This is a genomic window from Pseudomonas sp. Root71, assembly GCF_001429045.1.
Taxonomy (GTDB): domain Bacteria; phylum Pseudomonadota; class Gammaproteobacteria; order Pseudomonadales; family Pseudomonadaceae; genus Aquipseudomonas; species Aquipseudomonas monachiensis.
The window spans coordinates 169715-225643 of sequence record NZ_LMHY01000001.1; the positions used below are offsets into that span (position 1 = coordinate 169715).

Below are 55929 nucleotides of genomic sequence, written 5' to 3' on the forward strand. Positions count from 1 at the left end.
CGGCAACCGTATTCGAGGCGGCCAGCGAAGGGATCGTGATTTTCGATCCGAACTACGTCCTGATCGCGATCAATCAAGCCTTCAGTCAGGTGACCGGCTATGACATCGACGACATGATCGGGCGCAACGTCGTTGAGTTGCCATGCAGTCGCGATGCTCGTCGGCATTACGCTGCAATACATCAGGCACTGGAGCAGCAAGGGAGCTGGCAAGGCGAATTGGTGGAAACCCGCAAGAACGGCGAGATGTATCCGCAATGGCTGCAACTGAATGCTGTACGCGATACCCGGGGAAATGTAAGCCATATTGTGGGTTTCTTCGCCGATCTCTCGGCTCGCCGAGAATCCGAAGAGCGCATGCGCTATCTGACCCATTACGACGAACTTACCGGTCTGGCCAACCGCGCGATGTTTCGCGAGCGACTCAGCGAGGCTCATCAACGAGTGCGACAGGGCGGTTACCGCAGCCTGGCGTTGCTGCACATCAATCTCGACCGGTTCAAGCAACTCAATGACAGCCTGGGGCATGAAGTCGCCGACCAGTTGTTGCAGAAAATGGCCCGGCGACTGGTGAATGCATTGCCTGAAGCAGACACCATCGCACGCCTTTCCGGTGATGAGTTTGCCGTGCTGTTCAATTCCTACGGTAACCTTTCGAGCCTGGCCCGGGTGGCGACTCGTCTGGCGAACAAATTGCGTTTGCCGGTGACCATTGACGGGCATGAGCTGGTGGTCAGCGCATCGATGGGCATCAGCCTGCTGCCGGACAGCGCGCGGGAAATATCGGCATTGGTCAGTCAGTCGAACATGGCGATGCAGCACGCCAAACATCTGGGTGGCGATAATTTTCAGTTTTACACCGACAGCTTGCAAGCCAGCACGCTGGAGCGTTTACAGTTGGAAAACCATCTGCGCAAAGCCATCGAAGACAAACAACTGAAGGTGTTTTACCAGCCGAAACTGTGCCTGGCCACTGGCCGATTGAATGCCGCCGAAGCCTTGGTGCGTTGGGATCATCCGACCATGGGACGCGTGCCGCCGGGGGATTTCATCGGCCTGGCTGAAGAAACCGGATTGATCGGCCCGATCGGTGAGTTCGTGCTGCGTCAGGCCTGCTGGCAAGCCTGTGAGTGGCAACGGCAGGGGCTGGACGCGATACGGGTGTCGGTCAATCTGTCGGTGCATCAATTGCGCCAGGGCAAGCTGGTCAGCCTGGTGCGGCAGGTGCTGGAAGAGACCGGGCTGGCGCCGCAACTGCTGGAGCTGGAACTCACCGAAAGCCAGTTGCTGGACAGCGTCGAGCACATCATCGCAACCTTCCAGCAATTGCGTGATCTCGGAGTGAAACTGGCCATTGACGATTTTGGCACCGGTTACTCCTCCCTGAGCTATCTCAAGCGAATCCCGGTGGACTACGTGAAGATTGATCAGGCGTTTATCCGTGGCTTGGGGGAGGGCAGTGAAGACGCGGCGATTACCCGGGCAATCATTGCCATGGCTCACGGCCTGAAGCTGAAGGTCGTGGCGGAGGGGGTGGAGCGGGAAGAACAGCTTGAGTTCCTGAAAGCCGAGCGCTGCGATGAAGTACAGGGCTATTTGATCAGCCGTCCAGTTGAGGCCGAGACGTTGGCGGGTTTACTGCACACGCAAGCCGCAAGCTGAGACGGTGGCGTCCCGTCTATCAGGCAGACGAGGCTGCGGGACGCCTGAATTGCCGGAAGCAGTTTATGCTTTTAGCTAGTAAACGTTATTTTATCAATATGGTGCAGCAACTTGCCTTCGTAGAAGATACTAACGCTGGTGAACTTGAAATCGGAGTTGTAATTCCCCCATGCGAAATATCTAACACGCTTATCGGTTTCAACCTGCAGTGACGTTTCATTGGAACTTTCCAATTTAAGCTCCAGGCGCGGTTCGCAGGCGTTGGCCATTTCCAGCTTCGGAGTGATGCCAGAGTGGGCAACGGTTACGGTGCCCTCGACGTTGATCCAAGTGCCGGGAGGCATGCCGTCAATATGTGCGGACCAGTCTTTGGTTTTAATGGTCATGATAGGTAGCTCCTTTAAATGATTTTTTTGCTTCCTGCGGAATTAATATATCCAGCCGTGGTTTGTCACGCTTGAGTTAAGTTGGTTGGATTTGTAAGGCGGTGTGTGCAGCTATTGAATTGGTTCGGCTGCAGTGATCCGCCGACGAAACCACGATCTTCAACTTCTGTCGCCTGCTGGAAAAGCACTAGTTGGTGGCTTATACCGGCGTGGAGAAACGCCCCGAGCATGAAGGTCGCCAGGTCATCTGGAAAATTGCCGCCCGGCGTAGCACCTACCAAAAACTGCGCAAGCGCAGCGTCCTGTACAAAGCCAGGCGCAAGATCGAAAAAGCCGAGGCGCAGGTAAGGGTGAAGGTCGAGCACCTGTTCCGGGTGATCAAGCGCCAGTTCGGTTATGTGAAGACAGGCTTTCGTGGCTGGCCAAGAACACCGCACAGCGGGTGACGCTGTTTGCACTGTCGAATCTGTGGATGGCCCGCCGATATTTACTGAGCCATGCAGTAGAGGTGCGCCTTAGTGTGGGGAATAGCCGCCGCGAGGTGCTCGCGACGGCTAAAAAACAGGGGGGCGTGAGTGATCTCAGCGTTTTTTGGATCGATGCGTCACTTTCAAAATCGGCGGTGACCGAAGTCAGCCAGAAACACATCGCTACGTCAGACCATCCCCAAGAGAGTAGCGCACCGAATGAATTGTTATCGCAATCCCCACTCCCGTTATTAGTTGCTAGGCGGGAGGCCCGGTATTGCGTAAGAATGACAAGTTATTAGTCAGTTATTATTACTTTGTCAATGTGGTGCAATAATTCTCCGTTATAAAAAATTCCAACGCTGGTTACGGCGTGGATTCCAGGTATTTTGTATTCTACAACTCTGTCTGTTAAGACTGGCAAAATGCCTTTTTGATCCTCAAGGATCAGTTCCAGAGGCAGGAAGGGAGTGTCTTGTACCTGGCTTGGCACAAGCTTTGGCATAATGCCTGAGTCAGTAACAGTTACGGTACCAGACACTCGAAAATAAGTGGCGCCAGGCATGCGGTTAATTTGTGCTGTCCAGTTTTTTGTTTGAATGCTCATTGTATTCAGTTCCTTTTGATTAGGTTGTTTTGCTCCTGCGAAATTAATGTAGCAAGGTTGAATATGTTAATGGTGGTGTTTGTTGGTGGACTATGTAAATTTGTATGTTTGATTTTATTGTTATATGAACTTCCAGTGGCTGGAGCAGAAGCTGTCTTTTTCTCGTGGGCCTGATCGATCACTGGCTTGCATCTGTCGACGAGGGCTACATGAGGTGCCCGCGCGTGAAATCGAGGGATTCGGTAACGCATTGAGCAGGCAAAAAGCCGATTCATGTAGTATAACTACAAGCGTGCTACATCCCCGGCACCTGCCAATAACAAAGAGTCCAGCCCTTTGAATCTGCTGCAACACATCGCCCAGTCTCGCCACCTGTTACGCAAGTCGGAGCTCAAGGTCGCCGACCACGTGCTGCTCGATCCTGCGGCCGTGATGCACAGCTCCATGGCCGACCTGGCCCACAGCGTGGGCATCAGCGAACCGACCATCGTGCGTTTTTGCCGTGCCATCGGTTGTTCCGGCTTTCAGGACCTGAAGCTGAAGCTGGCCCAGAGTCTGGCGGCAGGTGCGAGTTTCGGCCAGTTTGCGATCCATGAGGATGACTCGGTCGCCGACTACAGCCTGAAAATCTTCGACACCACCCTGCATACGCTGATGGAGGTTCGCGAGAAGCTCGATCCGCTGGAGTTGCAGCGGGCGGTGACGCTGATGTCCCAGGCCCAGCGTGTGGAGTTCTACGGCTTTGGCGCCTCGGGTGCGGTCGCCGCGGACGCCCAGCACAAGTTCTTCCGCCTGCTGCTCACTGCTGCGGCGTATTCCGATCCGCACATGCAGGCGATGTCGGCCGTGACGCTCAAGCCAACCGACGTGGCGATCTGCATTTCCCAGTCCGGGCGCTCCAAGGACCTGCTGATCACCGCCAACCTGGTGCGCGAAAGCGGTGCCTCGTTGATCACCTTGTGCCCGAGCCAGACGCCGTTGGCTGAACTGTCTACGGTCAATCTGGCGATCGATGTGCATGAAGACACTGAAATCTATACGCCGCTGACTTCGCGTATCGCCCACCTGGTGGTGATCGACGTGCTGGCGATGGGCGTGGCCATGGCGCGTGGCCCGAGCCTGGTCAACCACCTCAAGAGCGTCAAGCGCAGCCTGCGCAGCTTGCGGCTGTCGCCCAAGTCGGTGAAGGCGTTGGACGACTAAGATCAAGGGATCGCAGCCTTCGGCAGCTCCTACAGGTATTCGCGTTCCTGCGTAGGAGCTGCCGAAGGCTGCGATCTTTGCTTCTGAATGTTCATCTCCCTGTAACACCCAAGCCGCCAAACCGTCATCCCCCGCGCCTATCTTGAAACTCCCGTACTCGCCTTGGGAGACTCGAAATGGCCATGCCCTACGAAGAACGCAACAGCGCTGTCAAAACCCGTCGTCAGCAAGAAGATCAGCGCCGCATGGAATTCCGTCGCGCCATTGAAGATCGCTGCGAACGCCGTCAGCTTCTGGCCGAAATAGGCGATTTCCCGGAGTTGGAACTCAATTTCTGGCAGGCATCTCCCTCGGCGTCCCGTCGAAACGCTCAACCAGCGCGCTGATCTGAATCCGTTCGCTGCGGATAAACGCCAGGAAGGCGTGAGCCACCGGTGACAGGCGTTTCGCCTTGGCCTGCACCAGGCACCAACTGCGAAACAGTGGCAGCTCTTCGACCGGTAGCTCGATCAGCCCACCGGTTGCCAGCTCGAGGCTCAGGGCGTGGCGCGTCAACAGCGCAACGCCCAGGCCTGCCAGCACACATTCACGCTGAGCTTCGGCAGACGAGACATCCTGGGTCTGGTTGAAGTGCACGCGCTTCTCTTTGAAGTATTCTTCGCACGCCAGCCGCGTCCCGGAGCCTGGCTCACGCAGCAGCAGTGTGTAGGGCTCGAGATCCTGCAGGCGCAGTGGTCCCATATGGCAAAGTGGATGATCCGGTGGCGCCACGGCGACGATCGGGTTGTTCAGGAACGGCAGGAATTCCAGGCCCATGTCCTGGGGCACCATGGACATGATCACCAGGTCGTCGCGGTTGTCCGACAGGCGCCGAATGACCTGGCCACGGTTGACCACCGTCAGTTGCAGGTTCACTTCCGGGTGTTGGCGTTTGAATGCGGCAAACAGATGCGGCACGAAGTATTTGGCGCTGGACTCAATCGCCAGTTTCAGTTGCCCCTGCAACGAGCCCTGCATGTCCGACAACTGCATGTCGAGGTTTTCCAGGCGCCCGAAAATATCCCGGCTGGCCCGCTGTAACGCTTCAGCCGCTTCGGTCATGTAGAGTTTTTTGCCGACGTAATCGAACAAAGGCTGACCAATCAGCTCTTCAAGTTGACGAATCTGCAGGCTGACGGCAGGTTGTGTGAGCGACATTTCCTCGGCCGCGCGGCTGTAGGAGCGCAAATCACAGACCTCGTTGAAGATCTGCAATTGACGCAAAGTCATACGCATCAATGACTTACGCATTATATGGTCGCTCTCGTCGCTGGCTGGTGAATCAACTATAAGTCTTTACTTATGCGTGACCCAATAATTATTCATTTTTGTTAATCCCTTGTGGGCGCTAGTGTGGACCTGCGACCAAATTGAAACATTTGGTCACTCGTCGACCTGGTCTAGCAGGTCGTGGGTACCACCGGCTCAAGGGAAACTCCAAGTGATAACAAAGATCCTGATCGCCAACCGTGGTGAGATTGCCGTACGAATCGTACGTGCCTGCGCCGAAATGGGCATTCGCTCGGTCGCGATCTACTCCGATGCCGACCGTCATGCCTTGCATGTGAAGCGTGCGGACGAGGCCCACAGTATTGGTGCCGAACCGCTGGCCGGTTACCTGAACCCGCGCAAGCTGGTGAACCTGGCGGTGGAAACCGGTTGCGATGCACTGCACCCCGGTTATGGCTTCCTTTCGGAAAACGCCGAACTGGCGGAGATCTGCGCCGAACGCGGAATCAAATTCATTGGCCCATCGGCTGAAGTGATTCGCCGCATGGGCGACAAGACCGAAGCTCGCCGCAGCATGATCAAGGCCGGCGTACCGGTGACCCCGGGCACCGAAGGCAACGTGTCGGGAATTGAAGAAGCCCTGACCGAAGGCGATCGCATTGGTTACCCGGTGATGCTCAAGGCCACTTCCGGTGGTGGCGGCCGCGGCATTCGTCGCTGCAACAGCCGCGAAGAACTCGAACAGGCTTTCCCGCGTGTCATTTCCGAAGCCACCAAGGCGTTCGGTTCGGCGGAAGTGTTCCTGGAAAAATGCATCGTTAATCCGAAGCATATCGAAGCACAGATTCTTGGCGACAGCTTTGGCAACGTGGTGCACCTGTTCGAGCGTGACTGCTCGATCCAGCGCCGCAACCAGAAGCTGATCGAAATCGCCCCGAGCCCGCAACTGACCCCGGAACAGCGCGCCTACATCGGTGACCTGTCGGTGCGCGCAGCCAAGGCCGTGGGATACGAGAACGCCGGTACCGTGGAGTTCCTGCTCGCCGAGGGCGAGGTGTACTTCATGGAGATGAACACCCGGGTGCAGGTGGAACACACCATCACCGAAGAAATCACTGGTATCGACATTGTCCGTGAGCAGATTCGCATTGCCTCCGGCCTGCCGCTTTCGGTGAAGCAGGAAGACATCCACCACCGTGGTTTCGCCCTGCAATTCCGGATCAACGCCGAAGACCCGAAGAACAACTTCCTGCCGAGCTTCGGCAAGATCACCCGTTACTACGCGCCCGGCGGTCCTGGCGTGCGTACCGACACGGCGATCTACACCGGTTACACCATCCCGCCGTACTACGACTCCATGTGCCTGAAACTGGTGGTGTGGGCGCTGACCTGGGAAGAGGCGATGGACCGTGGCTTGCGCGCCCTGGACGACATGCGTCTGCAAGGGGTCAAGACCACCGCCGCGTACTACCAGGAAATCCTGCGTAACCCGGAATTCCGTAGCGGCCAGTTCAACACCAGCTTCGTTGAAAGCCACCCTGAACTGACCAACTACTCGATCAAGCGCAAACCCGAAGAGCTGGCCCTGGCCATCGCCGCCGCCATCGCCGCCCACGCAGGCCTGTGAGGAATAGAACAATGAGCAAGAAGATTCATGTAACCGACACCATCCTGCGCGACGCTCACCAATCGCTGCTGGCGACCCGCATGCGCACCGAAGACATGCTGCCGATCTGCGACAAGCTCGACAAAGTCGGCTACTGGTCGTTGGAATGCTGGGGCGGCGCGACGTTCGACGCCTGCGTACGTTTCCTGAAAGAAGACCCGTGGGAGCGACTGCGCCAACTGCGCGCTGCGCTGCCTAACACCCGTCTGCAAATGCTGCTGCGTGGCCAGAACCTGCTGGGCTACCGCCACTACAGCGACGACGTGGTCAAGGCCTTCGTCGCCAAGGCGGCGGTCAACGGTATCGACGTGTTCCGCATCTTCGACGCCATGAACGACGTGCGTAACCTGCGCGTGGCCATCGAAGCGGTGAAAGCCGCCGGCAAACACGCCCAGGGCACCATCGCCTACACCACCAGCCCGGTGCACACCATCGAGGCCTTCGTGAGCCAGGCCAAGCAAATGGAAGCCATGGGTTGCGACTCGGTGGCGATCAAGGACATGGCCGGCCTGCTGACCCCGTACGCCACCGGCGAACTGGTCAAGGCGCTGAAAGCCGAGCAATCGCTGCCAGTGTTCATTCACTCCCACGACACGGCTGGTCTGGCCGCGATGTGCCAAATGAAGGCCATCGAAAACGGTGCCGACCACATCGACACCGCGATCTCCAGTTTCGCCTGGGGCACCAGCCACCCGGGTACCGAGTCGATGGTCGCCGCCCTTAAAGGCAGCGAGTTCGACACCGGCCTGAACCTGGAGCTGCTGCAGGAGATCGGCCTGTACTTCTACGCCGTGCGCAAGAAGTACCACCAGTTCGAAAGTGAATTCACCGCCGTCGACACCCGTGTTCAAGTCAACCAGGTACCGGGCGGGATGATCTCCAACCTGGCCAACCAGTTGAAAGAGCAGGGCGCACTCAATCGCATGAGCGAAGTGCTGGCCGAAATCCCGCGGGTTCGTGAAGACCTCGGCTTCCCGCCGCTGGTGACTCCGACTTCGCAGATCGTCGGCACCCAGGCGTTCTTCAACGTGCTGGCCGGCGAGCGCTACAAGACCATCACCAACGAAGTGAAACTGTACCTGCAAGGCGGTTACGGTAAGGCGCCGGGCACCGTGAACGAACAACTGCGTCGCCAGGCCATCGGCAGCGAAGAAGTGATCGACGTTCGCCCGGCCGATTTGCTCAAGCCGGAAATGGCCAAGCTGCGTGCCGACATCGGCGCACTGGCCAAGTCCGAAGAAGACGTGCTGACCTTCGCCATGTTCCCGGACATCGGTCGCAAGTTCCTCGAAGAACGCGCCGCTGGGACTCTGACACCTGAAGTGTTGCTGCCGATTCCTGAAGCCGGTGGCGTCGCCTCGGCTGGTGGCGAAGGCGTACCGACCGAGTTCGTCATCGACGTTCACGGCGAAACCTACCGCGTCGACATTACTGGTGTGGGCGTCAAGGCCGAAGGCAAGCGTCACTTCTACCTGTCCATCGACGGCATGCCGGAAGAAGTGGTATTCGAACCGCTCAACGAATTCGTCGGTGGCGGCAGCAGCAAGCGCAAGCAAGCCACTGCACCGGGTCACGTCAGCACCACCATGCCGGGCAACATCGTCGACGTGCTGGTCAAGGAGGGCGACACCGTCAAGGCAGGCCAGGCCGTGCTGATCACCGAAGCGATGAAGATGGAAACCGAAGTCCAGGCAGCCATCGCCGGTAAAGTCACCGCCATTCACGTGGCCAAGGGCGACCGGGTGAACCCGGGCGAGATCCTGATCGAGATCGAAGGCTGAGTTAACAGCCGCGATACAACGCTTTATACCTCGGGGGAGCATGTGCTCCCCTTTTTTTCGCCCGAAATTCAACCCGCGGCCTTCGCCGAAGACTGCGGTTTTATGGATTCAGGACTGTTGCGTTCTGCACTCCACCAACCCTTTAACCTGACCCGAGGCGGTTTGGTTCTCATCGCTCAGCCACTTCTCGAACCCGGCGCCAATCGCCGGCCATTCCGAATCCAGAATCGAGTACCACGCGGTGTCCCGATTTTGTCCTTTGACCACCATGTGCTGACGGAACACTCCCTCAAAACTGAAGCCCAGGCGCTCGGCCGCGTATTTGGAGCGGGCGTTGGCGTTGTTGCATTTCCATTCCAGGCGACGGTAACCCAGGGCAAAGGATTCCTTGGCCAACAGGTAAACCGCCTCGGTGCTTTTCGGCGAGCGCTGCATCGGGGCGCCGAAGGTAACGTGGCCGATTTCGATGCGGCCCTGGGCCGGGACGATGGACATCAGGCTGAGTATGCCCTGGACCTCGCCGCTGGCGCGGTCGATTACGCTGAAGAAATACGGGTCGCTACTGGCCGCGTGGTTGTTCAGCCAGTCGTTGAAGACGCTGCGCTCAGGGAAGGGGCCGTAAGGCAGGTAGTCCCACAGCTTCGGGTCGGCGCCGGGGCCTTGCAGGGCGTTGAACAGGTCGTCGCCGTGGCGCGCCGGGTCGAGTTTTTCCAGGCGGATGTAACGCCCTTCGATCAGTTGAGTCGTGGGGGCCGGGACGCCTTTCCAGTCGGCGAGTGAAATCGACATGCTGTTCTCCTTGAACTTAGATGGCTTTGCGAAACTGGATGAAACCCGGGCGTTCGGCGATGCGCTCGTAGAGCTGGATCGCGGTGGCGTTGGTTTCGTGGGTCAGCCAGTGGACTTTGTTGCAACCGTCGGCCTTGGCCGTGGTGTAGACGAATTCGATCAACTGGCGGCCGACACCGGTGCCACGGGTTTCCGGGACCACCAGCAAGTCCTGCAGGTAGCAGGAGTTCTCTATGGCCCAGTTCGAACGATGGTAGATGAAATGCACCATGCCCACCGCTTTGCCGTCGGCCCAGGCGAGGGCGGCGTGGGTTGGCTCGTTCGGATCGAGCATGCGCTGCCAGGTGCTTTGGGTAACGGCCTCCGGCAGTTCGGTTTTATAGAAGCGCAGGTAGGCTTGCCACAGCGGCAACCAGGCCGCGTGATCACCGGCGGTGACTTGGCGAATGTCGATTTGACTCATGGTTACCTCCTTAGCGCATTAATTGGGCGAGGCTTTGGTCGTTGACGTCGGGGCTGGCGGCCAGGCCTTCGCGCACACCGGCGATGTCGGCGGGGCTGCGGTTCTGGCTGAGTTTGCGCTTGCCTTCCAGACGGTCGATGGGAATGGCGAAACCGACAATGGCCTTGAGCATGCCGTCGATGTAATCGGCGGGGGCATCGGCCACTGACCACGGTTGGGCGCGGCCAGCTTCATGACGATCGGTGAGGGTGCTGACGATGTCGAGCAGCCGTCCGCCATCGCTGAAGGTTTCGGCTCGGCCGTAGGCGTGTACGGCGACGTAGTTCCAGGTAGGCACGACTTTGCCGTGTTCGGCCTTGCTTGGGTAGAAGCCAGGGCTGACGTAGGCGTCGGCACCGGCAAATATCAGCAGGGCTTCGGCGCCGTCGCGCAGGTCTTTCCATTGTGGATTGGCTTTGGCCAGATGCCCGTACAACGTGCCGTTCGAACCTTGTTCGCAGTGCAGCAGCACCGGTACATGGCTGGCTTGCAGGCCGCTTTCACCATGGGTCACCAATATGGCGAGACGGGTGGCGAGGATCAGTTCATGCAGTTGGGACAACTCGTCGATGGCAAAAGCACGTGGCGTATACATGGAGATATTTTCCTTGGCGAATGCCTGCATCCTAGGCAGGCTATTGGTCTGTTGTAAGAGCCATTAACGACCAATTTCATGGGTCCATTACGATGACCAGCGAACCACTGTCCCTGACCTTCAACCCGGCGGGTATCGAACTTGATCGTCGCCAGGGGCTGAGTCGTCAGCTCTACCAGGCATTGCGCACGCGTGTGCTCGACGGACGACTGGCCAGCGGTACGCGTCTGCCGGCCAGTCGTGATCTGGCTGCCGCGCTGGCGATTTCCCGTAACAGCGTGGTGCGCGCCTACGATCAGTTGTACGCCGAAGGGTTTATCGAAGGGCGGGTAGGCGACGGGACTTATGTCGCGCAATTGCCCCAGGCAACCGTGCCGGCAAAAAAACTATCCACAAAAGTATCCACAGGGTTTTCAACAGGGTTACCCACAGCCTTATCCACAAATTGGCTCGATTTACCTGTGGATTCATCCAGCAAAGTTATCCACAACGACCCGTTGACCCGGGTCAAAAACAACCATTTAGCCAATCCTCCGAGCGGTCCGCCCCGGGCATTTCGGGTGGGTGTCCCGGCGTTCGATCTGTTTCCATTCGAGGTCTGGGCCAAGCTGAATGCGGCTTTCTGGCGCAAGCCGGATTTTCAACAGCTGTGCTACGGCGACCCGGCAGGCGATGCACGCCTGCGCGGGATGATCGCCGCGTATTTGCGCAGTTCGCGGGGCATGCAATGCACAGCTGAGCAAATTTTGATCACCAGTGGCGCGCAGCAGGGAATCAGCCTTTGTGCACAGTTGCTGGTGGAGCCCGGCGACGGGGTAGCGATTGAAAATCCGGGGTATCGGGCGGCCGGTCATGCCTTTGCCGTGGCGGGGGCGCGGTTACACGGGGTGGCGGTGGACAGCGAGGGTATCAATTGCAGCGAACTGTCAGCACTCGATGATTGTCGGCTGACCTACGTCACGCCGTCCCACCAGTATCCCACCGGCGTGGTCATGAGCCTGGCGCGACGTCTGGAGCTGCTGGCCTGGGCCGAGCGCACCCAAGGCTGGATCGTCGAGGACGATTACGATGGCGAGTACCGCTACAGCGGCGCGCCACTGGCGCCTTTGGCGGCACTCGATCGTAACGGGCGGGTGTTGTATGTCGGCACGTTCGGCAAGGTCGCGTTTCCGGCATTGCGTCTCGGTTATCTGGTGCTGCCGCCGGGGCTGGTGCAGGCGTTTGCGCAACGACGTGCAGTGGACGTACGGCATTCCGAAGTCAGCACCCAGGCGGTGATGGCCGAGTTCATGGCGGCCGGGCATTTCCAGCGGCACATAAGGCGCATGCGGCGTGCGGCGCTGAGTCGGCGCAATACCTTGCTCAACGGTTGGCCGCTGGATATTCCAGGCATTGGCAAGCTACCCACCGTCGCCGCAGGGCTGCACATGACGGTGCCGGTCGACAGCGTGGCCCGTGAACGCGAGCTGATCGAGTTGGCGAGCAGTGTCGATGTCGAGGTCAACGGCTTGAGCAGTTATTGGCTGCCGGATTGCGCAACCCCGATGGATCAACGCGCCGGTCTGGTACTGGGATTTGCCGCGGTGCCCGAAAAGGCCATCGAGGCGGCGCTGCAACGGTTGCGGACGGTGTGGCGTGCTGGCTGAAACGTGCGAGGTCTTGATAACGACGGGGGCTGCGGATCGCCGGGTCGACACAGTTCTGTGGTGTCCTTTTTCTGGTCAGGTAACCCACCACGTCGTAGCCAGGCTACATGGTTAAATGTCGAAGTTGTAGTTGTAACAAAGTTATATGAAACACTTTCAGGATTGACCGAGCACATCAATGCGCATAAATAATTTGTGCGTAACGGAGGAAGTGTGCACGCAAGCGAAATCGATAATTTCTGTTGTGTATTCTTATTGCCGTTTTATAAGTTTATTTATCATTCGATTCTATGAAGTCATGACCTGAATTCGGGTGTTTTTTTGCTTGGACTCATCAAGGAATATTACTATGAAACATTTACACGCAAAGTGCCTGAAAGCAGCGCTGGAAGCAACGAGGTGCCAGGGCCTGCGGCAGGTAACGGGCGACCACTTTACTGCAACGATTGATGGTGCGGCCTTTAACGCCGATGACGTTCAAGGATTTATCAGTTTTGGTGTAAAGATTGTGGTGGGAGTCATTAATGAGGGAAATAATCGGCGATATATATCGGTGGCGGCGGATGAAGATCTTGGTGACGGAGAGCATGATGTCAGTCTCGATGGAAAAGTCACCATCGGCTATATGATAGAAAATGCAGGGGAGCCGAATCTGGAATATCCTGCGGAGTCTGGTCGAGCTCATATTTGTGGTGAAGGTAATCAACAGGAGTTCTCTGGCTCATTCAATGTCAAGTTGATTGAAGAGTCGCCTTACAAAGAAATTGAAGCAACTTTCAAGGTGGCCAATTTGCATCGCCTGGCCTGAGTTCTAACAATAAAACCTCCTGCCAGCAACGGCAGGAGGTTTTTCTTATCTCAAGTCCCGGACTTGATCTTGGTCCAGGCCCGGGTGCGCGCACGTTCGGCATCGCGCGGCAGCGGTTGCAGGGTGTAGAGCGTGCCCATCGCCGCGTCGGTCGGATACAGGTTGGGGTTGTTGCGAATCGCCGGATCGACCAGTTCCGTGGCGTCCTTGTTCGGGTTCGGATACCCCACGAAGTCACTGACCGGTGCAATCACTTGCGGCTGCAGCAGGTAGTTGATGAAGGTGTAGGCGTCTTCGGGGTTTTTCGCCCCTTTCGGAATCGCCAGCATGTCGAACCAGATCGGCGCGCCTTCTTTCGGCAGGCGCATGTCGACAACAACACCGTTCTTGGCTTCCTTGGCGCGGTTGGCGGCTTGCGAGAAGCTGCCGGAATAACCGACTGCGACACAGATGTCACCGTTGGCAATGTCGGCCATGTACTTGGACGAGTGGAAGTAAGTGATGTACGGACGGATCTTCATTAGCAGTGCTTCAGCCTTGGCGTAGTCCGCGGGCTTCTTGCTGTTGGGGTCCAGGCCGAGGTGTTGCAGGGCCAGCGGCAAAATCTCGGAAGGCGAGTCGAGCAGGGCGACGCCGCACTGCTTGAGCTTGCTGATGTTCTCTTCCTTGAAGATCAGGTCCCAGCTGTCTACCGGCGCGTCGGCGCCCAGGGCTGCCCTGACCTTGTCCGGGTTGAATCCGATCAGGATGGTCCCGTACATGTACGGCACGGCGAACTTGTTGCCTGGGTCGTTGGCTTCGATCAGCTTCATCAGCTTGGGATCGAGGTGGTTCCAGTTCGGCAGCTTGCTGCGGTCCAGGGGCTGGAATACCCCGGCTTCAATTTGCTTGGCGAGGAACACATTGGACGGCACCACCACGTCGTATCCGGAGTTGCCGGTCAGCAGCTTGGCTTCCAGTGCTTCATTGGTGTCGAAGATGTCGTAGACCAGTTTGGTCTGGGCGTTCTGGGTCTTGAAGTCTTCCAGGGCCTTGGGGGTGATGTAGTCGAACCAGTTGTAGACGCGCAACGTCCGCTCTTCCGCGTGTGCGGTGCCGCTGAGCAGCGTGGCGCACAGGGCTGGAAAAATAAAACGCTTAAGACTTTTCATTCTTCTACTTCCTCATTAAGCGCTTTCAAAACCTTCGAGAACGTTTACGGCATTGATGCCGATTTCTTCCACGGCATAGCCGCCTTCCATGACGAACAGCGTGGGTTTGCCGAGCGCTGCGATGCGCTTGCCCATGGCCAGGTAATCCGGGCTGTCGAGTTTGAATTGCGAGATCGGATCGTCCTTGAAGGTATCGACACCCAGGGACACGACGATGATGTTGGCACCGTAGCTTTCGATCTCTTTGCAGGCTTGTTCCAGCGCTGCGCTCCAAGTATCCCAGCCTGAACCGGCGGCCAACGGATAGTTGAAGTTGAACCCTTCGCCAGCACCTTCGCCGCGTTCATCTTCATAGCCGAGGAAGAACGGGAACTCGGCTTCCGGGTGGCCGTGAATCGAGGTGAACAGCACGTCGCTGCGCTCGTAGAAAATCGATTGGGTGCCGTTGCCGTGGTGGTAATCGACGTCGAGGATCGCAACTTTTTTGTGGCCCTGATCGAGGAACGCCTGGGCGGCGATGGCGGCGTTGTTGAGGTAGCAATAACCGCCCATCAAATCGCTGGCGGCGTGGTGTCCCGGTGGGCGGCACAGGGCGAACGCAGATCGGGCGCCGCGCTGGATTTCCGCTTGGGCGGTGAGGGCGACCTGTGCTGCGCTGTACGCCGCTTGCCAGGTGCCGGCGGTAATCGGGGCGCCGCCGTCGAAGCTGTAATAACCGAGTTGGCCGTGCAAGCTGGTGGGTTTGATCGGGCGCAAGGTGCGTGCAGGCCAGGTGTAGGGCAGCAGGTCACCGTCGGTGTTGAATTCGGTCCAGCGCGTCCAGGCACCCTTGAAGAAGTCGAGGTAGTCGCGACTGTGGATGCGCGCGATGGGCTCAAGACCGAAGTCCTTTGGCGCTTCGACTGGGCCAAGGTTCTGGTTCTGCACGCGTTGCAGCACGTGGTCGGCGCGCGAAGGCATCTCGAAGCACGGCTTGAGCTGGCCGTCGATGAGTTCACAGCGGCCATGGTGCAGGTGGTGATCGTCAGAGTAGATCGTCAGCATTTGTTGTTCTCCGCAGGGCTGATTCGGTTGCCCCCAGTGTTGCGGCGCACGACGAATCGGAGAACGGCAGGAAAGGCCAAAAGGGGATCGATACGGCCAAAACATTTGACCGAAATTCGCCCCTTGCTCCCACAGGTTTATCCGTGTGGCCGGAACTGGCTGGGCGCCACACCACTCCAGCGCACAAACGCATGGCGAAAGCTCGCGGTCTCGCTGAAGCCCAGCGCCTCGGCAATTTGATAGATCGGCAACTGATCCTCGCACAGCATTTGCTTGGCCTGCTCGAAGCGCAGTTCGTCGAGCAGTTCCTGATAGCTGCAACCCATGTCCTTGAGATGCCGGCGCAAGGTACGCGCCGAACAGTTCATTTGCTCGGCCAGCCCTTCCAGCCCGGGCGCGGCATTCAGATGCGCGCTGAGCAATTGGCGGATCCGTCCCAGCCAGGCCTGACGCCCGGTGAACTCGATGTTCTGTTTGCGGCAGCGTTCGGCCATGGCTTGATGGGTGATGACATCGGCCAGCGGCAGTGGCTGGTCGAGCCAGCGCTTGTCGAAGGCGAAGGCATTGTTCCGCGCGTCGAAGTGCACCGGGCAGTTGAAGTGTTCGGCGTAGGTCGCTTCGTAGTCGGGCGCGGCATGTTCGAAGCGTGCGCCGAGCAAGGGCAGGGAATGGCCGAGCAGGTCGTCACAGGTGACTTTCAGCGACACCAGGCAGAACTCGGCGTTGAACACCGCCATGGCCGGGCTCTCGCGGTAATCGGCGGCGGCGAACCAGATGCGCTCGCCATCGTCCTCCAGGCTCAGTTCGAAAAGTGTTCCCAGCAGCGCCGGGTAGCGCATCGCCAGACGCAAAGCGTCACCGAAGGTGGCACTGGTGAGCAGGGCGTAACCGAGCATGCCGTAGCAGGAAACGTGCATCCGCCGGCCCAGTTCCAGGCCGATGTCGCGCTTGAGGGCGACGGCGTTGGCACAGACCTGCATTTCCTGATTGGTGGTGATGCGCGTGTCGGCACGGTTCAGATCCGCCGCACTGATGCCGCTTCCGGCCAGCAGCGCTTCGCTGGACAAGCCTTGTGCCTTGAAGGCATCGAGTACCAGGGAGACGGCGTTGAGCGTGGTGAGGTGGGAGTGGAGCATGAGGACTTCCAGCCTTGGGGTGGCTGGAGCGCAGCAAGTTGTATGCCGGGTGAGAGTCCCAATGTGGGAGCGAGCAAGCCCGCTCCCACAGGGTTATGTGTTGATTCAGCTCAGTTCGCCGCACAGGTCGAGTTCGACAAGCCGACGGACTTCGTCCGTTTCAAGCCCCGCACCCAACAACCCATGCAACTTGCCGAACGCCGCCTCACGGGTCATGCCGCCACCGGACAACACGCCCACACCGCGCAAGCGACTGCCGGCTTCATAGACGTCCAGTTCAACCCCGCCTTCGTGGCATTGCGTGACGGCTACCACGACCACGCCGTTGTCCCGCGCACGTGCGAGGCTGGCGAGAAACCCGGGGTTGTCGCTCGGGCCGGTGCCGCTGCCGTAGCACTCCAGCACCAGGCCCTGAATGCCGCTGTCGAGCAAGCCATCCAGCACTTCGGCGCCGATGCCGGGAAACAGCGGCAGCACCGCGACGCACGCCAATTGTTTGGGCTGGTGGTAATTCAGCTGCGACGGAACCGAAGTCGCTTTCACGCCACCACCCTGACGCTCCAGTCGCTTGAACGGATGACGGCCAAAACTGCGTACCTTGGCGCAACGGGTCGGGTCCAGCAGTTCGCCATGGAAGTACAGATGCACGCCCGGCGCCAGGCCCTGGCCCAGCGCAACCAGTGCGCCGCCGAGGTTTTCCCAGGCGTCGCTGTCAGTCACGCCAGCTGGCAGCATCGAGCCGGTGAAGCACACGCGGGCATGCAGGCCGAGCAACTGGAAACTCATCGCGGCTGCGCTGTAGGCCAGGGTGTCGGTGCCATGCAGGATCAGCACGCTGTCGCAGCCCTGAACATCCACCGCATCGACCACGGCTTCACGCAGCTGCTGCCAATACGTCGGGGTCATGTTGGCGCTGTCGATCAGCGGCGACATTTCACGAAAGCGCCATTGCGGCACCACCAGCTCGGGCTGGCTGTGCAGGTAGTCGCGCATCCGCGCTTCGAAGCCGGATGCCGGGGCCAGGCCGTTGGCGCTGGCCTGCATGCCGATGGTGCCGCCGGTGTAGAGCACCATGACGTGCTGAGCGGCGGGATAGATCGGGGCATTCATGGGAGGTTCTCCAAAAATGATGACAGCTTGTTTCCGAGCATGACGCCGGTTGCAAGCTGTGTCACGTCGGGCGCAGGGGATGCGCCCGGTTTTCTACCGATCAGCGTTGCGCTGCGGTCACGCCTGCCGGAGCAGCTTCAGCTTTGGCGGTGGGTGCTGGCGGGTTCGCCGGCCAGGCTTTCAGGTCCAGATCCAGATCCGGGAATTTGCTCGAATCGAATACCGGCGTGGTGATGCCAGCGGCGCGCTGGTCATCGTAGTCACGCAGGATGCGCATGCCGACCTTGAACAGCAGGAACAGCGCGATCAGGTTGACGAACGCGAGCATGGTCATGGTGATGTCGGCGAAGGCAAATACGGTGCCGAGGTTTTCGATGGCGCCCCAGAAAATCAGCACCAGTACCAGCGCGCGATAGCCCATCAGCGCCTTGCGGTTTTCACCGATCAAAAAGCGCAGGTTGTTCTCGCCCAGGTAGTAGTTGTAGAGGATCGAGGTGAACACGAACAAAGCCAGGGCCACGGAGATGAACATCCGGCCCCAGTCACCGACCACGGCGGCCAGAGAGTTCTGGGTCAGGGCAATGCCGTCGCCTTCGAAGCCCGGGGTGTAGAAGCCGGAGAGCAGGATTAGCAGCGCGGTGCAGGTGCAGATCACGAAGGTATCGAGGAACACGCTGAACGCCTGGACCACACCTTGTGCCACCGGGTGCTCGACCGCCGCGACAGCCGCTACGTTCGGCGCACTGCCCAGGCCGGCTTCGTTGGCGAACACGCCCCGCTTCACGCCCATGACGATGGCGCTGCCGATCAGTCCGCCGAAGGCCTGGTCCAGACCAAAGGCGCTCTTGACGATAGTCATCAGCATGCCCGGCACATGGTCGAACTGCAGCACGATCACGTAGAGGGTCACGCCGATGTACACCAGGGTTTTCACCGGCACCAACAGGTCGGCGACCTTGGCGATGCGCTTGATCCCCCCGATGAACACCAGGCCCAACAGCACGGCCAGGCCGATGCCGGTGTAAGTGGTGTCGAGGCCGAAGGCGTTGTTCAGCGAGTGCGTCACGGCGTGGGCTTGCAGGCCGTTGAAGGCGAAGCCGAACGTTACCAGCAGCAGGAACGCCATCAGCATGCCCAGCCAGCGTTTTTGCAGGCCGTGCTGGATGTAATAAGACGGGCCACCACGGAACTGGCCTTCGGAATCGCAGCGCTTGTAGAGCTGGCCGAGTGAGCATTCGAAGAAGCTGCTGGACATACCGACCAGCGCGGTCACCCACATCCAGAACACGGCACCGGGGCCGCCGAGGGTCACGGCAATGCCGACACCGGCGATGTTGCCCGCACCGACGCGGCCGGCGAGGCTGAGCATCAGGGCCTGGAACGAACTGAGTTGCCCGGCGCTGCTTTTGAGGCTGTCGCGGAACACCGCGAACATGTGGAAGAAGTGACGCAATTGAACGAAACGCGAGCGGATCGTGAAGTAGCTACCGAGCCCGACAATGAGCACGATCAGTACTTTCCCTGAGAGGAAGTCGTTAATGACTTCGAGCATGGATTATTCCTCGCTGTTTTTTGTGTAGGCAACAATGCTGGCCGGACAGACACATCGAGTTACACCCCTTGGCGCACGGCACAATGGGCGGTTCGACGTTCGTCCCGGTTTCATATCGCGGGTTTGTTATTAGTTCGGGTTTCGCATGGGTTGTGGCCTCGCTACCGACGACCGCTCATGCGAAGAGGGGCGGCACTATACCGATCAGTGGCGCGCCCGTCTGCACAGTAGTGGTGCAAGCGACGAAACGAGGTGCTGCAGAATCAAAAGATCGCAGCCTTCGGCAGCTCCTACAGGTGTACGTCAAACATGTAGGAGCTGCCGAAGGCTGCGATCTTGGCGGTATCAAATACACAAAACATTTAACGTCCTGCCCGCGAAGAAGTTAAAAAAAAGGGCCTGGGGACTAAATCCCCAAGCCCTCAAAAGGTGAGAGGTGTCTAGTCCCTCGACCTGGTGAGCGGTGCTACAAGTAACGCGTCGGGTTATGCCTTCAGAGGCACCAGACGCGGAGCAATCATGTTTTCCGGGCGCAAGATGTCGGCGAGCATGGCTTCGTCGAGCAGACCTTCTTCGCGCACCAGTTCCAGCACGCCGCGGCCGCTTTCAAGGGCGAGGCCGGCGATGCGGGTGGCATTCTTGTAGCCGATGTACGGGTTCAGCGCGGTGACCAGGCCGATCGAGTGCTCGACCAGTTCACGGCAGCGTGCTTCGTTGGCGGTGATGCCGACGATGCAGTGTTCGCGCAGCATGTCCATGGCGCGTTGCAGCAGGCGGATCGAGTCGAAGATCTTGAAGGCGATCAGCGGCTCCATCACGTTCAGTTGCAGCTGGCCGCCTTCGGCCGCGATGGTCAGGGCCAGGTCGTTACCGATGATCTGGAACGCCACCTGGTTGACCGCTTCCGGAATAACCGGGTTGACCTTGCCTGGCATGATCGAACTGCCTGGTTGACGCGCCGGCAGGTTGATCTCGTTGATGCCGGTGCGTGGGCCGCTGGACAGCAGGCGCAGGTCGTTGCAGATCTTCGACAGCTTGACCGCGGTACGCTTGAGCATGCCGGAGAACAGCACGAAGGCGCCCATGTCGGAGGTGGCTTCGATCAGGTCGGCGGCCGGTACCAGCGGTTGACCGCTGATCACTGCCAGACGCTGAACGGCCAGGTGCTGGTAACGCGGGTCGGCGTTGATGCCGGTGCCGATCGCGGTGCCACCCAGGTTCACTTCGGTCAGCACTTCCGGAGCCAGGGTCTTCAGGCGTGCCAGGTCTTCACCCAGGGTGGTGGCAAACGCACGGAACTCCTGACCCAGGGTCATCGGAACGGCGTCTTGCAGCTGGGTACGACCCATCTTCAGGACGTGGTTGAATTCTTCACCCTTGGCCGCGAACGCTTGAATCAGGCTGTCGAGGCTGGCGAGCAGGGCGTCGTGACCGAGCAACAGGCCCAGACGGATCGCCGTCGGGTAGGCGTCGTTGGTCGACTGCGCCATGTTCACGTCATCGTTCGGGTGCAGGTACTGGTACTCGCCTTTCTGGTGACCCATGGCCTCCAGCGCGATGTTGGCGATGACTTCGTTGGCATTCATGTTGGTCGAAGTGCCAGCGCCGCCTTGGATCATGTCCACCACGAATTCTTCGTGGAAGTCGCCGCGGATCAAACGTGCACAGGCTTCGCTGATGGCAGCGTGCTTGGCTTCGCTCAGGTGACCCAATTCACGGTTGGCGTCAGCGGCGGCCTGTTTAACCATCGCCAGGCCGACAACCAGTTTCGGGTAGTGCGAAATCGGAACGCCCGAAAGGCGGAAATTATTCACCGCTCGCAGGGTCTGGATACCGTAATACGCTTGAGCCGGTACTTCGAGGGCGCCAAGCAGGTCATTTTCTGTGCGGAATGATGCAGCGGAGGACATGATAGAAATCATCTCAATATGGACCCGGTCTGTGCCGGAACGTTGTGAATGCTAGGCCTGTGGAGAATTTTGGGCCAATGCTGTTAAACACTAGGCTATGCATATTCGGCATAATACCCGTGTGACGCCGTCCTGACGGCGAGCGTGTGACCTAAATTGGTGCATGTCCGGGAGGGCGTGATGAATCTGGAAAGCAAATGGCTGGAGGACTTCAGTGCCCTGGCCGCCACCCGCAGTTTCTCCCAGGCCGCCGAGCGGCGTTTTGTGACGCAGCCGGCGTTCAGTCGGCGAATCCGCAGCCTTGAAGCCGCGTTGGGGCTGACCCTGGTCAACCGTTCGCGCACGCCGGTGGAGCTGACGGCGGCAGGGCAATTGTTTCTGGTCACCGCGCGCACCGTAGTCGAACAGCTGGGCGAAGTGCTGCGCCATCTGCATCACCTGGAAGGCGGACAGGGCGAAGTGATGCAGGTCGCTGCCGCGCACTCCCTGGCGCTCGGTTTCTTTCCGCGCTGGATCGCGCAGTTGCGCAACGAAGGCCTGAATATCGCCACGCGGCTGGTGGCGACCAACGTCGGTGACGCGGTGCATGCATTGCGTGAAGGCGGCTGCGACCTGATGCTGGCGTTCTACGACCCGGACGCCGCCATGCAGATGGACCCGGAAATCTTCCCCTCGCTGCACCTTGGGCACACCGAGATGCTGCCGGTCTGCGCCGCCGACGCCGACGGTAAGCCACTGTTCGACCTGGAAGGCGAAGGCAGCGTGCCGTTGCTGGCGTACAGCGCCGGTGCGTTTCTCGGCCGTTCGGTGAACATGCTGTTGCGTCAGCGGGCGCTGCGCTTCACCACCATCTACGAAACCGCCATGGCCGACAGCCTGAAAAGCATGGCTCTGGAGGGACTGGGCATCGCCTGGGTTCCGCAGTTGAGCGTGCGTGCCGAGCTGACGCGTGGCGAACTGGTAGTGTGTGGCGGTCCGCAATGGCATGTGCCGCTGGAGATTCGTCTGTACCGCTGTGCGCTGGTGCGCAAAGCGAATGTCCGGTTGTTGTGGCGCAAGCTCGAGAGCGGCGTAGCGGGTGCTACTGTTTGAGAGCCAGGAACTCATGGCCAGCTCTGTGGCCATGAGTTGCAGCAACTGTTCATTCAGCGTAAGCGTGTTAATGGCACAAACACGCCATGCGCGGATTTCAGGTCGCGCGATACCGAAACGAACTTACGCAAAAGTGCTAAGGTGTTTGCGAATGTTTTCCCTGTTTTTTTCACTGTATCGATAAGCGTTTCCACGTACGCCTGAGAATTCGTCCGAGAGCATGATCGTGTCGTGCCACCAGCCGTCATAGATGACTTCACTGTCTTCATGTGTCGCGCCCAACATGTGGCCTATTTCATGTGCTGGGACTTGTTTGGAGGTGATCGCCGCAATTGCGCAATGACCTTTGACTTGGCCGTATCCGCTTGTCGATTCGAGGAGACCCCCTGCCTTTGTGTTGATATTGTTTCGGGTCAACAAGAGGACTTTCGTCAGGTCCGGTTCATGTTCTTCATATTTTAATATCTTTGTATACCAGTCCCGTATCAGGTTGCACCACCCTCGCAGCGCAGCTGAACCATCTTCGTTTCTGTAGTTGTATCCTGACAACTCCGGAACTTCATGATGAGCGTACATCAAAAATCTGACCTTGCGTTCCGAGATGGATTCAAGCTCTGTTTTCAGCCAGGAAAAGTAATCGGTGTATAAATCATTTTTTTGATATTCCTGAAGATCCTTGTGAAGGACAACTATTATGGTAATAGGCTTTTTCATATTTGTACTCCCTGTTCAATTATGATTTTTTACCGTTTTATATTTGCGTTGTCTGGCGGTGTTCGCAATTTTTAAGTGGGTTTAATTGTTTCTGTTGAGAGCTTCAATGAACTTATGATCACCAGATCCGCACATTGAATTGCGAATTGTATTGAGCTACTAAGTTAAGAAATTCACGACATTCAGGCAGTCAAATGACTGACTTGATGGTCAAGAAATACCTATTTTTCGAGCGCGTGACAGATGGTCGCCACAGGGGCTGTTTATCCGCTTCTTTGAGGTATACTGCGCGGCCTTCGGCCGGTTACGACCGGCCATAATTCGTACAATCAAGCCACGCATCCTGCGTGGCTTGTTGTTTTTTGACGCGCCTGCGGGCGCCCAGAGAGAAGAGGCACGACGATGAGTGCACTGGTTGGCGTGATCATGGGCTCCAAGTCCGATTGGTCCACCCTTAGCCACACCGCCGATATGCTGGAAAAGCTCGGCATCCCTTACGAGGTGAAAGTGGTTTCTGCCCACCGTACCCCGGACCTGCTGTTCCAGTACGCTGAAGAAGCCGAGGCGCGTGGCATCGAGGTGATCATCGCCGGTGCCGGTGGCGCGGCCCACTTGCCTGGCATGTGTGCAGCCAAGACTCACCTGCCGGTGCTTGGCGTACCGGTTCAGTCCGCTATGCTGTCGGGCGTTGATTCGCTGCTCTCTATTGTGCAGATGCCAGCGGGCATTCCGGTCGCCACCCTGGCCATCGGCAAGGCGGGCGCAATCAACGCAGCACTGCTGTCGGCGAGTATCCTTGGCGCCAAGCACCCGCAGTTCCACGCGGTGCTGAAAACCTTCCGTGCTGAGCAGACAGACAGCGTCCTGGACAATCCAGACCCACGCATCGCCTGAGGTTGTTGACGATGAAGATCGGTGTAATCGGTGGCGGCCAGTTGGGTCGCATGTTGGCGCTGGCGGGCACTCCGCTGGGCATGAACTTCGCTTTCCTGGACCCGGCGCCGGATGCTTGCGCAGCCGCGTTGGGCGAACACCTGCGAGCCGATTACGGCGATCAGGATCACCTGCGTCAGCTGGCCGATGAAGTCGATCTGGTGACCTTCGAGTTCGAAAGTGTTCCGGCCGAGACCGTGGCGTTCCTGTCACAATTCGTCCCGGTCTACCCGAGTGCCGAAGCACTGCGTATCGCCCGCGATCGCTGGTTCGAGAAGAGCATGTTCAAGGACCTGGGGATTCCTACCCCGGCGTTCGCCGACATTCAGTCCCAGGCTGATCTGGACGCCGCCGTGGCTTCCATCGGTCTGCCAGCGGTGCTGAAGACCCGTACCCTGGGTTACGACGGCAAGGGTCAGAAAGTCCTGCGCACGCCAGAAGATGTGGTTGGCACCTTTGCCGAACTGGGCAGCGTGGCCTGCCTGCTGGAAGGCTTCGTGCCGTTCACCGGTGAAGTCTCGCTGATCGCCGTGCGTGCCCGCGACGGTGAAACCCGCTTCTATCCGCTGGTACACAACACCCACGAAAGCGGCATTCTCAAGTTGTCCGTGGCCAGCACCGATCACCCGCTGCAAGCCCTGGCCGAAGACTACTCCAGCCGTGTGCTCAAGCAACTGGATTACGTCGGTGTGATGGCGTTCGAGTTCTTTGAAGTCGACGGTGGCCTCAAGGCCAACGAAATCGCCCCGCGGGTACACAACTCAGGGCACTGGACTACCGAAGGCGCCGAGTGCAGCCAGTTCGAAAACCACCTGCGGGCCGTTGCCGGCCTGCCGTTGGGTTCGACTGCCAAGGTTGGCGAGAGCGCGATGCTCAACTTCATTGGCAAAGTGCCAGAGTCCGAGAAGGTCCTGACCATCGCCGATTGCCATCTGCATCACTATGGCAAGGCGTTCAAGGTCGGCCGCAAGGTCGGTCATGCCAACCTTCGTTGTGCAGACCGCGAGACGCTGGCGGCCCAGGTTCTCAAGGTGCAAGCACTGATCGCCGAATAGTTTTTTATGTGCAACGGTGGAACCTTCGGGGTGCGCCGTTCTCTCATGGCAGGTTGCGAAAGTCTGACTAGGCTTTCCAATAGCTACTTCATTGAGAGGAGAATGCCATGGGAATTATCGGAACCATCTTTATCGGCTTGATTGTCGGCCTGCTGGCTCGGTTCCTGAAACCTGGCGATGACAGCATGGGCTGGATCATGACGATCCTGCTCGGTATCGGCGGTTCGCTGGCGGCCACTTACGGCGGCCAAGCCCTGGGCATCTATCAGGCTGGTCAAGGTGCAGGTTTCATCGGTGCGCTGGTGGGCGCCGTTGTGTTGCTGGTGATCTACGGGTTGATCAAAAAGAACTGATCCAGGCGACAAAGCCCTCTCCGCCAAACCGGCCGGGAGGGCTAGAATGCTCGGCGTTTCCTGTTCTTCCCTTTGCCGAGCACCTTCATGCGCCGTCTTTTGTTGACTCTTGTTTTACTGGGTTCGGGCCTTGCCCATGCCGGCGAACTGCCGGAAACCGACTGGCTCGAATTGATGCCCAAGTCGGACCAGAAGGCCCTCGAGGCCATGCCTGAAATCGACCACAACTCCCCTGAAGCCAATGGCACTTTCACCGACAAGGGTGGAATGAAGCAGGCCAAAGGCTTGCCTGCGGTGATGTACTCGACCAAGACCGTTGCGTCGATGAACGACAAGAACATCCGCATTGGCGGTTACCCCGTGCCGCTTGAGTCCGACGCCAAGGGCAACAGCACGTTGTTTTTCCTCGTGCCATACCCGGGCGCCTGCATCCACGTACCGCCTCCGCCTCCCAATCAATTGGTGCTGGTGCGCTATCCAAAGGGCCTGAAGCTGAATGATATCTACACGCCGCTGTGGGTCACCGGCACGCTGAAAGTCGAGAAGGTCAGCAATGACCTGGCCGATGCGGCATATGCGCTGGATGCGCAGAAGGTACGGGTGGTGAAAGAGTCGGATTTGTAACGCCCCGCCAGATGGCTTGGCACAAAAAACTGTGGGAGCGAGCTTGCTCGCGATGGCGGTGTAACAGGCAACTTAAATGTTGAATGTTATGGCCTTATCGCGAGCAAGCTCGCTCCCACATTGGTTTTGTGGTGTTGCTTAGAGAGAGTTGCTGCCGATACTCACGCCCAGCGTATGGCTAGCACCTGGTTTCAGGTTCACCACATCACCCATCACATTCGCCGTCTCGATGCACAGCATGCGCTGCCAGCCATCGTCGGCCATGTCGCTGAACGCGGCGGCGCGGTCGATCCACGGGTTCCAGATCACCGCGGTGCGCGAGCCCATGCTGGTCAGTTCGATGCGTCGCTCCCAGGCCGGGTCGACGATGCTCAGCAGTGGCGGGACATTAAGATAGATGCGGTCAGTTTCGCCGCTAAATCGCAGATCGCCGGACTGTTGCTTGGTTTTCCAGTCTTCCAGGGTTTCGATGTAGCTCAAGCCATCCACGCCTTCGACATGCACTTCGCGCACATCGCTGACGGCAAAGTAACTGTGCAGCGCCTGGCTGATGCTGACGGTTTCAGCGCCCCGGTTGTGGCTGGTCAGGTGGATGTGCAATTGCTCGTCGAGGCGAATGCTCAGCGTCAAATCCACCTGGTGCGGCCAGCCGGGAAAGCCGCCTTCAGGGTAGGGCAGGAGGAATTCGACCCTCAGGCTTTCGCCCTCGGCTTCGATGCCGCCCAGTTCCCAATCCATCGCTCGCACGAAGCCGTGAGCCGACGGCGCTTCATTGCTGGTGCGCATCGCCTGAACGCTTTGCGGGTTGCGCGCAAAGTTGCCGAACCATGGCCAGCACACCGGCACGCCGGCGCGGATGCTCTTGCCGGTCTTGAACACGGCCTCGTCGTTGAGCCAGATCAGCGGCGGCTGGCCGGCCAATTGATAGCTGAGGATGTGCGCGCCTTGCTGGGCCACCAGTAATTCGGCCTGACCGTGGCGGATGCGCCAGCAGTTCAGTTCATCCAGTTTTACGGCTTCAACATTGGGCGTGCTCATGGGACAGCTCTCGATCAGTAACGTGGACGACTATCGACCGCAAAACGGCTACCAGGTTTAAAAGCTCTTTCAGCGAGCCCGGGGCGGAACCGAGCGGGTGCGACCGCTGCCATCGATGGCCACGAACACAAACACCGCTTCGGTTACTTTACGCCACTCGCTGGACAGTGGATCGTCGCTCCAGACTTCGACCATCATCTTGATCGAGCTGCGGCCGATTTCCAGGGCCTGGGTATAAAAGGAGAGCTGAGCGCCCACCGCCACCGGTACCAGAAACGCCATGCGGTCGATTGCAACGGTGGCAACGCGCCCGCCAGCGACCTTGCTGGCCATCGCGGTGCCTGCCAAATCCATCTGCGCCACCAGCCAGCCGCCGAAAATATCGCCAAAGCCGTTGGTTTCGCGAGGAAGCGCGGTGATTTGCAGGGCCAGGTCGCCTTGCGGGATCGGATCTTCTTGTTCGAGTTCTATCATGCCGGGGGGCCTCTGACCCGTGACTCTTCGTTGGTATTGCTGGTGGTAGCCGTCTTCGGGAAAAACGATTCAGCACCGAACATACTACGTTCGTCACGTTTTCCATCAGGCGCCTAAAGGGAAACTCTGCGAAATCGCCTATGAACCTGACAGGCGCTTTCGCACAGCAACCCCTCAAAAACCGGAGCAGGCTTTGAGTATATCGGTCGGTAGACTCCGCGACGACCGTCCGGTTCTCATTTTGACTGTCAAAAACGCACCTCTATGTGCTTTTTCGAACAATTTGCTATCGTGCCGGACCTGCCCAAACCTCAGCCAGCGTTGTTGAGGTTGCAGATCCGACTATAAGAGAAGCCCTTGCCATGACCACAGCGCCCTCGAGCATCGCGCAGCCAGACCAACCCGCACGTCCGCTGACCCGCAACGACTACAAGACTCTATCGCTGTCGGCCCTGGGCGGCGCGCTGGAGTTCTACGATTTCATCATCTTCGTGTTCTTCGCCACGGTGGTGGGCAAGCTGTTCTTCCCGGCGGACATGCCTGAATGGCTACGCCTGATGCAGACCTTTGGCATCTTCGCCGCCGGCTATCTGGCGCGGCCGCTGGGCGGCATCGTGATGGCGCACTTCGGCGACCTGCTGGGCCGCAAGAAAATGTTCACCCTGAGCATTTTCATGATGGCGGTGCCCACCTTGATCATGGGTTTGCTGCCGACTTATGCGCAGATCGGCATGTGGGCGCCGATCCTGTTGCTGTTGATGCGGGTGATCCAGGGCGCGGCCATTGGCGGTGAAGTGCCGGGGGCGTGGGTCTTCGTTTCCGAGCACGTTCCGCAGCGGCATGTCGGCTACGCCTGCGGCACCCTGACCAGCGGCCTGACGGCGGGCATCCTGCTCGGCTCGCTGGTCGCCACGGCGATCAACAGCCTTTACACCCCGGTGGAAGTAGCGGATTACGCCTGGCGGATTCCGTTCCTGCTGGGTGGCGTGTTCGGCCTGTTCTCGGTGTACCTGCGTCGCTGGTTGCACGAAACCCCGGTGTTCGCCGAGTTGCAACAGCGCAAGGCCCTGGCCGAAGAAGTGCCGCTGCGGGCGGTGCTGCGTGACCATCGAGGCGCCATTGCCATTTCGATGTTGCTGACCTGGCTGCTGTCGGCCGCCATCGTGGTGTTGATCCTGATGACCCCGACTGTGTTGCAGACGGTCTATCACTTCTCGCCAACCACGTCCCTGCAGGCGAACAGCGTGGCGATCGTGTTCCTGAGCTTTGGTTGCATCATTGCCGGCGCACTGGCCGATCGCTTCGGTGCGGGACGAGTCTTCGTGATCGGCTGTACCGCGCTGCTGGCCAGTTCCTGGACCTTCTACCACAGCCTGGCCGATCATCCCGACTGGCTGTTCCCGATGTATGCCCTGACCGGTCTGCTGGTCGGCACCATCGGCGCGGTGCCCTATGTGATGGTCAAGGCGTTCCCGCCGGTGGTGCGTTTCAGCGGCCTGTCGTTCTCGTACAACGTCGCCTACGCGATTTTCGGTGGTCTGACACCGATGATCGTCAGCCTGTTGCTCAAGGAGAGTGCGATGGGGCCTGCCTATTATGTGGCGGTGCTATGCGGGGTGGGGATTCTGGTAGGTGCATATCTCTGGAAGAAGGGCCGCTGATAGCGAACGATCACAGCACTCCTCACATCTACAGTTACAACTGAAAGGCCAGCCTTCCAAGCGGAGTGCTGGCCTTTCATCCAATTGTCATATTTCAGCCATAGAGTGTTCACACGGCCTGCTGATACTTGGCCCCGAATAACACACCCTATCTGCTAGGAGTAAGGCATGAAACTGAAGCGTTTGATGGCGGCAATGACTTTTGTCGCTGCTGGCGTTGCGACTGCCAACGCGGTTGCCGCTGTTGACCCTGCTATCCCGAGCTACACCAAGACCACTGGTGTGTCGGGCAACCTGTCCAGCGTTGGTTCCGATACCCTGGCCAACCTCATGACCCTCTGGGCTGAGAACTACAAGAAAGAATACCCGAACGTAAACATCCAGATTCAGGCCGCTGGCTCCGCCACTGCGCCACCTGCGCTGACTGAAGGCACCTCCAACCTGGGCCCGATGAGCCGCAAGATGAAGGACACCGAACTGGCTGCCTTCGAGCAGAAGTACGGCTACAAGCCAACCGCTATCCCGGTTGCCGTGGACGCGCTGGCTGTATTCGTGCACAAGGACAACCCGATCCAGCACCTGACCATGGAACAGGTCGACGCGATCTTCTCGTCCACTCGTCTGTGCGGCGCTAAAGCCGACGTGAAAACCTGGGGCGACCTGGGCGTGACCGGCGACCTGGCCAACAAGCCGGTTCAACTGTTCGGTCGTAACTCGGTATCCGGCACCTACGGCTACTTCAAGGAAGAAGCCCTGTGCAAAGGCGACTACAAGCCTAACGTGAACGAGCAGCCAGGTTCGGCTTCGGTCGTGCAGTCGATCAGCTCCTCGCTGAACGGCATCGGTTACTCGGGCATCGGCTACAAGACCGCTAGCGTGAAGACTGTGGCCCTGGCCAAGAAAGGCAGCCAGGACTTCATCGAAGACACTGAAGAAAACGCCCTGAACGGCAAGTACCCGCTGTCCCGCTTCCTGTACGTGTACGTCAACAAAGCCCCGAACAAGCCACTGGCCCCGCTGGAAGCCGAGTTCGTGAAACTGGTTCTGTCTAAACAGGGTCAGGAAGTCGTAGTGAAAGACGGTTACATCCCACTGCCGGCCAAAGTAGCTGCCAAAGCTCTGGCTGACCTGGGTCTGGCGGAAGGCGGCGCTGAAGTCGCAAAAAAGTAACAAATTGAGTCCAGGGTGAACCCCTCGGACTCACATGGGGGCGGCAGGAGCCGCCCCCATGCACCTCTAATTCTCTATTCGCTGCTGGTTACCGCTAGCGGCGGATTTGTTGCGTCACTGCACTGTCATCTTTCTGTCATACAGGATCGCTAGGGTGTGCGAATGAATGATCTGGCCAATTCCAACATGACTACTAATCCCCCCAAGCGAATTGATTTCAATACGCCTGAGTTGCAACGCAAGCGCCGCATTCGCGCGCTCAAAGATCGCCTGACCCGCTGGTACGTCCTCGTTGGCGGCCTCGCTGTACTGGGCGCGATCACCTTGATCTTCTTCTTCCTTGCCTACGTCGTCGCGCCCCTGTTCCAGGGTGCCAGCCTGACCGCCAAGGACGCCATCACACCCGCCTGGATGCAAGACGCAGGCAAGCCGCTGATGATCTCCCTGGAAGAGCAGAACCAAGTTGCGATGCGGGTTTCCGACAAGGGCCAGGCATTGTTCTTCGACATCGACAGTGGCGCTGAATTGAAGCGCGTCGATCTGTCGATCCCGGCCGGCACCACCGTGACCTCCATCGGTGAAGACCAGCCAGGTCACCCGCTGGTGGCTGTGGGTCTGTCCAACGGTCAGGCCCTGGTGTTCCGTCACACCTATAAAGTCAGCTACCCGGACGGCAAGAAGACCATCACCCCGGCCATCGAGTACCCGTATGGCGAAGCGCCAATCGCGGTGAACGAAGCCGGCGGTGCGCTGGAGCACGTCAGCCTCAACGCCAACGATTCGACCCTGATGCTGGTGGGTTCCACCGGTTCGCAACTCAATGTTCTGTCGCTGACCAGCGAAGAGAACATGATGACCGGCGAAGTCACCAACGAGCAGAAGCGCATCGAACTGCCGCAAATGACCGAGCCGGTGAAGAATATTTTCGTCGACCCGCGTCAGCAGTGGCTGTACGTGATCAACGGGCGTGCCCAGGCCGACGTGTTCAGCCTTCGCGACAAAAGTCTCAACGGTCGCTACAAACTGGCGGAAAACGGCGAAACCGAAGTCACCGCCAGCACCCAGCTGGTGGGCGGTATCTCGCTGATCATCGGTGACTCCAAAGGTGGTCTGGCCCAGTGGTTCATGGCGCGCGACCCCGATGGCGAGCAACGCCTGAAGCAGATCCGCACCTTCCAGATGGGCACCACGCCTATCGTTGAAATCACTGCCGAAGAGCGCCGCAAGGGCTTCGTTGCCCTCGACGCTTCCGGCAAGCTCGGCGTGTTCCACAGTACCGCCCACCGTACCTTGCTGGTGGAGTCGGTCGCTGAAGGCCAGGGCTTCTTCGGTCTGTCGCCGCGTGCCAACCGCTTGATCGTGGAAGCCGGCGGCAAGTTGCATCCGCTGCTGCTCGACAACCCGCACCCGGAAGTCTCGTGGAGCGCACTGTGGAGCAAGGTCTGGTACGAGAACTACGACGAGCCTAAATACGTCTGGCAATCGACCGCCGCCAACACCGACTTCGAACCCAAGCTGAGCCTGTCGCCGCTGACCTTCGGTACCCTGAAAGCCGCGTTCTACGCCATGCTGCTGGCCGCTCCACTGGCCGTTGCCGCGGCGATCTACACCGCGTACTTCATGGCTCCGGGCATGCGCCGCAAGGTCAAGCCGGTGATCGAGTTGATGGAAGCGATGCCGACGGTGATTCTTGGTTTCTTCGCCGGTCTGTTCCTCGCGCCATATGTGGAAGGGCATTTGCCGGGCATCTTCAGCCTGCTGATGTTGCTGCCGATCGGCATCCTGGTCGCCGGATTCACCTTCAGCCGCCTGCCTGAGTCGATTCGCCTGAAAGTCCCGGATGGCTGGGAAAGTGCGCTGCTGATTCCGGTGATCCTGTTTGTGGGTTGGCTGTCGTTGTACATGAGCCCGTTCATGGAAAACTGGTTCTTCGGCGGCGACATGCGCATGTGGATCTCCCACGACCTGGGCATCACCTACGACCAGCGCAACGCCCTGGTGGTCGGCCTGGCCATGGGCTTCGCGGTCATCCCGAACATCTACTCCATCGCCGAAGACGCCGTGTTCAGCGTGCCTCGCGGCCTGACCTTGGGCTCCCTGGCCCTCGGTGCCACGCCGTGGCAGACCATGACCCGCGTGGTGATCCTCACCGCGAGCCCGGGTATCTTCTCGGCGCTGATGATCGGCATGGGCCGTGCGGTCGGCGAAACCATGATCGTGTTGATGGCCACCGGTAACACCCCGGTCATGGAAATGAACCTGTTCGAAGGCCTGCGCACCCTGGCGGCCAACGTCGCGGTGGAAATGCCCGAATCGGAAGTCGGCGGCAGCCACTACCGCGTGCTGTTCCTCTCGGCGCTGGTGCTGCTGTTGTTCACCTTCGTCATGAACACCCTCGCGGAACTGATTCGTCAGCGTCTGCGCAAGAAATACTCGTCGCTTTAAGCAAAGGTAGAAGTCTGTGAAACAGAACTCCCTGAAAGGATGGTTCAAGAGCGGCGCCCCCGGCGTCTGGATCAGCGGTGGCGCGGTGTCCATCGCGGTCATCATGACCATTGGCCTGCTGGCAGTGATTGCCGTGCGTGGCCTTGGTCACTTCTGGCCGGCTGACCTGGTGCATGCCAGTTACGACGTACCGGGCCAGGCCAATCACTTGGTGATCGGCGAAATCGTACAGAAGGAAGAAGTGCCACGTGCCCGCCTGAAGAGCGCCGGCCTGCCGGTGCCTGACGAAGGCCCGGAGTTCATGACCCGCGAGCTGATCAAGGTCGGCAACCGTGACCTGAACGGCAACGACTTCACCTGGATCGTCGGCGAGTGGCTGACCAGGCAGACGACGCCGCCGGAGCTGATGGCCATCGAGCGTCGCGAGTGGGGCAACTTCTACGGTTACCTGGTCAACGTCAAACAGGATGGCAAGGTTGTCGCTGAAGGCGAAGCCGCATGGCCTGAGTTGCAGGCCCGTGTTGACCGGGTCAACAAGCTGGCTGCACAACTCAAGAGCCTGGAAAAAACCGACATCGGCGCGATCAACGCCGGTCTCGAACGCATCCGCCTGCACGGTCGCAAGCTTGAGCTGGATGGCAAACTCGACGCCACCGCACAAGCGGACATGGAATCCGAGCGCGCCGAACTCAATGCCCGCTATCAGGATGTTGAAGCGCGCCTGAGCGATCTGCATGCGCAGTTCAACCGCGACAGCCTGACCGCCCGCGATGCGAACGGTAAGGAAATCGAAATCGGCATCGGCAAAGTGGTTCACGCCTACCAGCCGAACGCCATGAGCACGACCACCAAGATCGGTTTCTACTTCAGCAAGGTCTGGGAGTTCCTGAGCGACGACCCGCGTGAAGCGAACACCGAAGGCGGGATCTTCCCGGCCATCTTCGGCACCGTGATGATGACCCTGATCATGGCAATGATCGTGACCCCGTTCGGCGTACTTGCGGCGGTGTACCTGCGTGAATACGCCAAGCAGAACGCACTGACCCGGATTATCCGCATCGCAGTGAACAACCTGGCGGGCGTTCCGGCCATCGTTTACGGCGTGTTCGGCCTGGGCTTCTTCGTCTACGTGCTGGGCGGCTCGCTCGACCGTCTGTTCTTCCCGGAAGCACTGCCGGCACCGACCTTCGGTACACCGGGTCTGCTCTGGGCTTCGCTGACCTTGGCACTGCTGGCGGTGCCGGTGGTGATCGTGGCCACCGAAGAAGGTCTGGCGCGGATTCCTCGCACCGTGCGTGAAGGCTCGTTGGCCCTCGGCGCAACCAAGGCTGAAACCCTGTGGAAGATCGTGCTGCCGATGGCCAGCCCGGCGATGATGACCGGCATGATCCTCGCGGTGGCCCGCGCCGCGGGTGAAGTGGCGCCGCTGATGCTGGTGGGTGTGGTCAAACTGGCGCCGTCGCTGCCGGTGGACGGTAACTACCCGTACCTGCACCTGGACCAGAAGATCATGCACTTGGGCTTCCACATCTATGACGTCGGCTTCCAGAGCCCGAACGTCGAAGCCGCGCGACCGCTGGTGTACGCCACGGCGCTGCTGCTGGTGCTGGTGATCGCGACATTGAACCTGTCGGCGGTGTACATCCGTAACCACCTGCGCGAGAAGTACAAGGCGCTGGATAGCTGATTTCCAATGTGGGAGCGGGCTTGCTCGCGAAAGCGGTGGGTCAGGCAACATTGATGTTGAATGTGCCGGCCTCTTCGCGAGCAAGCCCGCTCCCACACTGGACCGCGTCCACCGGAATATTGATGGGAACTGCAATAAGCAGCGTTCCGAACCGAATTTGTTAGCACAGGGAGCCTCCCATGCAGCACGAAGCACATACCCACGGCATCAACATGTCGGCCCTGGGTCGCGACAAACAGAGCCTGAACCTCGAGCAGGAAACCGTAGCTATCGAAGTACCGGGCCTGAGCCTGTTCTACGGCGAAAAACAAGCGCTGTACGACGTCAGCATGAACATCCCGAAACAGCGCGTGACCGCTTTCATCGGTCCGTCCGGCTGTGGCAAGTCCACGCTGCTGCGTACCTTCAACCGGATGAACGACCTGGTTGACGGCTGCCGCGTTGAAGGCGAGATCAACCTGTACGGCAACAACATCTACCGCAAGGGCGAGGACGTGGCCGAGCTGCGTCGTCGCGTCGGCATGGTGTTCCAGAAGCCCAACCCGTTCCCGAAAACCATCTACGAAAACGTGGTCTACGGCCTGCGCATCCAGGGCATCAACAAGAAGCGCGTGCTCGACGAAGCCGTTGAGTGGGCGTTGAAAGGCGCGGCGCTGTGGGACGAGGTCAAGGACCGTCTGCACGAGTCGGCACTGGGCCTGTCCGGTGGTCAGCAGCAGCGTCTGGTGATCGCTCGCACCATCGCCGTTGAGCCGGAAGTGCTGCTGCTCGACGAACCGTGCTCGGCACTCGACCCGATCTCCACGCTGAAAGTCGAAGAGCTGATCTACGAACTGAAATCCAAGTTCACCATCGTCATCGTGACCCACAACATGCAACAGGCGGCGCGGGTGTCCGACTACACCGCGTTCATGTACATGGGCAAGCTGGTCGAGTTTGGCGACACCGATACCCTGTTCACCAATCCGGCGAAGAAGCAGACCGAAGACTACATCACCGGTCGCTACGGCTAGCGGCAGCCACGAGCCGCGAACTTCAAGCGGCAAGTCAGGGCGGTTCGGGTACAACACATCAGCTTGCAGCTTGTAGCTTGCAGCTCACAGCTTTTGCGGAGCAGACAACATGATTTCTAAGGAAGGCCTTACACACCACATCTCCCAGCAGTTCAACGCCGAACTGGAGGAAGTGCGCAGCCACCTCCTGGCCATGGGCGGGCTGGTCGAGAAGCAGGTCAACGACGCGGTGACCGCGCTGATCGAGGCCGACTCCGGCCTGGCCCAGCAAGTGCGCGAGATCGATGACCAGATCAACCAGATGGAACGCAACATCGACGAGGAATGCCTGCGCATTCTGGCCCGTCGCCAGCCGGCGGCTTCCGACCTGCGCCTGATCATCAGCATTTCCAAGTCGGTGATCGACCTGGAGCGCATCGGTGACGAAGCGACCAAGATCGCCCGTCGCGCGATCCAGCTGTGCGAAGAAGGCGAAGCGCCGCGCGGATACGTGGAAGTGCGCCACATCGGTGACCAGGTGCGCAACATGGTGCGCGACGCACTGGACGCCTTTGCCCGTTTCGACGCCGAGCTGGCGTTGTCGGTGGCGCAGTACGACAAGATCATCGACCGCGAATACAAGACCGCCTTGCGTGAGCTGGCCACTTACATGATGGAAGATCCGCGTTCCATTTCGCGGGTTCTGAGCATTATCTGGGTGCTGCGTTCGCTGGAACGTATCGGCGACCACGCGCGCAATATCTCCGAGCTGGTGATCTACCTGGTACGCGGCACCGACGTGCGGCACCTGGGTCTCAAGCGCATGAAGGAAGAAGTCGAAGGAACCAGCGGCGAAACAGCTAATGTTCCGGGCAAAACTGACGATAAGTAAGGTTGCCCAAGTAAAGCGCCCGGCCTTTTGGCCGGGCGTTTTTGTTTGCGGCTTACGAATTCGAAAGGCAGCACCCGCGAACGAAAAGTCCGGCGTGACTGAAGGTTTTTTGGCAATGTGCCATCAGCAAGGCGGTATGCTGGCCGGGATTTTTTAAAGGGGTTTTGGATGAGTAAGGTCAGTGTGTTGGTCGTGGACGACGCGTCGTTCATTCGTGACCTGGTGAAAAAGTGCCTGCGCAATTATTTCCCGGGCATGCGGATCGAAGATGCGATCAACGGCAGAAAGGCCCAGGCCATGCTGGCCAAGGAAGCCTTCGACCTAGTCCTGTGCGACTGGGAAATGCCGGAAATGTCCGGCCTGGAACTGCTGACCTGGTGCCGCGAGCAAGACAACCTCAGAGCCATGCCTTTCGTGATGGTGACCAGCCGTGGCGACAAAGAGAACGTTGTCCAGGCGATTCAGGCCGGGGTATCCGGCTACGTCAGCAAACCGTTCACCAACGAGCAACTGATCACCAAGGTCAAGCAGGCGCTGCACAAGGTCGGCAAACTCGACGCCTTGATCAACGTCGCCGCGACCAAAACCAGCCCTGCCTTCGCTAACGACTCCCTCGCTGCCCTGACCGGTGGCAAGGCCCCCGTCGCCACGCCAACGGCCGCACCCGCACCGTCCAAAGGCTTGCTCAACAGCCCGCCGATCAAGGCGCCAGCAGCCTCTTCGGCACCCGCCAGTGGCCGTGGCCAGGGTCAACTGCGGTTGCCCAACGGTATCCAGCAATGCGTGATCAAGGCCCTGAGCCTCAAGGAAGCGCTGCTGGTGGTGAAGCGCTCCGAGATCCTGCCGCAGATCCTCGACAGCGCCGTGCTGGACCTGGAGCAGGGCGACAATGCCGAAATCGCCCGCCTCAACGGCTATCTGCACGCCGTCGTGGCCCATGAACCGAAGCCCGACAGTGACTGGCTGCAACTGACCTTCCGCTTTGTCGACCAGGATGCGCAGAAGCTCGATTACATCTCGCGCCTGATTGCGCGGGGTACGGCGCAGAAGCACTTCATTCCTGGTGCTTGATCCAGCGTCGTCTGCGAGTTCGAAGGGTCCATTGGCCTTGCCGAAAGTCTTCTGAACGGCCCATTTTGAAACATCTGCCGACTACCCGGGTCCATTGCAGCTGCTAGGCTCAATCCCAGATCTCACTCGACAGAATCCTTGCTCATGTTCTCGCGCCTGCTGCTTATATGTGGCCTGTTCATGGTCGCCAACTCGGCCATGGCCATGACCATCTACAAATCCAAAGATGCCTATGGTGTGGTTTCCTACAGCGACCGCCCTAGCAAAGGCGCCCATGTGTTCGTTTTTCGCGATGGCATGGTCGAGCACCTTGAGCGCCAGGTGCGCCTTATCATCATGAAGAAGAATGGCGTGCACAGCGTGTACGTGCGCAATGACCTGTATGCGCCGGTCGAAGTCGAATTGAGCTTTGCAGGGGTGAAGAACGCCAGCGGTGTGCCGGGCGGGACGATTCGGCGGGTGATCCCGCTACGCAGCAGCGTTCGCCTGGCGCAGCTCACGGCGACTAAAGGTGGGAAGCCCATCGCGTACGTCCCGAAGTTCAACTACTCCCTGGGCGACCCCTCAGGGCCCATGGTTGGCTATCGGTACCCGTTGCCCTGGCGTGGCGGACCGTTCCGGATAAGCCAGGGCGCCAATGGCCCCTACAGCCACTTCGGGCCCAAGAGCCGATACGCCATGGATATCGCGATGCCTGAGGGCACGCCGATCATTGCCGCGCGAGGCGGTGTGGTAGTGAAAACCGAGAACAGACAGAGTGGGCGCGGCACCGACGCATCCGGCAATTTCGTGCGGGTGCTGCACGATGACGGGACCATGGGCGTTTATCTGCACCTGAAGAAAGGCTCGGTCTGCGTTCGGGAAGGTCAGCGGGTAACGGTAGGGAGTGCGCTGGCGTTGTCCGGCAACACCGGCAACAGCACCGGGCCGCATTTGCACTTCGTGGTGCAGCGCAATACCGGGCTGGGGCTGGTCTCGATTCCGTATCAGTTCAACCAGCCGGTAGGCGCACTGCCCAACTTTGCGTTGGGCAAGCAGTAAAGCCTTGGGATCAATGCGGTTTAACGAATCGCATCAATCCAGCATCAACACCTTGGCCAGAACGATCTTCGGCCCTTTCATCTTCTTGATGATGATCCGCAGGCCTTCGACTTCCAGCACTTCTTCCTCTTCGGGTACGCGCTTGAGGCTCTCGTAGACCAGTCCGGCAAGGGTTTCGGCTTCGACGTGGTCGAGGTCGATACCCAGCAGTCGCTCAACCTTGAACAGCGGCGTATCGCCCCGCACCAACAGCTTGCCCGGCTGATACGCGAGGATCCCGCGTTCGGCCTTGCGGTGCTCGTCCTGGATGTCGCCCACCAGCACTTCCAGCACGTCTTCCATGGTCAGGTAGCCGATGATGTTGCCGTCGGCCTCTTCGACCACGGCGAAGTGCGAGCCGCCCTTGCGGAACTGTTCCAGCAACTGCGACAGCGGCATGTGCCGCGACACCCGCTCCAGTGGGCGGGTCAGTTCGGCCAGGTTGAACGACTCGGGAATGTGGTCCAGTGCCGCCAGTTCCAGCAGCAGATCCTTGATGTGCAGCAGGCCGACGAACTCCTGGCGCTCGCTGTCGTACACTGGGTAACGGCTGAACTTGTGGCGACGGAACATCGCCAGGATCTGCTTGAGCGGCGCGTTGAACTCCAGGGTCACCAGGTCTTCGCGGGAATTGGCCCAGTCGACCACTTCCAGTTCACCCATTTCCACCGCCGAGGCCAGGACGCGCATGCCTTGGTCGCTCGGGTCCTGGCCACGGCTGGAGTGCAGGATCAGTTTCAGTTCTTCACGGCTGTAGTGATGCTCGTGATGCGGGCCGGGCTCACCTTGCCCCGCAATGCGCAGGATGGTGTTGGCGCTGGCGTTGAGCAGGTAGATGGCCGGGTACATGGCCCAATAGAACAGGTACAGCGGCACGGCGGTCCACAGCGACAGCAACTCGGGTTTGCGGATGGCCCAGGATTTGGGGGCCAGTTCGCCGACCACGATGTGCAGGTACGAAATGATGAAGAAGGCGGTGAAGAACGAGATGCCTTTGACCACTTCGGCCGACTCGACGCCGACTGCGCTCAACACCGGCTCAAGAATGTGGGCAAACGCGGGTTCACCGACCCAACCCAGGCCCAGGGAGGCGAGGGTGATACCCAATTGGCAAGCCGACAGGTAAGCATCGAGTTGACTGTGCACGGTGCGCAGGATGTGCCCGCGCCAGCCGTTTTTGTCAGCGATGGCCTCGACCCGGGTCGAGCGCAATTTGACCATGGCAAATTCCGCCGCAACGAAAAATCCGTTGAGCAAAACCAGGATCAGAGCAAAAAGAATCATGCCGAAGTCGGCGAAAATGGTAGCGAGGGTCAAGCCAGGGGAAGGGTCCATGATGGAGTTTTGCGGGTTCCGTATATTCGAGAGGGAAGTAAAAAACCGCGCCTGAAAGGCAGGCACAAGTCAGCCAATGTAGCGGCTGACCGGCCAGTTGCCTAGTGGCGCGTGCTGGCCGGTATCAGTCAGTGGTGCTGATAACCCGTGATTTGGTGACTTGAGCCGGGGCAAAGTGGCAGGTAAAGGTACTGCCGTGGCCCGGTACGCTGCTGATTTCCATCCGTGCCCGATGTCGTAACAAGACGTGTTTGACGATCGCCAGTCCCAGGCCGGTGCCCCCGGTGTTGGAGTTGCGGCTGGAGTCGACGCGATAGAAGCGTTCGGTCAGGCGCGGCAGGTGTTTGGCATCGATGCCGATCCCGGAATCCTGCACGCTCAGGTGCGCCCCCTGGTCATCGCCCCACCAGCGAATGCGGATATTGCCTTCGGCCGGGGTGTATTTCACCGCGTTGAACACCAGGTTGGAAAACGCGCTGCGCAACTCCGCTTCGCTGCCCTTGAGCAGAATCGTCGGGTCGGCTTCCAGGATGATTTTCTGGTTTTTCTGGCCGGACAACTGCTGCGCATCGCTCTTGATCGATTGCAGCAAGCCGTCGATCGGCACCGGCTGGTTGTCCGACGGATAATCGGTGGCTTCCAGCTTGGCCAGCAACAACAGGTCGTTGAGCAAGGTCTGCATGCGTCCGCCTTGTTGCTGCATCTGCTGCAAGGCGCGGCCCCAGCGCGGGTTCACCTCGTCGACGTTGTCGAGCAAGGTTTCCAGGTAACCGCAGATCACCGTCAACGGTGTGCGCAGTTCATGGGAAACGTTGGCGATGAAGTCTTTGCGCATTTGCTCAAGCTGATGGATGCGCGTGACATCGCGCACCAGCATCAAGTGTTCGTTATTGCCGTAGCGGGTGATGTACAGCTGAATGCGCACGCGGTCGTTGGTCGGCGAGGGGATTTCCAGTGGCTCGGCATAACTGTCTTGCTCGAAGTATTCCTTGAAGCGCGGATGGCGCACCAGGTTGGTCACCGGTTGGCCACTGTCCTGTGGCGTCTTGAGGCCCAGCAGGGTTTCGGCGGCGCGGTTCCACCATTCCAGGTTGCCGTCGGTATCGAGCATGATCACCGCATCCTTGAGCGCGGCGGTGGATTCCTGAACCCGGTCGATCACCGCTTGCAGGCGTCCGCGTACCCGTTGGTCGCGGCGTTGCAGGTGGTAGATGCTGTCGAACACCTCGCCCCACAGGCCGTAGCCGTCGGGTGGCGCTTCATCGGGTTTGTGCAGGCGCAGCCACTCGTGCAGACGCAGCAATTGCTTGAGGGTCCAGGCCAGGTAAAGACCCAGGCCTGCAGCGAGGCTCCAGCCGTAATAGCCGGTGATCAGGCCGATCACCAGGCAGGCGGTGACCAGCAGCAGCATGTGGCGAATCAGGGTGCCATGCCAGTTTTGGTTCACGAAAAAAATACGTCCTTGAAAGTGGAACCGCTGCGATCATCAGGCCTTGGTTGAGAACCGGTAGCCAGTGCCGCGCACGGTTTGTACCAGATTTTCGTAAGCATCGCCGAGGGCTTTGCGCAGGCGTCGAATGTGCACGTCGACCGTACGCTCTTCGACGTAGACGTTGCCGCCCCAGACCTGATCCAGCAACTGGCCACGCGTGTAGGCGCGCTCCTGGTGGGTCATGAAGAATTGCAGCAGGCGGTATTCAGTCGGTCCCATCTCGGCAGGACGGCCGTCGATGGTCACGCGGTGGCTGATCGGGTCCAGCAGCAGACCGCCGACTTCGATTGGCGCCTCGCCATCAGTCGGACCGGCACGGCGCAGCACGGCCTTCAGGCGCGCTACCAGCTCACGGGGGGAAAACGGCTTGGTGATGTAGTCGTCGGCGCCGACTTCCAGGCCCTGGATCTTGTTGTCCTCTTCACCCTTGGCGGTGAGCATGATGATCGGGATGTCCCCGGTCAGTTCATCACGCTTGAGGCGACGGGCCAGTTCGATGCCGGACGTGCCGGGCAGCATCCAGTCGAGCAGGATCAGGTCCGGTTTGCGGTCGACGATAATGGCGTGGGCCTGCTGGGAGTTTTCAGCCTCCAGGCAGTCATAGCCGGCCATTTCCAATGCAACGGCGATCATTTCGCGAATAGGCGCTTCGTCGTCGACGATCAGAATGCTCCTGCCAACCATGCCCTTATTCCTCTTGTCATTTAACTGTCTTGCGCCGCATTAGATAACGGAATTATTGCAGTCGTGTGACAGTATTTTAGTCGGTCGGCGATTGGCTGGATCCTGGGCTAAGCTTTAAGTCCGAATCCTGACAACCACAAAGGAAGGCTTCAAATGAATCTACACTCGCAATCCCTCAAGGCCCTGCTGCTGGCCGCTGCCCTGGCATTGCCTTCGATGGCCTTCGCCGCCGAACCGGGCATGATGAAAGACGGCATGATGACTGACCACAAAGGGATGACCCTGTACACCTTCGACAAGGACGCGGACAGCAAGTCGATGTGCAACGGCGACTGCGCCAAATACTGGCCGCCAATGATGGCGCCGGCGGGTGCCAAGGCCGAAGGTAAATGGACAGTCGTCAAGCGTGACGATGGCAAGATGCAATGGGCTTATGACGGCAAGCCGCTGTACTACTACGAGGACGACAAAAAACCTGGAGACATGACGGGTGACAAGAAAAAAGACGTCTGGCATGTCGTTCGCGAGCATATGTAACAACGCAAAAAGATCGCAGCCTTCGGTAGGAGCTGCCGCAGGCTGCGATCTTTTCAAAGGTCAACGCAGCGCGTAGTCCAGCACAATCCCGACGAAAATCGCCAACCCCGCCCAGTGATTGTGCAAAAACGCCTTGAAACAGCGCATCCGGTCCTTGCCTCGGGTGTACCAGAACTCCCACGCAAAGCAGCCCGCCGCCACCAGTAATCCGAGGTGGAACCAGCCGCCAAGGTCGAACTTCGACCCCGCCAGCATCAGGCAGCCCAACGCCAGCCCTTGCAGGGTCAGGATGATCGCCCGGTCCGCGTCGCCGAACAGGATTGCCGTGGATTTCACGCCGATCTTCAGGTCGTCATCGCGGTCGGTCATCGCGTAATACGTGTCGTAACCCACGGTCCACATCAGGTTGGCGATCCATAGCAACCACGCGACGGCCGGCAATTCACCGGTTTCTGCGGTGAACGCCATCGGCATCCCCCACGAAAATGCGGCGCCCAGCACCACTTGCGGGTAATAGGTGTAGCGCTTCATGAACGGGTAACTGAACGCCAGCGCCAGGCCGCCCAACGACAGCCAGATGGTCGCGGCATTGGTGCACAGCACCAGCAGGAAGCTCGCGCCCATCAGCAATGCGAAGAACACCAGCGCCTCTTTGGAGCTGATCTTGCCGCTCACCAGCGGCCGCTGCTCGGTACGCTTCACATGGCCATCGACCTTGCGGTCCGCCCAGTCGTTGATCACACAGCCACCGGCGCGGGTCAGCACCACGCCGAGGACGAAAATCACAATGTTGGCCAGGGACGGCGACCCCTTGCCGGCAATCCACAGCGCCCACAGCGTTGGCCAGAGCAGCAGGTAAATGCCGATCGGCTTGTCCATGCGGGTCAGCTGAATGAAATCCCAGGCCCGAGGATTCAAGCGGTTCAAGGACTTGAGCAGGCTTTGGTACATCAACGGTTCTCCGATCGGGCGCAGGCGGCGTCCCACAGGGAAGGCAGGAAAATTTCGGCCACCAAAACGCTCAAGGCACCGCGGTCGAAGCGCGAGCGGCGGCCCCACAGCCCAGGGGATTGCACCTCGGCGGGCAACCACGATTGCGGATAATGGCAAACCTCGATGGCCCGGCGCTGAAAAGCCTGATCGCAAAACAGCAATTCGCCCAGCGAGCGGCTGCCCAGTTCGTCCATGTGCAAGCCGTCGCCTTGCAATGCACTGCGTGAGGCTACGCTGCGCGCAAACACCCACGCCTGGCCATGACCGCGCAAATACACCTCGCGCACCCAACCCTCACTGCCATCGGCCAGGTCCAGCGCTGTGCACTCGTCGGCACGCAGGGGTTGCCAGCCTTCGAACATCGGCGAGACGCTGAACGCATCATTCGACAGATGAATCAGGCGTCGAGTCAGTGAGCCTTCGTCGAACAGCCAGTCGAGAGTGGAGGCATCGGGGAGTGGCGCCAGTTCGCTGCGCGAGAGCCAGAGAGGAGCTGGAGAGGGGGATTCTGTGTGATGCACAATGAGTCATTATTGGCAGCAAATGAGGCGGCGAGCTTAACATGTCAGCTGCCGATATCGATTGAATTGGCCTGCCGTTGCGCCGAACAGGCTTGCATCCGGCGGCTCCGATCAGTACAAAACGCGCTGAGTTGGACGGCAGTGCTGCAACCATCGACCGTCCGGCCGGCAAAACGCCTGAACCTTGAGGAAGTACCTGATGAAAAAGTGGCAATGTATCGTCTGCGGCCTGATCTACAACGAAGCCGACGGTTGGCCGGATGACGGCATTGCGCCGGGCACCCGTTGGGAAGACGTCCCGGCAGACTGGCTGTGCCCGGACTGCGGTGTGGGCAAGATGGATTTTGAAATGATCGAAATCGCTGCCTGAATAATTGAGGAGTAAGGAATGAACGCACCTGTCGTCATCATTGGCACCGGACTGGCGGGCTACAACGTGGCCCGCGAGTTTCGCAAACTCGATAGCGAAACCCCGCTGCTGCTGATTACCGCCGATGACGGGCGCTCCTACTCCAAGCCGATGCTCTCCACCGGCTTCGGCAAAAACAAGGATGCCGACGGCCTGAGCATGGCCGAACCCGGCGCCATGGCCGAGCAGCTCAAGGCCGAAATACGCACCCACACGCGCATCAGTGGCATCGACCCGGGCCACAAGCGCCTGTGGATCGGTGAAGAAGCGGTGATCTACCGCGACCTGATCCTGGCCTGGGGCGCCGAAACCGTGCGCGTGCCCATTGAGGGTGATGCGGCGGATTGCGTATTCCCGATCAACGACCTGGAAGACTACGCACGCTTCCGTGCGGCGGCGGCCGGCAAGCGCCGCGTGCTGCTGCTCGGCGCCGGCCTGATCGGCTGCGAATTCGCCAACGACCTGACCCTGGGCGGCTACGAAGTGCAGCTGGTTGCGCCGTGCGAACAAGTCATGCCGACCCTGCTGCACCCGGCGGCTGCCGCTGCGGTGCAGGCTGGCCTCGAAAGTCTCGGCGCGCGTTTCCACCTCGGCCCCGTGCTCAATCGCCTGCAACGCGTGGCTGACGGCCTGGAAGCGCACCTGTCCGATGGCCAGGTGATCCCGTGCGACGTGGTGGTCTCGGCCATTGGCCTGCGCCCGCGCGTCGACCTGGCGGCTGCGGCCGGTTTGCAGGTCAACCGCGGCATCATGGTCGATCGGCACTTGAAGACCTCTCATGCCAACATCTACGCCTTGGGCGACTGCGCCGAGGTCGACGGGCTGAACCTGCTGTACGTGATGCCCCTGATGAGCTGTGCGAGGGCGCTGGCGCAAACCCTGGCCGGCAACCCGACCGCCGTCACCTATGGCCCGATGCCGATCACCGTCAAAACTCCGGTCTGCCCGCTGGTGGTGTCCCCGCCGCCACGGGGCGCAGAGGGCATCTGGACAGTCGAAGGGCAGGGCGCCGACATCAAGGTTTTGTGTCGCGATGCCGCGGGCAAGCTGCTCGGTTACGCCCTCACCGGTGCCGCCGTGATGGAAAAACTGGCCCTGAACAAAGAGCTTCCGGCCCTGTTGGCATAAATAGCGGTCGTTCTGTCGGAATCACCCCCCTTTTGCCCCAACAATGGCCGCGCCGATACTGGCGCGGGGCCTCACTGCGTGCCATCCTCACTCCCGTCTGCCGCAGAGTAGAGCACCTGCGGCGCTTTTGGCGCTGCTCCGCGAGAGCAGCACGGACATAACAACAACAAACCGTCAAAGGGGCTTCACTCACATGCGTAAACCAGACCTCGCCGCAGCCATTGCTGAAAAAGCAGACCTCACCAAAGAACAAGCCAACCGCGTTCTCAACGCCGTTCTTGAAGAAATCACCGGTGCCCTGCACCGCAAAGACAGCGTGACGCTGGTGGGTTTCGGCACCTTCCTGCAACGCCATCGCGGTGCCCGCACCGGCAAAAACCCGCAAACCGGTGAACCCGTCAAAATCAAGGCCAGCAACACCGTTGCGTTCAAGCCAGGCAAATCGTTGAAAGACAGCGTTAATCCGTAATCCGTTTTCACCTCCCGCGCAGCGGGGGAGTGGAATAAAAAATGGGCACGCCAACCAGGGTTGGGTGCCCATTTTTTTGTGGAGGGTTAATTGAGGATCCCTGACTGCCCTATTGCGACAAGCAGTACCATCGCACCTACAAGCCCAATAAAACTCCATTGCAGCATTACAAGGTGTCGCTTAAGTGGGAGGGGGAAGCTGTCTATGTCCTCAGAATTGGCTAGACCTCGTTTAAGGAAAAACCCCGGGAATGTAAGAATGCTAGAAATGTTTCCTACCAGCGGTAACCTGCCATAGATAGTTGTGCGCTTATATATTCCGAAAGTCAGTAGAGACGAGCTGTTTTTGAAGTGTGACGACATCAAGTCACCCTTGGTATAACTCAGATACAAAGCTGTTCCAATGCAGATGAATTGACAAATAATAACCACGCCGCCCAAGCTGCCGATGATCATTTTAGCGGTAGTCATTTCATGGTCTCTCGATGCCCCTCCACCGACGGCAATCTTTAGCGAGCCGCCGTATTTGAAGTATTTAGCAGCCTTTGCCACACCTTCAAGGTGTGGCAAAGGCTGCATCTGTCCCGCTATGTCATCGCGCCGTGATCAGGCTATTTGAGCACTCCTGATTTCAATAACGTTATTAGTAATGCCAAAACTGCGAATGACCCGATAACACTCCATTGCAACGCGACTAGCTTCCGTCTCAGTGGGTGGGGGAAAAATTCAAAGTCCTCAATGCTGAGGATTCCATGTTTGATGTAAAAACTGGGAAAAGTAAGAACCATACAAGCGCTACCCACAAGCTGCAGCTTGCCCCAAGGGCCTGTATGTATACGTACGGTGTTAGTAATGGATGAAGAGCTGTTCTTGAAATGCTCTAGCAACAACTCTCTCTTCGTATAGCCAAAGTACAATGCGACGACATTGCCGATCATCAGAGTGGCGATCGGAATGCCACACAAGCTGCCAGCAACCATTTCCGCGGTAGTCATTTCGTATTCTCGTAAACGACTTCGGCGATCTCCTCACCACCAATTTCTCCCAATTTTCCACCCGCATAGGTGCCTGCACCCACCGCAACGATACTGCACGCAAGCATTGAAAATCCGCCTGTTGGAACTCCCATTGCCACGCAAAGTCCGCCGATTGCTGAAGCGGTTAACATCCTGCCTGCAGCCATGCCTCCAGCCACTCCACCGGTAAAACTCCCAGACTCTGTTAGCCGGATTCGTTCACATGCCTCGGTACTTCCTGCAGCGCAAACATCTTGAACCTTCCTGGCAGATGCTCCTCCGCCGACGGCAGTAACCAGCCAACCACCGTACTGAACGTATTTTGAAGCCTTTGCCACACCTTCAAGATGGGTGGCATAGCCCGGTATTTGCCCCGCAGGACTGGCATTGGTCCAGTGGTGGACCAGGCTTTGGCTGGAGATGCCCAACATTTTTTTCAAATTGATGTGGTTTGGGAATCCAATTCCCTTGCGGGTCAGTGCCGTCATATGGCTGTTCAGTTGTGCGAGCAGACGCTGGCGCTCTGCAAAGAACGCTGGCGAGCGCAGGTGCCCGTCTCTTTGAAGCGTATTTTGTTGCAACGCTTCAATATCCCTCAAAGCATTGCCGACGTTATCCAGATTATTCTTGAAAATGCTCGCGCCGACTCCAATAGCGCCGGAGCCATAGGTCAAGAAGTTCTGGATGACATCCCGGTGCTGCACCATGAAATCCGCTTCTTCCGGGCTGAGCGTTTCAAGCACCCGATTGGTCTTGGCCGCCACGTCCATGAGCAGGGCTTCTTCACGGGTGCACTGGTAGTTGCTGGGGTCGCTCAGCACGATCATCGAGCCGGCTTTGACGTCGCTCAAGTTGGGATTGAGCAGTTTGAATTTGCCCATCACCGCCGGGTCGCGCAGGGTGAACAACGAGGCCTCAAGCTGTTCGCGGGTGGTGCTTTTGGGCACGATGTAGAAGCCCGGCTCCGGCGCATCGCGGCCAGTGAGCTGTGGTGGAGATGGGGCGTTTGTCATTGACGTAAAACCAGATGGGCGCGGTGCAATCGGACTTCTGGTGGTTGTCGACGATGGTATGGCCGAGGCCGATTGAGCGGTTGCCCTGGCTGCTTTCGGTGCAGGAGGTTCATTGACATAACTGCCCTCGAAATTCGAGGGAATCAGTTGGGCTTCACAGGGGCAGCCGCTGAAACTATCCAGCGTGCCAGCAACACGTCGACCCTCGCTTAGGACGTGAGAAACGCCGCCGATGATCCGGTAACTCTTCTTGTCTTTTCCGCAACTGACCAGATCACCCTCACGAGCATGGATGAGACCGAAACTGAAAGTGTGGTCCCCCTCCAGAACGGTACCGCCGCAGGTAGTTTTGTCGCCTAGCCCAATGTAAAACCCGGTAGCCATGTCTTGATGTCCCTTTCCACTGGCGTCCCAACCCTTGGGAAACGCGCCATCGTTAACAATGAGTGACTCCGGCTCGGGAACGAGTCGGGCTAGCGCAAAGTACGTGACCAGAGAGGTAATTCAAGACAACACAGGGAGAGCAGGAAGCTTCCTACGCAGATTTGGGAAAGGGAGAAGTGAGTGGGAGTTGGCTTTTAAGGGCGGCAGCAGCGACTTGCCTTAAAACCCCGATGGTGACGGCTCCGATCGGGGGCGTTTTCCTGCTTGGCGAGTTAGCAGGTTCGGCTTAATTTCTTCGTGAGAATCGCCGTCATTTCCGGTTCTTCCAGATGATCCAGCGCTTGCTCTACCAGCAAATGCGCCCCCTCAGCCACGCGACTGATCGCCAGGGCTACTGAGCGGCGCGAGCCGTCTACATCATCGGCCAGGTCAGCGGCGATGGCGCTGATGGACAGCAGATCTTCCGAGGCGTTGGCCAGCAGTGCTTCGGTATTGATGTCAGGACAGACGCTGAAGAGTTGGCCGTTGCGTTTTGGTTGTTTCTGTTCGGTTTGGGTTGCATGGTGATCGGGGGCGCGTTCTACCGCTTGATTGAGCTCTTTGGTATTAAGGGCTTCGTAGGAGGGAGGGGCTTCGTTTACTGGGGGATTCGGTGTTGGCTTAATCATTGGAATCGTACCGATTTGAGGGCTAACACCATTTCGCTTGCACTTCGAAAGAGGTGGCAGCTGTGTATAGGTGTGCAAGACCGGAATCGGTAAACCGGCAGATCGGAAGATCTCCCACACACAGCTGCCATAATGATCCGCGAGCATAAAAAAACGCTCTGGGAATAGCCATTACCGATTGTGTGCCGATTCCGGACTTGCACGTCCGAGTCACCGATTTTGCGGTGACTTAAAGAGGTTATCGGTGCCGACCAAAATCGCCTAGTTCACGCATGGCCCGGCGTTTTGAAGGAAATGTCCGAGAAGTCTGCGGGGTGCAAGATCAAAAGATCGCAGCCTTCGGCAGCTCCTACAGGAATGTGTTTCTGCCGTTGTAGGAGTGCCAGGGAAGGCATTCCTACGCATGAGTGTGGAACGATCAGTGAGACAGTATGAAAGCGTGACTTAGCGGTCATCATGCGAGAAATATGGCTTATCTTCTTCTAACGCATCTGAAAGGTGGTGTTCTGTTGTTAAGCCGTTAAACTGCCCCAGCCGTTCATTTTTCTCTTGAGGCTGTGCGCATGAAATTTCGTTTTCTGCTGTGGATGCTGGGTTTGTTGATGGGTAAGGCCAGCCGGACCAATCCGGCGTTTCAGCAGCAGTTGGGTGACAAGGATCTGGTGTTTCAGCTGCAGACCCTGGACGGGAAAGTGGCGCGGCATTTCCGCGTGAAGGACCAGCGCATCACCAGCCAATCGGGTGTGCATGCCGAGCCTGCGTTTGCGATTGCCTTTAAAGACGCCGCGTACGGCTTTGCCACGATGCAGGCGAAGAACAAGCAGCTGGCGTTCATGACGGGGATTCAGGACAAGTCGATTCAGATCAAGGGCAACCCGGCGCTGGTGATCTGGTTCCAGGGGCTGACCAAGTATTTGAAGCCGAAGAAGGCCAAGCCCAAGGCTTGAGGTCTTTCAGGTAGACCGAGTGATATTCATCGCGGGCAAGCCCGCTCCCACAGGATTCAGGTGATCCATGTGGGAGCGAGGCTGCTCGCGATTGCTTTTCAGCCTTGGGTGAACTGCGAAGCCAGTTCGCGCAGCAGCACTTCGGCCTCGAGGACTTTGCTGACCACGTCGTTGGCTTTTTCGCGGCTCAGGCCAAGGCGTTCGAGCAGGGCGTCGGGGATGTCTTCGTCGGGGCCGGAGCCGATGCCACGGCTGCGCAGCAGGCGCACCGACAGGCACACCAGGTTCGGGTACTCAGCGAATTCGCCGTCGTAATGCGGGTCGTGCTGGAAGCGCAGGGCGGTGGCCAGTTCTTCGGGCATGTCCCAGTAGCGCATCAGCCATGAGCCGATCTGTTCACGGCTGATGCCCAGCAGGTGCTGTTCCACGAAGCTGTGGCACAGGTGCGGGTTGACCTCCAGGTGGCGGCAGATCAGCGAGAAGTGCGGCGGGAACACGTGGGCCAGCAGCAGGTAGCCGAAGTTGTGCAGCAGGCCGGCCAGGTAGGTCAGGCCGGCTTCCGGACGCTGGGCGCGGGGCATGGCGCGGGTCAGGCCTTCGATGACGGCGGCGGTGTAGATCGATTGCTGCCAGTAGGGCGTGGAGTGTTGCGGGTGGTCCTTGGGCAGGCTCAGGGTTTTGCCCAGGGCCAGGCCCAGCGCCAGGTTGATCACCAGGTCGAAGCCCAGCACCCGCACGATGGCGTCTTCCACCGAGCGGATCTTGCCCGGCGAGGCGTAGTACGGCGATGCCGCCCAGCTCACGACTTGTGCGGCCAGCGCCGGGTCGGTTTCGACCACGCCGGTGATGTCGTCGATGGTGGCGTTGGGGTCGACGCGCAGCTTGATGATTTTTTGCGCGGTTTCGGCCAGCGGCGGAATCTCGATGGTCGCTTCCAGACGCTGCTGGATGCGCCGTGCGGTGAACGCCTGGACGGCCTGGGTGATTTCCTCGCGGTCGTCATCGGGGCGGTCAAGGTTGGGGCGGATGCTGGTCAGGTTTTCGCCGAAATTGGCGGCGCTGGCCTTGATCAGCATGGTCGCCTTGAAGTCTTCGCTGGTGATTTCCAGCAGCACGCCCGGCTCACCGGAGTTGATCAGCAACTTCGGCTCGCGCAGCAGGCTTTCGTCGTACAGGCACGGTGAACTGGTCAGCGCCGGCAGGCCTGGCAGCAAGCTGAGGTTGTGCTTGCCGAGCATTTTTTTCAGGCGTTCGATGGGTACGGCGGCGAGGCGGCGACCGGTGAGTTCGGTCAGGCGATTGAGGTCCAGCAATTGGCTCTGCGGGAACAGCACCATCAATACACCAACGCTGTCTTCCAGCAGAACGGCCTGCACTTTGCGCGCGGCATTGAGGCCGTGACGATCCAGCACTTCTTCGTAGGTAATGCCCAACTTGCCCAGCATCAGCCGAATAACCGACGGAGCGTGCGGGGTGTCGGGTGCGAAGGCAACTTCGGTCATGGTCTGTATCCGTACTTAAACAATGGCGGGAGTATAACCAGCTTGCTTGGGGCCACGCCTCAGAAACCGTGACGGTTGTCACACTTGGCCGTATTGTTGGCCATGACGCAGCCATCGGTCGAGTAGCGGGCTGACGTGGGTCGGCCAGCGTTCGAGCAATGCCTGGGCGGCATCCCGCACGGCGGGCAGCAAATCGGCATCGCGCATCAGGTCAGCGACCTTGAATTGAAGCAGGCCGGTTTGCCGGGTGCCGAGCATTTCGCCGGGGCCGCGCAGTTCCAGATCCCTTTCGGCGATGACGAAACCATCGTTGGTTTCACGCATGATGCCCAGGCGCTGGCGGCCGATCTGCGACAGTGGCGGATGGTAGAGCAGCACGCAATGGCTGACGGCGCTGCCCCGGCCGACTCGGCCGCGCAACTGGTGCAATTGCGCCAGGCCCAGGCGCTCGGGGTTTTCGATGATCATCAGGCTGGCGTTGGGCACGTCGACGCCGACTTCGATCACCGTGGTCGCGACCAGCAGTTGCAGGTTGCCGGCCTTGAATTCGGCCATCACCGCAGCTTTTTCCGCAGGCTTCATGCGGCCGTGGATCAGCCCGACTTTCAACTCGCCGAGAGCGGCAGTGAGGTCCTCGAAGGTAGTTTCCGCTGCCTGGCAGGTCAGCTCTTCCGACTCTTCGATCAGCGTGCACACCCAATAGGCCTGACGCCCTTCGGCGCAAGCGCTACGCACCCGCTCGATGACTTCGACCCGCCGGGTGTCGGTGATCAGCACGGTGTTGACCGGGGTTCGGCCGGGCGGCAATTCGTCGAGGATCGAGGTGTCGAGGTCGGCGTAGGCGCTCATGGCCAGCGTGCGCGGAATCGGCGTGGCAGTCATGATCAACTGGTGCGGGCACATGCGTCCGCCGACGCCTTTCTGCCGCAAGGCCAGACGCTGCTGCACGCCGAAACGGTGCTGTTCGTCGATGATCACCAGCGCCAGGTTCTTGAATTGCACTTCGTCCTGGAACAGCGCGTGGGTGCCGACCACCATCGGCGTGCCGCTGGCGATTTGCTCCAGCGCGGCTGCGCGGTTCTTGCCCTTGAGCTTGCCGGCCAGCCAGGCGACTTCAATGCCCAGCGGCTCAAGCCAGCGCTTGAAGGTGATGAAGTGCTGCTCGGCGAGAATTTCGGTGGGTGCCATCAGCGCGACCTGATAACCGGCCTCCAGCGCTTGCAGCGCGGCAAGGGCGGCGACCACGGTTTTACCGGCGCCGACGTCGCCCTGGATCAGCCGCAGCATCGGTTCGTGCTGGCTGAGGTCATAGGCGATTTCATTGCCGACCCGCTGTTGGGCACCGGTCGGACTGAAGCCGAGGTTGGCCAGGTATTTGGCCGGCAGCCTGGTGGCTTTGGGCATCGCTGGCGCACGCAGGGAGCGCATGCTTTCACGCAGGCGCTGTTGCGACAGTTGATGGGTCAGCAGTTCTTCGAAAGCCAGACGGTGCTGCGCCCAGTGGTGACCGAGTGCCAGTTCATCGACGTCGGCATCGGCGGGCGGGTTGTGCAGGTAGCGGATCGCATCGGCCAGCGGCGCCAATTGGTAATCGCGGGCCAGTTCGTTCGGCAGCCAGTCGGGCAGGCTGCTGGGGCCGAGCAGGGTGAGGGTCTGCATGCACAACTGGCGCAAGCGCTGTTGGGTCAGGCCTTCGGTGAGCGGGTAGACCGGGGTCAGGGTTTCATCCACTGGCGGCGGTTCGTCGCCGGTGATGGCGCGGTATTCCGGGTGGTAGATCTCCAGCCCCGAAGCGCCGGGCCGCGCCTCGCCGTAGCAGCGAATCCGCGTGCCGCGTTTCAGGCCTTCTTTTTGCGCGTTGCTGAAATGATAGAAACGCAGGCTCAAGCCCCCGGTGCCATCCTGCAACCGGACCACCAGGCTGCGTCGCCGGCCCATGACCACATCGGCACCGCTGACGGTGCCTTCGATGACCGCATCCTGCCCGGGCCGCAGTGCGCCGATCGGCACCACACGGGTGCGGTCCTGATAACGCAGGGGCAGGTGAAACAACACGTCCTGGAGGTTTTCCAGGCCGACCTTGGCCAGTTTCTCGGCCATGGCTTCACCGACACCCTTGAGTGCCGTCACCGACACTTGCGACAACTCGCTCATGACCGTTGCTTAGCCCGCGGCGACTTGCGCCGCTGGCTTGGCCACCGAGCACAGGCGAATGGAGTCAGCGAGGATTTCAATCGCTTTCGGGCGCGGGAAGCTGGCGCGCCAGGCAATGGCCACGGTGCGGAACGGTACGGGTGCCGACAACGGACGCACCTCGATCACGCCGGGGGCGTAGTGATGACTGTCGACTGCCGACAACGGCAGGATCGAAATCCCGAGACCCGAGGCGACCATGTGGCGAATGGTTTCCAGGGAGCTGGATTCCACCGTGGTGTGCTTGGCGCCGTCGTTGCCTTTGGTCAGGGTCGGGCAGGCTTCCAGCACCTGGTCGCGGAAGCAGTGGCCTTCGCCGAGCAGCAGCAGGCTCTTGTCGTTGAGCAGGCTGGCGTCGATGGATTCCTTTTGTGTCCACGGGTGCTGCGCCGGCATCAGCACGTAGAACGGCTCGTCGTAGAGCTGCAGGGTCAGCACGTCGGCTTCATTGAACGGCAGGGCGATGATGATCGCGTCGAGCTCGCCGTTGCGCAGTTTGTCGCGCAGCACGTGGGTGAAGTTTTCTTCAATGTACAACGGCATCTGCGGGGCGACCCGGTGCAATTGTGGAATCAGGTGCGGAAACAGGTACGGACCGACGGTGTAGATCGCGCCGACCTTGAGTGGGGCGGTCAGCTGGTTCTTGCCGGCCTGGGCCAGTTCGCGGATGCCTTGGGCCTGTTCCAATACCTTTTGGGCCTGGGCCACGATGCCTTCGCCGACCGGGGTCAGGCGCACGGCGCTTTTGCTGCGCTCGAAAATCAGCACACCGAGTTCGTCTTCAAGCTTTTTCACGCCTACCGACAGGGTCGGCTGGCTGACGTGGCAACGCTCGGCCGCGTGGCCGAAGTGCTGCTCTTGGGCGAGGGTAACGATGTAGCGCAATTCTGTGAGGGTCATAGCAAGCGTCCATGTAGTTGCGGGCCAAGCATACCGGCTGCAATCGATAGACGCACGTTATCAGACTGAGTGCGTCGAGTGACACCGGGCAATGCGAAAGGCAAAAAAAGATCGCAGCCTGCGGCAGCTCCTACACGGGTTAATGTGATCCCTGTAGGAGCTGCCGCAGGCTGCGATCTTTTGATCTGCTGCTTTCTACCGCCGGCGTTTTTCCAGCGAATACACAAAGGGTGCAACGATTTCGATGGAGCCATTGGTCAACATGTCGGGCGGTGGCTTGGGCAGCGGTTGAGCGCGGCGGATCATTTCCAGGGTGGCCCGGTCCAGATCGGCAGTGCCCGAGGCGCCTACCAGCTCGAACGACAACACATTGCCTTCGGCATCCACGACGAAACGCAGACGGTTCATGCCTTCCTTGCCCCGCGCCTGGGCACTTGCAGGGTACTTCTTGTACTTCTGCAGGTGTGCCAACAGCGTGCCTTGCCAGCTGGCCTTGGCCGCCATTTGAGCAGGCGACGGACCCGGCGCAGGCTGGGCTGATTTCTCCGTCGGTGCCTGGGTCTGCTGGGTTTCGGCCGGTTTTTCTTCGGCCGGTTTTTCCTTCGGCGGCTCGGGTTTCTTCTCTACCGGCTTGGGCGGTTGCGGCTTCGGCTTGGGTTTGACCGGCTTGGGCACGGCAATTTCAGCTTTCGGCGCTTCAGCGAGCTTGGGTATCGGCAATTCTTCAACCGGAGCCGGTGGCTGCGGCGGAGTGACGACCTTCGGCGGAGCAGGCGGTGGCGGGGCAGGAACCGGCGCCAGTTCGACCATCATTGCCTGGGGGGGCAATTCAATGGGCGGGCGGGCGGACCAGTTCAGCGCCAGCGCGATGGCCAGCGCGTGAACACCCAGCACCACGGCCAGGCTACCGCTGTAACGCGTCAGCTTATGGCGCGTCGTGATCATTTCTTGGCTGCCGTCTCGAGTCCGACCAGACCTACCTTCAGGTAACCGGCAGAGCGCAGGTTGTCCATCACGCTCATCAGGTCGCCGTAATCCACGCCTTTGTCGGCCTGGAAGAAGATTGTCGTGTCTTTCTTGCCCTGGGTCCTGGCGTCGAGGGTGGCACCGAGTGCTTCGGCCTTCACTTCGTCTTCACCGAGGAACAGGCGCTGGTCAGCCTTGACGCTGAGGAA

At 59.4% G+C, this 55929-nt stretch carries 53 protein-coding genes and 1 pseudogene (2 of these 54 only partly in view); 26 read left to right on the forward strand and 28 right to left on the reverse strand.

Annotated features, from left to right (window positions below):
• Positions 1–1661, forward strand: partial view of an EAL domain-containing protein gene (locus ASD95_RS00805; RefSeq protein ID WP_056726811.1) — the 3' portion only. 1210 nt of this gene lie to the left of the window's left edge; the window shows 1661 of its 2871 coding nt (coding positions 1211–2871); its start codon lies off the left edge, out of view; its stop codon occupies positions 1659–1661.
• Positions 1662–1732: 71 nt separating this feature from the next.
• Here ASD95_RS00805 and ASD95_RS00810 read toward each other — a convergent pair whose 3' ends face one another.
• Complete coding sequence (locus ASD95_RS00810; RefSeq protein ID WP_056726812.1) at positions 1733–2047, reverse strand: hypothetical protein; 315 nt, start codon at positions 2045–2047, stop codon at positions 1733–1735.
• 200 nt (positions 2048–2247) lie between these two features.
• Here ASD95_RS00810 and ASD95_RS00815 point away from each other — a divergent pair.
• A pseudogene (locus ASD95_RS00815) lies at positions 2248–2564 on the forward strand (transposase); the annotation flags it as partial.
• A gap of 248 nt (positions 2565–2812) precedes the next feature.
• Here ASD95_RS00815 and ASD95_RS00820 read toward each other — a convergent pair.
• The gene (locus ASD95_RS00820) at positions 2813–3121 is read right to left on the reverse strand and encodes a hypothetical protein (RefSeq protein WP_056726814.1); all 309 of its coding nucleotides are present in this window, start codon (positions 3119–3121) and stop codon (positions 2813–2815) included.
• A gap of 336 nt (positions 3122–3457) precedes the next feature.
• On the opposite strand from ASD95_RS00820, the gene hexR reads away from it, so the two are divergent.
• The gene (hexR, locus tag ASD95_RS00825) at positions 3458–4324 is read left to right on the forward strand and encodes a transcriptional regulator HexR (RefSeq protein WP_007954250.1); all 867 of its coding nucleotides are present in this window, start codon (positions 3458–3460) and stop codon (positions 4322–4324) included.
• A gap of 176 nt (positions 4325–4500) precedes the next feature.
• The gene (locus ASD95_RS28190; RefSeq protein WP_046038865.1) at positions 4501–4710 is read left to right on the forward strand and encodes a PA3496 family putative envelope integrity protein; all 210 of its coding nucleotides are present in this window, start codon (positions 4501–4503) and stop codon (positions 4708–4710) included.
• Here ASD95_RS28190 and ASD95_RS00830 read toward each other — a convergent pair.
• Positions 4652–5614, reverse strand: a complete 963-nt coding sequence (locus ASD95_RS00830; RefSeq protein WP_056726815.1) for a LysR family transcriptional regulator — start codon at positions 5612–5614, stop codon at positions 4652–4654. The two genes, ASD95_RS28190 and ASD95_RS00830, sit on opposite strands and share 59 nt — an antisense overlap.
• A 190-nt stretch (positions 5615–5804) precedes the next feature.
• Between ASD95_RS00830 and ASD95_RS00835 the strand changes: the two genes are divergently transcribed.
• Positions 5805–7220 (forward strand): acetyl-CoA carboxylase biotin carboxylase subunit, encoded by a 1416-nt coding sequence (locus ASD95_RS00835; RefSeq protein ID WP_008045577.1) that lies wholly within the window; start codon positions 5805–5807, stop codon positions 7218–7220.
• A gap of 11 nt (positions 7221–7231) precedes the next feature.
• The gene (gene oadA, locus ASD95_RS00840; protein ID WP_056726816.1) at positions 7232–9040 is read left to right on the forward strand and encodes a sodium-extruding oxaloacetate decarboxylase subunit alpha; all 1809 of its coding nucleotides are present in this window, start codon (positions 7232–7234) and stop codon (positions 9038–9040) included.
• Between the two features lie 108 nt (positions 9041–9148).
• Here oadA and ASD95_RS00845 read toward each other — a convergent pair whose 3' ends face one another.
• Genes ASD95_RS00845 through ASD95_RS00855 form a run of 3 tightly spaced genes read right to left on the reverse strand, consistent with a single transcriptional unit; the run spans position 9149 to position 10926 of the window.
• A complete protein-coding gene (locus ASD95_RS00845) occupies positions 9149–9829 on the reverse strand; it encodes a GNAT family N-acetyltransferase (protein WP_056726817.1) in 681 nt (226 codons plus the stop codon).
• Positions 9830–9845: 16 nt separating this feature from the next.
• Positions 9846–10292, reverse strand: a complete 447-nt coding sequence (locus tag ASD95_RS00850; protein WP_056726818.1) for a GNAT family N-acetyltransferase — start codon at positions 10290–10292, stop codon at positions 9846–9848.
• Between the two features lie 10 nt (positions 10293–10302).
• The gene (locus ASD95_RS00855) at positions 10303–10926 is read right to left on the reverse strand and encodes an FMN-binding negative transcriptional regulator (protein ID WP_056726819.1); all 624 of its coding nucleotides are present in this window, start codon (positions 10924–10926) and stop codon (positions 10303–10305) included.
• A 92-nt stretch (positions 10927–11018) separates the two neighbouring features.
• Between ASD95_RS00855 and pdxR the strand changes: the two genes are divergently transcribed.
• On the forward strand, positions 11019–12572 hold the full coding sequence (gene pdxR / locus ASD95_RS00860) for a MocR-like pyridoxine biosynthesis transcription factor PdxR (protein ID WP_056726820.1): 1554 nt from the start codon (positions 11019–11021) through the stop codon (positions 12570–12572).
• 349 nt (positions 12573–12921) lie between these two features.
• The gene (locus tag ASD95_RS00865) at positions 12922–13380 is read left to right on the forward strand and encodes a hypothetical protein (RefSeq protein ID WP_056726821.1); all 459 of its coding nucleotides are present in this window, start codon (positions 12922–12924) and stop codon (positions 13378–13380) included.
• A 50-nt stretch (positions 13381–13430) separates the two neighbouring features.
• On the opposite strand, the gene ASD95_RS00870 is transcribed toward ASD95_RS00865, so the two are convergent.
• From ASD95_RS00870 to ASD95_RS00895, 6 genes are all read right to left on the reverse strand, one after another.
• Positions 13431–14531 (reverse strand): polyamine ABC transporter substrate-binding protein, encoded by a 1101-nt coding sequence (locus ASD95_RS00870; RefSeq protein ID WP_056726822.1) that lies wholly within the window; start codon positions 14529–14531, stop codon positions 13431–13433.
• 15 nt (positions 14532–14546) lie between these two features.
• Entirely contained in the window at positions 14547–15575 is a 1029-nt protein-coding gene (locus ASD95_RS00875) for a histone deacetylase family protein (protein ID WP_056726823.1), read from the reverse strand.
• A gap of 137 nt (positions 15576–15712) precedes the next feature.
• Positions 15713–16711, reverse strand: coding sequence for an AraC family transcriptional regulator (locus ASD95_RS00880; protein WP_056726824.1), 999 nt, complete (start codon positions 16709–16711; stop codon positions 15713–15715).
• 105 nt (positions 16712–16816) lie between these two features.
• Positions 16817–17821, reverse strand: a complete 1005-nt coding sequence (locus ASD95_RS00885) for an asparaginase (RefSeq protein ID WP_056726825.1) — start codon at positions 17819–17821, stop codon at positions 16817–16819.
• Between the two features lie 100 nt (positions 17822–17921).
• A complete protein-coding gene (locus ASD95_RS00890) occupies positions 17922–19373 on the reverse strand; it encodes an alanine/glycine:cation symporter family protein (protein WP_056726826.1) in 1452 nt (483 codons plus the stop codon).
• Positions 19374–19858: 485 nt separating this feature from the next.
• Positions 19859–21283 carry an aspartate ammonia-lyase gene (locus ASD95_RS00895; protein ID WP_046038891.1) on the reverse strand — a complete coding sequence of 475 codons (1425 nt, stop codon included), beginning with the start codon at positions 21281–21283 and terminating at the stop codon, positions 19859–19861.
• 180 nt (positions 21284–21463) lie between these two features.
• On the opposite strand from ASD95_RS00895, the gene ASD95_RS00900 reads away from it, so the two are divergent.
• Complete coding sequence (locus tag ASD95_RS00900) at positions 21464–22375, forward strand: LysR substrate-binding domain-containing protein (protein WP_056726827.1); 912 nt, start codon at positions 21464–21466, stop codon at positions 22373–22375.
• A gap of 123 nt (positions 22376–22498) precedes the next feature.
• Here the strand turns inward: ASD95_RS00900 and ASD95_RS00905 are convergent, their stop codons facing one another.
• Positions 22499–23089, reverse strand: coding sequence for a reprolysin-like metallopeptidase (locus tag ASD95_RS00905; protein ID WP_056726828.1), 591 nt, complete (start codon positions 23087–23089; stop codon positions 22499–22501).
• Between the two features lie 402 nt (positions 23090–23491).
• Between ASD95_RS00905 and purE the strand changes: the two genes are divergently transcribed.
• The 4 genes from purE (at position 23492) to ASD95_RS00925 (ending at position 26054) form a co-directional block, all read left to right on the forward strand.
• Complete coding sequence (purE, locus tag ASD95_RS00910; RefSeq protein ID WP_046038893.1) at positions 23492–23983, forward strand: 5-(carboxyamino)imidazole ribonucleotide mutase; 492 nt, start codon at positions 23492–23494, stop codon at positions 23981–23983.
• An 11-nt stretch (positions 23984–23994) separates the two neighbouring features.
• Positions 23995–25077: a 5-(carboxyamino)imidazole ribonucleotide synthase gene (locus tag ASD95_RS00915; RefSeq protein WP_056726829.1), complete on the forward strand. Its 1083-nt coding sequence runs from the start codon at positions 23995–23997 to the stop codon at positions 25075–25077.
• Positions 25078–25184: 107 nt separating this feature from the next.
• Complete coding sequence (locus tag ASD95_RS00920) at positions 25185–25430, forward strand: GlsB/YeaQ/YmgE family stress response membrane protein (protein WP_008030708.1); 246 nt, start codon at positions 25185–25187, stop codon at positions 25428–25430.
• 87 nt (positions 25431–25517) lie between these two features.
• On the forward strand, positions 25518–26054 hold the full coding sequence (locus ASD95_RS00925; RefSeq protein WP_056727029.1) for a DUF3299 domain-containing protein: 537 nt from the start codon (positions 25518–25520) through the stop codon (positions 26052–26054).
• Positions 26055–26192: 138 nt separating this feature from the next.
• Here the strand turns inward: ASD95_RS00925 and ASD95_RS00930 are convergent, their stop codons facing one another.
• Together ASD95_RS00930 and ASD95_RS00935 are read right to left on the reverse strand one after the other, a co-directional pair.
• Entirely contained in the window at positions 26193–27092 is a 900-nt protein-coding gene (locus tag ASD95_RS00930) for a D-hexose-6-phosphate mutarotase (RefSeq protein ID WP_056726830.1), read from the reverse strand.
• Positions 27093–27161: 69 nt separating this feature from the next.
• Positions 27162–27566 carry an acyl-CoA thioesterase gene (locus tag ASD95_RS00935; RefSeq protein ID WP_007942704.1) on the reverse strand — a complete coding sequence of 135 codons (405 nt, stop codon included), beginning with the start codon at positions 27564–27566 and terminating at the stop codon, positions 27162–27164.
• Positions 27567–27928: 362 nt separating this feature from the next.
• Between ASD95_RS00935 and ASD95_RS00940 the strand changes: the two genes are divergently transcribed.
• The 8 genes from ASD95_RS00940 to ASD95_RS00975 all read left to right on the forward strand — a co-directional run bounded on the left by ASD95_RS00940 (position 27929) and on the right by ASD95_RS00975 (position 38525).
• Complete coding sequence (locus ASD95_RS00940; protein ID WP_056726831.1) at positions 27929–29227, forward strand: MFS transporter; 1299 nt, start codon at positions 27929–27931, stop codon at positions 29225–29227.
• Between the two features lie 168 nt (positions 29228–29395).
• Positions 29396–30397 carry a phosphate ABC transporter substrate-binding protein PstS gene (locus ASD95_RS00945; RefSeq protein WP_056726832.1) on the forward strand — a complete coding sequence of 334 codons (1002 nt, stop codon included), beginning with the start codon at positions 29396–29398 and terminating at the stop codon, positions 30395–30397.
• Positions 30398–30808: 411 nt separating this feature from the next.
• A complete protein-coding gene (locus ASD95_RS00950; RefSeq protein ID WP_177336491.1) occupies positions 30809–32842 on the forward strand; it encodes an ABC transporter permease subunit in 2034 nt (677 codons plus the stop codon).
• 16 nt (positions 32843–32858) lie between these two features.
• Complete coding sequence (gene pstA, locus ASD95_RS00955; RefSeq protein WP_056726834.1) at positions 32859–34529, forward strand: phosphate ABC transporter permease PstA; 1671 nt, start codon at positions 32859–32861, stop codon at positions 34527–34529.
• Positions 34530–34708: 179 nt separating this feature from the next.
• Positions 34709–35542, forward strand: coding sequence for a phosphate ABC transporter ATP-binding protein PstB (gene pstB / locus ASD95_RS00960; RefSeq protein ID WP_007971742.1), 834 nt, complete (start codon positions 34709–34711; stop codon positions 35540–35542).
• A 109-nt stretch (positions 35543–35651) separates the two neighbouring features.
• Positions 35652–36413, forward strand: coding sequence for a phosphate signaling complex protein PhoU (gene phoU / locus ASD95_RS00965; RefSeq protein WP_007992846.1), 762 nt, complete (start codon positions 35652–35654; stop codon positions 36411–36413).
• Between the two features lie 168 nt (positions 36414–36581).
• The gene (locus ASD95_RS00970; protein ID WP_056726835.1) at positions 36582–37484 is read left to right on the forward strand and encodes a response regulator; all 903 of its coding nucleotides are present in this window, start codon (positions 36582–36584) and stop codon (positions 37482–37484) included.
• Between the two features lie 144 nt (positions 37485–37628).
• A complete protein-coding gene (locus ASD95_RS00975; RefSeq protein WP_056726836.1) occupies positions 37629–38525 on the forward strand; it encodes a peptidoglycan DD-metalloendopeptidase family protein in 897 nt (298 codons plus the stop codon).
• A 33-nt stretch (positions 38526–38558) separates the two neighbouring features.
• On the opposite strand, the gene ASD95_RS00980 is transcribed toward ASD95_RS00975, so the two are convergent.
• The 3 genes from ASD95_RS00980 to phoB all read right to left on the reverse strand — a co-directional run bounded on the left by ASD95_RS00980 (position 38559) and on the right by phoB (position 42075).
• Positions 38559–39899, reverse strand: coding sequence for a hemolysin family protein (locus ASD95_RS00980; RefSeq protein WP_007975205.1), 1341 nt, complete (start codon positions 39897–39899; stop codon positions 38559–38561).
• 124 nt (positions 39900–40023) lie between these two features.
• Positions 40024–41310 carry a phosphate regulon sensor histidine kinase PhoR gene (gene phoR / locus ASD95_RS00985; RefSeq protein WP_236709708.1) on the reverse strand — a complete coding sequence of 429 codons (1287 nt, stop codon included), beginning with the start codon at positions 41308–41310 and terminating at the stop codon, positions 40024–40026.
• A gap of 75 nt (positions 41311–41385) precedes the next feature.
• On the reverse strand, positions 41386–42075 hold the full coding sequence (phoB, locus tag ASD95_RS00990; RefSeq protein ID WP_003229608.1) for a phosphate regulon transcriptional regulator PhoB: 690 nt from the start codon (positions 42073–42075) through the stop codon (positions 41386–41388).
• A gap of 153 nt (positions 42076–42228) precedes the next feature.
• On the opposite strand from phoB, the gene ASD95_RS00995 reads away from it, so the two are divergent.
• Positions 42229–42612 (forward strand): COG4315 family predicted lipoprotein, encoded by a 384-nt coding sequence (locus ASD95_RS00995; protein ID WP_056726838.1) that lies wholly within the window; start codon positions 42229–42231, stop codon positions 42610–42612.
• A 60-nt stretch (positions 42613–42672) separates the two neighbouring features.
• On the opposite strand, the gene ubiA is transcribed toward ASD95_RS00995, so the two are convergent.
• Entirely contained in the window at positions 42673–43563 is an 891-nt protein-coding gene (gene ubiA / locus ASD95_RS01000; protein ID WP_056726839.1) for a 4-hydroxybenzoate octaprenyltransferase, read from the reverse strand.
• A complete protein-coding gene (locus ASD95_RS01005) occupies positions 43563–44126 on the reverse strand; it encodes a chorismate--pyruvate lyase family protein (RefSeq protein WP_056726840.1) in 564 nt (187 codons plus the stop codon). The genes ubiA and ASD95_RS01005 overlap by 1 nt, the downstream gene beginning before the upstream one ends.
• A 199-nt stretch (positions 44127–44325) precedes the next feature.
• On the opposite strand from ASD95_RS01005, the gene ASD95_RS01010 reads away from it, so the two are divergent.
• The 3 genes from ASD95_RS01010 (at position 44326) to ASD95_RS01020 (ending at position 46132) form a co-directional block, all read left to right on the forward strand.
• Positions 44326–44496 carry a rubredoxin gene (locus tag ASD95_RS01010; protein ID WP_007995385.1) on the forward strand — a complete coding sequence of 57 codons (171 nt, stop codon included), beginning with the start codon at positions 44326–44328 and terminating at the stop codon, positions 44494–44496.
• An 18-nt stretch (positions 44497–44514) separates the two neighbouring features.
• Positions 44515–45663 (forward strand): NAD(P)/FAD-dependent oxidoreductase, encoded by a 1149-nt coding sequence (locus ASD95_RS01015; protein ID WP_008045504.1) that lies wholly within the window; start codon positions 44515–44517, stop codon positions 45661–45663.
• 193 nt (positions 45664–45856) lie between these two features.
• Positions 45857–46132 (forward strand): HU family DNA-binding protein, encoded by a 276-nt coding sequence (locus ASD95_RS01020; protein WP_003195589.1) that lies wholly within the window; start codon positions 45857–45859, stop codon positions 46130–46132.
• Between the two features lie 86 nt (positions 46133–46218).
• Here ASD95_RS01020 and ASD95_RS01025 read toward each other — a convergent pair whose 3' ends face one another.
• The 3 genes from ASD95_RS01025 to ASD95_RS01040 form a co-directional block, all read right to left on the reverse strand.
• Complete coding sequence (locus ASD95_RS01025) at positions 46219–46710, reverse strand: hypothetical protein (RefSeq protein WP_223542656.1); 492 nt, start codon at positions 46708–46710, stop codon at positions 46219–46221.
• Positions 46711–47122: 412 nt separating this feature from the next.
• Positions 47123–48544 (reverse strand): PAAR domain-containing protein, encoded by a 1422-nt coding sequence (locus ASD95_RS01035; RefSeq protein WP_056726841.1) that lies wholly within the window; start codon positions 48542–48544, stop codon positions 47123–47125.
• 272 nt (positions 48545–48816) lie between these two features.
• Positions 48817–49212 carry a DUF6124 family protein gene (locus ASD95_RS01040; protein WP_056726842.1) on the reverse strand — a complete coding sequence of 132 codons (396 nt, stop codon included), beginning with the start codon at positions 49210–49212 and terminating at the stop codon, positions 48817–48819.
• A gap of 563 nt (positions 49213–49775) precedes the next feature.
• Here ASD95_RS01040 and ASD95_RS01045 point away from each other — a divergent pair.
• Positions 49776–50159: a hypothetical protein gene (locus tag ASD95_RS01045; protein ID WP_008018281.1), complete on the forward strand. Its 384-nt coding sequence runs from the start codon at positions 49776–49778 to the stop codon at positions 50157–50159.
• A gap of 98 nt (positions 50160–50257) precedes the next feature.
• On the opposite strand, the gene ASD95_RS01050 is transcribed toward ASD95_RS01045, so the two are convergent.
• The 5 genes from ASD95_RS01050 to exbD form a co-directional block, all read right to left on the reverse strand.
• A complete protein-coding gene (locus ASD95_RS01050; protein WP_056726843.1) occupies positions 50258–51661 on the reverse strand; it encodes an aminoacyl-tRNA deacylase and HDOD domain-containing protein in 1404 nt (467 codons plus the stop codon).
• A 78-nt stretch (positions 51662–51739) separates the two neighbouring features.
• The gene (recG, locus tag ASD95_RS01055) at positions 51740–53815 is read right to left on the reverse strand and encodes an ATP-dependent DNA helicase RecG (RefSeq protein ID WP_056726844.1); all 2076 of its coding nucleotides are present in this window, start codon (positions 53813–53815) and stop codon (positions 51740–51742) included.
• Between the two features lie 9 nt (positions 53816–53824).
• On the reverse strand, positions 53825–54754 hold the full coding sequence (locus ASD95_RS01060; RefSeq protein ID WP_008047093.1) for a hydrogen peroxide-inducible genes activator: 930 nt from the start codon (positions 54752–54754) through the stop codon (positions 53825–53827).
• 195 nt (positions 54755–54949) lie between these two features.
• Entirely contained in the window at positions 54950–55699 is a 750-nt protein-coding gene (locus tag ASD95_RS01065; protein WP_056726845.1) for an energy transducer TonB family protein, read from the reverse strand.
• A protein-coding gene (exbD, locus tag ASD95_RS01070) for a TonB system transport protein ExbD (protein WP_007975187.1) crosses the window boundary here: on the reverse strand, positions 55696–55929 show its 3' portion. It continues 195 nt past the right edge of the window; the window shows 234 of its 429 coding nt (coding positions 196–429); its start codon lies beyond the right edge, outside the window; its stop codon occupies positions 55696–55698. Before exbD ends, ASD95_RS01065 begins: the two co-directional genes overlap by 4 nt.

What these genes read in the sequence shown, in the direction of transcription:
- ASD95_RS00810 (WP_056726812.1), bottom strand. Translation starts at nt 2,047, where the DNA reads ATGACCATTAAAACCAAAGACTGGTCCGCACATATTGACGGCATGCCT.
- ASD95_RS00820 (WP_056726814.1), bottom strand. Translation starts at nt 3,121, where the DNA reads ATGAGCATTCAAACAAAAAACTGGACAGCACAAATTAACCGCATGCCT.
- ASD95_RS28190 (WP_046038865.1), top strand. Translation starts at nt 4,501, where the DNA reads ATGGCCATGCCCTACGAAGAACGCAACAGCGCTGTCAAAACCCGTCGT.
- ASD95_RS00830 (WP_056726815.1), bottom strand. Translation starts at nt 5,614, where the DNA reads ATGCGTAAGTCATTGATGCGTATGACTTTGCGTCAATTGCAGATCTTC.
- oadA (WP_056726816.1), top strand. Translation starts at nt 7,232, where the DNA reads ATGAGCAAGAAGATTCATGTAACCGACACCATCCTGCGCGACGCTCAC.
- ASD95_RS00845 (WP_056726817.1), bottom strand. Translation starts at nt 9,829, where the DNA reads ATGTCGATTTCACTCGCCGACTGGAAAGGCGTCCCGGCCCCCACGACT.
- ASD95_RS00850 (WP_056726818.1), bottom strand. Translation starts at nt 10,292, where the DNA reads ATGAGTCAAATCGACATTCGCCAAGTCACCGCCGGTGATCACGCGGCC.
- ASD95_RS00855 (WP_056726819.1), bottom strand. Translation starts at nt 10,926, where the DNA reads ATGTATACGCCACGTGCTTTTGCCATCGACGAGTTGTCCCAACTGCAT.
- pdxR (WP_056726820.1), top strand. Translation starts at nt 11,019, where the DNA reads ATGACCAGCGAACCACTGTCCCTGACCTTCAACCCGGCGGGTATCGAA.
- ASD95_RS00865 (WP_056726821.1), top strand. Translation starts at nt 12,922, where the DNA reads ATGAAACATTTACACGCAAAGTGCCTGAAAGCAGCGCTGGAAGCAACG.
- ASD95_RS00870 (WP_056726822.1), bottom strand. Translation starts at nt 14,531, where the DNA reads ATGAAAAGTCTTAAGCGTTTTATTTTTCCAGCCCTGTGCGCCACGCTG.
- ASD95_RS00875 (WP_056726823.1), bottom strand. Translation starts at nt 15,575, where the DNA reads ATGCTGACGATCTACTCTGACGATCACCACCTGCACCATGGCCGCTGT.
- ASD95_RS00880 (WP_056726824.1), bottom strand. Translation starts at nt 16,711, where the DNA reads ATGCTCCACTCCCACCTCACCACGCTCAACGCCGTCTCCCTGGTACTC.
- ASD95_RS00885 (WP_056726825.1), bottom strand. Translation starts at nt 17,821, where the DNA reads ATGAATGCCCCGATCTATCCCGCCGCTCAGCACGTCATGGTGCTCTAC.
- ASD95_RS00890 (WP_056726826.1), bottom strand. Translation starts at nt 19,373, where the DNA reads ATGCTCGAAGTCATTAACGACTTCCTCTCAGGGAAAGTACTGATCGTG.
- ASD95_RS00895 (WP_046038891.1), bottom strand. Translation starts at nt 21,283, where the DNA reads ATGTCCTCCGCTGCATCATTCCGCACAGAAAATGACCTGCTTGGCGCC.
- ASD95_RS00900 (WP_056726827.1), top strand. Translation starts at nt 21,464, where the DNA reads ATGAATCTGGAAAGCAAATGGCTGGAGGACTTCAGTGCCCTGGCCGCC.
- ASD95_RS00905 (WP_056726828.1), bottom strand. Translation starts at nt 23,089, where the DNA reads ATGAAAAAGCCTATTACCATAATAGTTGTCCTTCACAAGGATCTTCAG.
- purE (WP_046038893.1), top strand. Translation starts at nt 23,492, where the DNA reads ATGAGTGCACTGGTTGGCGTGATCATGGGCTCCAAGTCCGATTGGTCC.
- ASD95_RS00915 (WP_056726829.1), top strand. Translation starts at nt 23,995, where the DNA reads ATGAAGATCGGTGTAATCGGTGGCGGCCAGTTGGGTCGCATGTTGGCG.
- ASD95_RS00920 (WP_008030708.1), top strand. Translation starts at nt 25,185, where the DNA reads ATGGGAATTATCGGAACCATCTTTATCGGCTTGATTGTCGGCCTGCTG.
- ASD95_RS00925 (WP_056727029.1), top strand. Translation starts at nt 25,518, where the DNA reads ATGCGCCGTCTTTTGTTGACTCTTGTTTTACTGGGTTCGGGCCTTGCC.
- ASD95_RS00930 (WP_056726830.1), bottom strand. Translation starts at nt 27,092, where the DNA reads ATGAGCACGCCCAATGTTGAAGCCGTAAAACTGGATGAACTGAACTGC.
- ASD95_RS00935 (WP_007942704.1), bottom strand. Translation starts at nt 27,566, where the DNA reads ATGATAGAACTCGAACAAGAAGATCCGATCCCGCAAGGCGACCTGGCC.
- ASD95_RS00940 (WP_056726831.1), top strand. Translation starts at nt 27,929, where the DNA reads ATGACCACAGCGCCCTCGAGCATCGCGCAGCCAGACCAACCCGCACGT.
- ASD95_RS00945 (WP_056726832.1), top strand. Translation starts at nt 29,396, where the DNA reads ATGAAACTGAAGCGTTTGATGGCGGCAATGACTTTTGTCGCTGCTGGC.
- ASD95_RS00950 (WP_177336491.1), top strand. Translation starts at nt 30,809, where the DNA reads ATGCAAGACGCAGGCAAGCCGCTGATGATCTCCCTGGAAGAGCAGAAC.
- pstB (WP_007971742.1), top strand. Translation starts at nt 34,709, where the DNA reads ATGCAGCACGAAGCACATACCCACGGCATCAACATGTCGGCCCTGGGT.
- phoU (WP_007992846.1), top strand. Translation starts at nt 35,652, where the DNA reads ATGATTTCTAAGGAAGGCCTTACACACCACATCTCCCAGCAGTTCAAC.
- ASD95_RS00970 (WP_056726835.1), top strand. Translation starts at nt 36,582, where the DNA reads ATGAGTAAGGTCAGTGTGTTGGTCGTGGACGACGCGTCGTTCATTCGT.
- ASD95_RS00975 (WP_056726836.1), top strand. Translation starts at nt 37,629, where the DNA reads ATGTTCTCGCGCCTGCTGCTTATATGTGGCCTGTTCATGGTCGCCAAC.
- ASD95_RS00980 (WP_007975205.1), bottom strand. Translation starts at nt 39,899, where the DNA reads ATGGACCCTTCCCCTGGCTTGACCCTCGCTACCATTTTCGCCGACTTC.
- phoR (WP_236709708.1), bottom strand. Translation starts at nt 41,310, where the DNA reads ATGCTGCTGCTGGTCACCGCCTGCCTGGTGATCGGCCTGATCACCGGC.
- phoB (WP_003229608.1), bottom strand. Translation starts at nt 42,075, where the DNA reads ATGGTTGGCAGGAGCATTCTGATCGTCGACGACGAAGCGCCTATTCGC.
- ASD95_RS00995 (WP_056726838.1), top strand. Translation starts at nt 42,229, where the DNA reads ATGAATCTACACTCGCAATCCCTCAAGGCCCTGCTGCTGGCCGCTGCC.
- ubiA (WP_056726839.1), bottom strand. Translation starts at nt 43,563, where the DNA reads ATGTACCAAAGCCTGCTCAAGTCCTTGAACCGCTTGAATCCTCGGGCC.
- ASD95_RS01010 (WP_007995385.1), top strand. Translation starts at nt 44,326, where the DNA reads ATGAAAAAGTGGCAATGTATCGTCTGCGGCCTGATCTACAACGAAGCC.
- ASD95_RS01015 (WP_008045504.1), top strand. Translation starts at nt 44,515, where the DNA reads ATGAACGCACCTGTCGTCATCATTGGCACCGGACTGGCGGGCTACAAC.
- ASD95_RS01020 (WP_003195589.1), top strand. Translation starts at nt 45,857, where the DNA reads ATGCGTAAACCAGACCTCGCCGCAGCCATTGCTGAAAAAGCAGACCTC.
- ASD95_RS01025 (WP_223542656.1), bottom strand. Translation starts at nt 46,710, where the DNA reads ATGCAGCCTTTGCCACACCTTGAAGGTGTGGCAAAGGCTGCTAAATAC.
- ASD95_RS01035 (WP_056726841.1), bottom strand. Translation starts at nt 48,544, where the DNA reads ATGGCTACCGGGTTTTACATTGGGCTAGGCGACAAAACTACCTGCGGC.
- ASD95_RS01040 (WP_056726842.1), bottom strand. Translation starts at nt 49,212, where the DNA reads ATGATTAAGCCAACACCGAATCCCCCAGTAAACGAAGCCCCTCCCTCC.
- ASD95_RS01045 (WP_008018281.1), top strand. Translation starts at nt 49,776, where the DNA reads ATGAAATTTCGTTTTCTGCTGTGGATGCTGGGTTTGTTGATGGGTAAG.
- ASD95_RS01050 (WP_056726843.1), bottom strand. Translation starts at nt 51,661, where the DNA reads ATGACCGAAGTTGCCTTCGCACCCGACACCCCGCACGCTCCGTCGGTT.
- recG (WP_056726844.1), bottom strand. Translation starts at nt 53,815, where the DNA reads ATGAGCGAGTTGTCGCAAGTGTCGGTGACGGCACTCAAGGGTGTCGGT.
- ASD95_RS01060 (WP_008047093.1), bottom strand. Translation starts at nt 54,754, where the DNA reads ATGACCCTCACAGAATTGCGCTACATCGTTACCCTCGCCCAAGAGCAG.
- ASD95_RS01065 (WP_056726845.1), bottom strand. Translation starts at nt 55,699, where the DNA reads ATGATCACGACGCGCCATAAGCTGACGCGTTACAGCGGTAGCCTGGCC.